The organism is Paractinoplanes toevensis, from assembly GCF_018332695.1.
Lineage (GTDB): Bacteria > Actinomycetota > Actinomycetes > Mycobacteriales > Micromonosporaceae > Actinoplanes > Actinoplanes toevensis.
Window position 1 is genome coordinate 166190 of the sequence record NZ_BOQN01000038.1, and the last position, 55085, is coordinate 221274.

A 55085-nucleotide genomic window follows, 5' to 3' on the forward strand; every position below is an offset into this window, starting at 1 on the left:
GAGCCTCGCGCCCGCCGACCGGGTGACCCTGATCCCGTTCGCGGCGACCGCGACCGCGACCACCCACCCGGTCGAGCAGAGCCCCGGCGAACTGCTGGCCACCCTGCCGGTCACCACCGGCGGTGCCCGCGCCGACGTCGGTGCGGCGCTGAGCGAGGCGGTGGAGACCCTCGCCGGGCGGCGCGACCCGGCCACGGTGGTGCTGCTGACCGCCGGCCACGGAACGGCCGGCGACCTGCGCAAGGTGGCGAGGTCGGCCCGCAAGCTGCGGCAGCGGGTGGCGGCGTACGCGATCCCGGTCACCGCCGGGCCCGACGCGGCCCTGCTGGCGAAGGTCTGGCCGCGCGCCACCGTCCTGACCGGCGACCTGGGCACCGAGTTGGCCGAGCCGATGGCCGCGTCGCGGGCGGCGAAGGCCCGTGGCATCCTGTCCGCCGAGGTCAAGCGGGCGGTCCGGGTCGTCTGGCCGAACGTCGGCATCAACCAGGGCAGGTCCGTCACCAACGTGCAGGTGAAGTCGCCGATGACCTACATTCCGCTGACCCTGGCCGGACTCAGCGTCAGCAGCGACAACCCGGAGGTGCGGGTCAGCGTCCCGGCCGGTCCGGTCGAACTGCCGCCGGGCGGCACCGCCATCGTGCCGGTGACCGCGCACTGGGACGCCGGCCCGCGCAACATCCGGCCGCTCTACACGGTCAACGGTTTCACCAGCCTCGAACTGTCCGGGCGGGTGACCTCGCCCTGGGCGGACGTGTTGAGCGACGACCTCGACCTGCCGCTCGACTCGGCCTGGCCGGCCAACCCGGTCGACCGGGAACTGTCCGCCCAGCGCGGCAGCCTCTGGTACTGGCTGGTCGGCGTCATCGTCGTGGTCGCGGTGGTCGAGCTGGTTCGGTCGGTGCCGCGGCGGGGTAAGCCCTCCCCGAGCAGTCGATGAGGGAGGAACCATGGCAGTCGTGGTGGTCACCGGAGCCAGCGGTGGAGTGGGCCGGGCGGTAGCCCGCCAATTCGGCGCGCGCGGCGACCGGGTCGCCCTGCTGGCCCGCGGCGAGAAGGGCCTCGACGCGGCGGCCGGGGAGATCCGGGGTGCCGGTGGCGAGGCGTTGCCGCTGCCGGTGGACGTGGCCGACTTCGACGCGGTCGATGCCGCGGCGGCCAAGGTGGAGAGCGAGTTCGGCCCGATCGACATCTGGGTCAACACCGCCTTCTCGTCGGTGTTCGGGCCATTCGGGGAGATCACCCCGGACGAGTTCCGCCGGGTCACCGAGGTGAGCTACCTGGGCTACGTGTACGGCACCCGGGCCGCGCTGAGCCGGATGAAACCCCGCGACCGCGGTGCGATCGTGCAGGTCGGCAGCGCGCTGGCCTACCGGGGCATTCCGCTGCAGACCGCGTACTGCGGCGCGAAGCACGCGATCCAGGGCTTCAACGAGGCGCTGCGCTGCGAGCTGCTGCACGACGGCAGCGGCGTGCGGACCACGATGGTGCAACTGCCGGCGGTCAACACCCCGCAGTTCACCTGGCTGCGGAACCGGCTGCGCCGGCACGCGCAACCGGTGGCGCCGATCTACCAGCCGGAGGTGGCGGCCCGGGCGATCGTCCACGCGGCCGACCATCCGCGCCGCCGGGAGTACTGGGTGGGCGCCTCGACCGCGGGAACGCTGCTGGCCAATGCCGTGGCGCCCGGGGTCCTGGACCGCTACCTGGCCCGGACCGGAGTGGACTCGCAGCAGACCGCCGACCCGCACGACCCGAAGGACCCGGGCAACCTGTGGAAGCCGGCCGACGGCGAGCAGGGTCACGACTTCGGCGCGCACGGCGAGTTCGACGACCGGTCGAAGCCGCGCAGCCTGCAGGTCTGGGCGTCCCAGCACCACGGGGTGCTGGCCGCGGCGGGCGCGGCGGCATTGCTCGCGGCCGGTGCACTCGGACGTCGCGCGGCTCGTTGATCCGGTCATGAGACGGCGGGAGGTCGCGATCTCGATCGCGGCGGTGGTGCTGCTGTGGGCGGGCTTCGCGTACGACCTGACCAGGCCGGTCGATGCCCGCGGCTATCACCGCACCGTTCTGCAGGTGGCCGAGGCCGCCCAAGACGCCACCCAGACCGGGCGCCTCACCGGCGAGCAGCAGCTCGCCGGGAACGTGACCGGCCCGTTCGCGCGGGCCGCCTTCGACGACGCGTCCCGGGCGCTGGCCGGGGCGCAGCAGCAGTTCGCCGGCCAGGGGCCGCCCGACCGGGCCTCGGCCGAGCTTCGGGACCGGTTGACCCCGCTGCTCGCCGACTCGGTGCTCGCGCTGGGCGACACCGCCCGATCAGCCACCGATCCGGATCGGCATCGACCTGGTCGCGAAGGTGGACAGCGCGGTGCACCTGTCGGTGGCCCGCGAGTTGCTGCCCGACCCGCCGCTGGAGTCCTGGCTGCGCGACCACCTGATCGGCCGTATCCCGGGAGCCCGCCATGAGACCTAGGACGACGAGAGCCGGCGCGCTGATCGGCCGGCCGGTGGCCGGCGGCCGCATCGCCGACCTGATCGTCGACGACGATCATCGGGTGGTCGCCGCGATCGTCGTGCGTGGGCGCTGGGGCCGGCTGCTCGGCTACGAGCGGGACGAGACCGGCGGCCCATGGCTTCTCGAACGGCTGGCCCGGCGGGTCTGGCGGCGCAACGCGGTCGAGGTGCCCTGGGCGGAACTGCGTCTCGACGAACCGCCGGATTAGGCTGCTGAGGTGCTGAGCTGGACGGTCCAGGAGGACGACGGCCATGTGGTGGTCGTGGTGCGTGGTCACCTGGATCTCGCGAGTTCGCCCGGCCTGCTCACCGCCCTGCGGAAATGCCTGGCGGAGCAGCCGGAGGCGGTGCTGGTCGAACTCGACGACGGCCCGGCCGTCCTGCCCTCGATCCGCGACCAGCTGTTCCCGATCGCCGGCGCCGTGCGGCACGCCCGCAACCTGGCCACCGAGGCCTGCCTCACTTGGGAGCTGCCGCAGCTGGTCGGACCGGCCGCCCTGGTGGCGAGCGAGCTGGTGTCGAACGCGGTCGAGCACGCCGGAACGACGATCACCCTGGAGTTCCGGCGGCGCCCGCGGCACGTGCACGTCATCGTCCGCGACGGTTCGCCCGGCGAGCCGGTGCCCCGTGACCCGGGTGTCCAGGCCGAGCGCGGTCGCGGGTTGATGCTGGTGAACAGCATCGCCGCGCATTGGGGATGGCTGCCGACCCGGGACGGCAAGGTCGTCTGGGCCGCGCTGGCGGTCTGACCGCGGTCAGTCGTCGATCAGGGTCTGCAGGCCGGAGGCGGCGACGATCTGGGCGACGTACGGCTGGAGGCCGGTCACCCGTACCGGAATCCGCCGGACCCGGGCCACCTCGTGCAGGGTGACCAGGACACCGATGCCCGCCGCGTCGACCAGCGGCACCCCGGCGAGATCGAGTTCCAGTCCGCGTGCCCGGCCGCCGTCGCGCAGCAGGGCCAGCAGTTCGTTGCGCAGGTGAGCCGCATTGTCACGGTCGAGCTCGCCCAGCACCCCGCATCGGATGACGTCGCCGTCCCAGGTGGTGGCCAGCGCGAGCCGGTGATCGGTGCCGTCCGGGCCGGCCCACGGCGGTGTGGTGTCGCTCAGCATCGCCTGCCGCAGCCAGGCCAGGGCCCGCGTCATCAGCCGCGACACGTGCATCTGCGAGACGCCCGTCTCCCGGGCGATCTCGGCCTGGCTGAGGTTGTCGTAGAAACGCAGCCGGAGGATGCGTCGCTCGCGGTCCGGCAGCCGGCAGATCAGCCGCTCCAGGCTCGCCCGGTCGTCGACCAGGTCGAGGCCCGGGTCCGGGGCGCCGAGCAGTTCGCCGGCCTCGACCCCGCCGTAGCCGTCGGTCTCGGCGTTCAGCGAGCTCTGCGCGTAGGCGGCGGCGGAGATCTGGCCGTCGCGCACGGCGGCCACCGCGATGCCGAGCCGCTCGGCGATCTCCTCGTCGGTGGGCCGGCGGGACAGCTCGGCGGTGAGGGCCGAACGGGCATGGCCCACCTCGAGGCTGAGGTTCTGCATGCGGCGGGGGACATGGACACCCCAGCCGTGGTTGCGGAAGTGCCGCTTGATCTCGCCGGTGATGGTGACGATCGCGTACGCGGTGAACGAGCCCCGCCGAGGGTCGAAGCGGTTGACCGACTTCACCAGCCCCAGCCGGGCCACCTGCTCCAGATCGTCGGGTGACTCGCCCCGGCCGTAGTAGCGCCGCGACAATCGGCGGGCGAACGGCAGCGCCAGCCCGACGAAGTCGGCGCGCAACCGGTCCCGCTGCGACGGGCCGGCACCCGCGCAGGCGTACGCGTACGCGTACGCGTGGGCCGCGTGGTCCAGGTCTTCGAGCGGCTCGATGTCCTCGGTGTCCGGCATGCCACGACCCCTTTGTCGGAAGCCCTGAGCCGAGTGTCGACCACGCACCCGGGCCCCGCACGCCGGACCCCGAACAACGACACATCCGGGTTCGGCCGGTGCCGCCGGGGTATCCGGATGGCATGCGAATCGGATATTTCCTTTCCTGTGAGGAGTACACGCCCGCCGAGCTGATCGAGCAGGCGAGGCTGGCCCAGGAGGCCGGCTTCCAGGGTCTGTGGATCTCCGACCACTACCATCCGTGGAACGACGAGCAGGGGCAGAGCCCGTTCGTCTGGTCGATCATCGGCGCGCTGAGCCAGGTCGTCACGATCCCGGTGACCACCGCCGTGACCTGCCCGATCATGCGGATCCACCCGGCCGTGGTGGCGCAGGCCGCCGCGACCAGCGCGGTGCTGCACGACGGCCGGTTCGTGCTCGGCGTCGGCACCGGCGAGGCCCTCAACGAGCACATCCTCGGCGACCGGTGGCCGTTCGCCGACGAGCGCCTGGAGATGCTCGAGGAAGCCGTCGAGGTCATGCGGGAGCTATGGCAGGGCGGTTTCGTCACCCACCACGGCAAGCACTACACCGTCGATCAGGCGCAGGTCTATACCCGGCCCGCGACCCCGCCGAAGGTGTACGTCTCCGCGTTCGGTCCCAAGGCGCTCGAGGTCTCGGCCCGGATCGGCGACGGCTACATCTCCACCATGCCCGACGGTGACCTGCTGAAGCAGTGGCGTGACGCCGGCGGCGGCGACAAGCCGGCCCAGGGCGCGTTCAAGGGCTGCTTCGCGCCGACCGAGGACGAGGGCGTCGAGATCGCCCATCGGCTCTGGGCCAACGCGGGGGTGCCGGGTGAGCTGTCGCAGGTGTTGCCGTCACCGAAGCACTTCGAGCAGGCCTCGCAGCTGGTGACGCCGGAGATGACGCGGGAGTCGGTGGTCTGCGGCCCGGGCCCGGCCGGCCACGCCGAGCAGCTCAAGAAGTACGAGGACGCGGGCTTCGACGAGGTGTACGTGGCGAACATGGGGCCGCACTACCGCGACTTCATCGACCTGTACAAGCGAGAATTCCTCTGACCATCATGGGTTTGCCTGTCTCGATGCAGGGCATCCCGCGCGGGTGGCTCGGTTACGTCGCAGCGATCTGACCAGGCCGGGGCTGACCCGGCGCCGCAGCGGACGAGGTTTCCGCCATCTCGGCACGCACGGCGAGAAGATCACCGACGACGCCACGATCGAGCGGATCAAGGGCCTGGTCATCCCGCCGGCCTGGCAGGACGTGTGGATCTCGCCGGACCCGCGCGGGCACATCCAGGCGACCGGCGTCGACGTGGCCGGCCGCAAGCAGTACCTCTACCACCCCGACTGGCGTACGGCCCGCGACGAGAAGAAGTTCGAGCGGGTGCGGGAGGTGGCCGAGGGGCTGCCGGAGATGCGCGAGCGGATCTGCGCCGACCTGACGACCGGCCGCGGGCTCACCCGGGAACGGGTGCTCGCGGCCATCGTCCGCCTGCTCGACCTGGGCATGTTCCGGATCGGCAGCAACGAGTACGCCGCCCGCGACGAGGACCCGTCGTACGGCCTGTCCACGCTGCGGCCGGAGCACCTCTGCACCCGCGCGGGTCAGGTGGAGTTCTGTTTCCCGGGCAAGTCCGGGGTCGAGCACAGCGGCAGCGTCGACGACGGTGAGGTCTGCCGTGTCCTGCGCGATCTGCAGCGGCGGCGGCGCGGTGCGGACCGGCTCTTCGCGTTCTGGGACCGGCGCGCCCGGCGGTGGCAGGAGATTCACGCGGACGTGGTGAACGACTACCTCAAGGAGATCAGCGGCGAGCAGATGACCGCCAAGGATTTCCGCACCTGGCGCGGCACCGTCGAGGCCGCCGTGGCGCTGGCCGAGGCCGGCCCGCAGCCCACCGCGGCGAAGCGGAGGAAGGCCGTGGCGGGAGCCATGAAGCAGGTCGCGGGCCTGCTCGGCAATACGCCGGCGGTGGCCCGGGCCTCGTACGTCGATCCTCGGGTCATCGACCGCTACGAGCACGGCGAGACCGTCCGGCGCGGGACCGAGAAGGAAGTGCACGACCTCCTGAGGCCGAATCATGACGATGCTTGAGTAAGTTATCCGCATGGCCGCGGACGAAATCCGGAACGACGAACGGCTGCGTCGTCTCGAGGCCCTCACCGACGCCACCCTGTCCCGCCTGGACGCCTCCGACCTGCTCGACGAGCTCCTCGACCGGGTGCGTGATCTGCTGTCCGCCGACACCGCCGCGATCCTGCTGCTCGACCCGCATTCGCGGCAGCTGGTCGCGACCGCGGCCAAGGGGCTCGAGGAGGAGGTGCGGCGAGGCGTCCGGGTCGGGCTCGGCCAGGGCTTCGCCGGGCGGGTGGCCGAGACCCGCAGCCCGCTGATCCTCACCGATTTCACCGCGGACGACGTGGTCAACCCGGTTCTGGTCGAGATGGGCATCCGGGCACTGCTCGGGGTGCCGATCGTGGCGGCCGGCGAGGTGCTCGGGGTGCTGCACGTCGGCTCGTTGCGACCGCGCACCTTCACCGCCGACGACGTGCGGCTGCTGGAGCTGGCCGCCGACCGGGCCGGCCTGGCCGGGCAGATCCGTAACCAGAAACTCGAGCAGGCCACCGCCCTGGCGCTGCAGCGCAGCCTGCTGCCGAGCATCCTGCCCGAGGTGCCCGGCGTCGAGCTGGCCGCCCGCTACGTTCCCGGGCACGCGTTCGGCATCGGCGGCGACTGGTACGACGTCTTCACCCTGCCGACCGGCTGGCTCGGCGTGGTGATCGGCGACGTCTCCGGTCACGGCCTGGCGTCCGCGGTGGTGATGGGCCGCATCCGGAGCGCCCTCCGGGCGTACGCCCTGATCAGCGACGACCCGGCGGAGGTGCTCACCCTGCTGGACCGCAAGGTCCGGCATTTCGAGGCCGGCAACCTCACCACCGCGCAGTACGCGATGATCTCGCCGGACCGCACCGTCGTGCACATCTCCACCGCCGGTCACCCGCCCCCGGTGCGGCTCGTGCCGGGCGGTGTCGCGGCCGTGACGGTGCTGCCGGCCGACCCGCCGCTGGGCATCGGCGACAGCCGCCGCCGGCGCCGCACCACCACCCTCGAGCTGCCGCCGGGTGCGGTGCTCGCCTTCTACACCGACGGACTGGTCGAGCGGCGCGGGCAGCTCATCGACCTCGGCATCGGCCGGCTGGCCGAGGCGGTGTGCCCGGACCCGCCGGACGAACTCTGCTCGAAGATCATGGGCACGGTCGGGCTCGACGCGCCGACCGACGACGTCGCACTGCTCGTCGTGCGCCGTTCAAGTTGATTCGATCGATACCTATTCAGCGTTTCGGCGGGCTCCGCTTCGGAGAATATGAGACGCCATGGCCCCCGAGAAACGACACGTCAGGTACGAGGACGAGAAGCACCGCTGGGACCGGAACTTCGCCGATATTCTCCAGGAGCTGCGGGTCACCCAGACCGGCATCCAGATCCTCTTCGCGTTCCTGCTGACCCTGCCGTTCAGCAACGGATTCCCGCGCACCACGCCGTTCCAGAAGGACGTATACATCGTGGCGCTGCTGGCCGCCGCCGCCTCCACCGCGATGGTCATCTCACCGGTGGCGTTCCACCGGGCTCTGTTCCGGCAGGGCCGCAAACCGGAACTGGTCCGCTACGCCCACCGGATGCTCACCGGCGGGCTGGCGTTCCTGCTGATCGCCATGGTCTCCAGCGTCTTCCTGATCGTCGACTTCCTGCTCAGCCGGGGCTTCGCGCTGCTGTTCGGCGGCGTGACGGCGGTGTTCTTCCTGATGTTCTGGGCCGCCATCCCCTGGTACCGGCACAACTGGATCGACGAGGACGAAGAGGAGGAGGACCAGGAGGCCACGTCCTGATCAGCGGCGCTCGGCCAGATCGGCGAGGCGGTTCAGGGCCTCCGTGTTACGGGCGTGCAGCACGAGGTCGTTGATTTTGTTGCGCAGCAGCAGCAGCGGTCCGCCGTCGAGCTGCTCGTGCATGGTCACCCGGGTGGCGTCCGGCCCGTCCGGCTCCAGGATGATGTCGACGGTCGCCTCGCCCAGCGGCCACAGTCCGGCCTTGAGTTTCAGCCGCCGATCGGTCGTCACGGCGAGCACCGTCGAGGAATCCCGCAGCGACACCGGCCACGGTCCGGCCTTGTGGTGCAGTTGAGATCCCACCGCGGGCCACGACGGGTCGACGTCGCGGATGTGCGCGGTGCCGACCACCCAGTCGCTGTAGCACCACCCGTCGGAGAGAACGGCGAAAACTCGGTCGGCCGGTGCCTTGATTGCGCGCTTCACTATTGCCACGCTGCGTGATTACCCCCGGAAGGGCTGCCGTAACAGGGGGAGTAGACGAGCAGGGCGAGAGCGCTGCCCTGCACGGTGCTCTCCAGGTGGACCTTGAACTCGTCCGGGGTCGTGGCGGCCAGGATCGCGGTCGTGCCGATGGTGCGGTTGTCGGTGATCGTCCAGCCGGCGGCCTTCCACTCGTCGCGCACCCGGGCCGCCGTCGCGACGTGCTCGGCCGCGGGCAGCGCGACCTGATATCCGCCCTGGATGAAGTAGACGCCGTCGCCGCCGCTCTCACCGCGCCGGCCGGTGCACGGCGCGTCGAGCAGGCTCGGCCGGGTCAGCACTCCGCCGAGCTGCCCGGCGACACTCTCCGCCCGGGCCTGCACCACCGCCTTGGCGTCGTCGATGGTTTTGGTCTCCACGTCGTCCTTCCCTCCGTCACACCCGGCCACCGCCAGGGCCGTTACCAGCATCACCAGGAGCACCTCAGGGAACGACGTCCGGCGGCGGCGAGCCGTGCACCGTGCCGACCCGGCTGTACTGGCCGACCAGAACCCTTGCCTGGTTGTTGACGCTCTCACTGTCCTGCTCCCAGTAGTGGGTGTGTCCGGAGGTGTCGACGACGTACTGGTTGGCGCCGAACGCCGCCTCGTGCGGGCTGACGCCGTGACCGTCGTCGTACGCGTCGCCGATGAACGGGCCGGCGATCGGCACGAGCTGCGTGTACTTGGTGACGTTGCTGGTCTCCGAGACCGGGTCGTTGCCGGCCGAACCGGCCCACACGTGCCGCGGGTCGGCCATCAGGTCACTCGCGTGGTCGGTGTGCATGCCCGGGCTGCCCTGCACCATGATGTCGTCGACCGGCAGCCGGCCGGTCAGGGCCGCCTCGGCGACCACCGTCGAACCGTACGAGTGGCCCATCGCGACCAGGTGCGACGGCCCGGTGTCGTGGGTGGCCCGGAGGCCCTCCATGAAGTGCAGATAGGACGGCCCGCCCTGCTCGGACCGGCCCTCGCCCACCACCGAGAAGTTGTTCAGGTCGGGGGCGTCGTAGCCCAGCCAGTACACCGTGGAGACCTGGCCGGGCTGATCCAGGTACAGGTCGGTGGCGGCGTTGACGGTCTGCATCCGCTTCACGTTGTCGACGGTGTTGCCCTCCATCGTGGTGCCCAGGCCGGGCACCCACACGCCGGTGTGCAGTGCGGTGTCCGGATCGCCCACCGCGATCACCACCCGCCCGTCGCCCGAGCCGTCCACCCCGAGCAGCAGCCCCGGCGGCCCGAGCCGTTGCAGCGCCTTGTCGACCTCGGCGAGTTTGTCCAGCTGGGACTGCGCGGCGTTCATCGCCTCGGTCTCCCGCTGGATCTCGAACCGGTTGCGCGGATCGTTCATCAGCAGGTCGGCGAGGCGGCGGGCGTGCGCGTCGGCGTCGGACCGCAGCGCGTCCATCCGAGTGGTCAGCACCAGGCGATTGGCGACGTCCCGGTCGGTCGACGGCACCCCGTCGAGCCAGCCGACCAGCTCCGGGAAATCCCGGATCGCCTGCTCCTGCTGCTCCGGCGTGAGCGTGCGCCACCAGCCGTTGACCTCTTTCGGCGTACGCCCCTGCTGGTCACGCAGCGTCGCCTCGTCGACCGGCGGAAGACCCAGCGTGCCGAAGCCGGCCGTAGCGTCCGGCAGGTTGACGCTGATCGCGTCGGCCGTGCTCGCGTCCGACTCGGCGGCCTGGGCCAGGATCGCCCGGAACTCGTTCACGTACGCCGCGATCTGCTGCGCGACGATCTGCGGCGAACCGGATTCGGTGAACATCCGGGAGGGCGCGGTCACCGTACCCGTGGTGACGTCGACCGAGAATCCGCGGCCGGACGCCTCCGCCGCGATGCCCTGCACGCGGCCCTGCAGGCCGCGCAGGGTGTCGGCGTGCAGGCGCAGGGCGTCACCGATGCGCCGGCACGGAGGGTACGCGTTGCTGGCCTCGGACCGCAGATCGTGACCGCGCGCCGCCGCGGCCTCGGCGGCCGGCCCGTCCGGCCACACGTGCTCGAGGTCGCGGCTGACCCGGATCAGCTCCTCGCAGGCGTCGTCGATGCTGCCGGCCATCCGCAACCACCCGTCGGCCCGCCGCCCGATCGCGTCGGTGTCGACGTCGAACAGCATCCGCAGGGTGACCTCGCTCATCGCGGCGGCCGCCCGGCGCCGCCGACCCGGTCGGCTGCGGCCTGGTCACTGGCCTGCAACGCCCGGGCCGACGCGGTGAGCCCGTCCCCGAACGCGCGGACCTGACCGGCGAGGTTGCCGGTGAAGGTCTGCCAGGCCGCGGCGGCCCGCCGCAGGGCGGCATCGGTGGCCCAGCCGGCCGATCCGGCCGCCGGCGGCAGATCAGATTCATTTCCGGTGTACGCCGTGCGAAAGCCGTCGGACGCCGCCGCGACGGCCCCGCCCACTTTGACCAGCCCCGGTAGGTCGACCTCCACGTAGAGCCCCCCGTAAATGCCTCAACGTGTCCAGCACGGTACAACACGTGAGCCGTACGGGCGGGGGTCGTGCCGAACCGTCGGATCCCGCACGGGGTCAGCGGACTGTCCGGAAATGCCGTCCACAGGGGCCTAAGTACCTTTTAGCCATTTCGATCGGCGGTCCGCTTTGCTTGGGTTGCTCTCGGTAACCACTTCCATCCCTCCGAGGAGCAACATGTTTCGCATTCGGGCCATGGTGCTGGGTCTGGCGCTGGTCGCCGGCTCGGCCGGGGCCGTCCCCCTGTCGATGTCCCCGGCGGCCGCGGCGGCGGGCAACGTGCTGCTGCCGGGCAGCCAGTGGTTCGGCGGCACCGGCGTGCCGGTCTGCAACCTGCCCAAGTGGACCACCTGCGGCGGCCAGGCCCCGGTCGGCTCGGCCGGGCAGTGCGTAGAGCTGGCGCAGCGCTTCTACCAGGCCAAAGGATGGTACCGGGGGATCTTCCCGAACGTCGCGGGCGCGATCGACATCTTCACCGGCGCGGCGAAACTGGGCATGACCCGGCAGGCCCAGGGCGCGATCAGCACGGTCGTCCCCGGCGACATGCTGGTGTTCAGCGGCGGCAGCACCCGGCTGGCCGACGGACGGCTCGCCGGGCACGTCGCGGTGATCGACAGCATCACCACCAACGGGGACGGGACCCGCACCCTCAACACGGTCAACCAGAACGCGAAGGTCGTGCGGCAGCCGGCCCGATGGCACGGTGGCCGGGTCGACTCGTACCTGTCGACGCACACGATCGAAGGTGTCGTGCACGACCCGGACAATCGCGGCTCCGGCACCGGTGCGGGCGGCAGCACCGGCTACCCGGACGTCGTCAACGGCGGCGGCTCCCGGCTGACCGGGCCGAGCTCCTACCTGGACGTCAGCTCGATCGGGCAGGTCTACGCCTGGAACGGCGCCTACCACGGTGGGCAGCCGGCCGGGAACACCGGCATCACCGACGTGGCCCTCGCGCCGAACGGGCGCGGTTACTGGATGACCGACTCGGTGGGGCACGTCTACGCGTACCCGGGCGCCAACCCCTACTTCGGCGGCAGCCCGCAGGGTGCCGGGCGGATCGTCTCGATCGCCGCTCGGCCGGACGGCACCGGTTACTGGCTGATGTCCGAGAGCGGGCAGGTCTACTCCTACCCGCCGAGCAACACCTACTACGGCGGCAGCCCGGCCGGCTACTCCGGCAAGTTCGTGGCGATCGAGGCGACCTCGACCGGCCGCGGCTACTGGCTGCTCACCTCGGCCGGCCAGATCTACGCGTACGGCGACGCGCCGTGGCACGGCAACGCGACCGGTTTCCAGAAGGCGATCGTCAGCCTGTCCCGCACCCCCGGCAACGGATATGTGCTGGTCAGCATGACCGGCCAGGTGTACGCGTTCGGCGACGCCAAGCATTTCGGCAACGTGCCGAGCATCGCCGGGGACGCGGCCGACATCAGCTACGCGCTGCCCGGCATGGCACCCGGCTACCTGATCGTCAGCACCTCCGGCGCGCACTACGCGTTCGGCTCGGCGCCGTTCATCAACAACCCGACCGGCTACACCGGCAAGTTCTAGGGAGAACGCCATGAAACGCTGGCTCGCAGCCGTCGTCCTCGCGGCGACCGTCATCACCCCCGCCTCGGCCGCGTCGGCGGCCGACGTCACCACCCACAAGCCGCCGGTCGGCGTCGCCGCCAGCCGGTCCGGCCTCGGTTACTGGATCGCCGCCGCGGACGGTGGTGTCTTCAGCTTCGGTGACGCCAGGTTCTACGGCTCGATGGGCGGCAAGCCGCTCAACGCCCCGATCACCGGCATCGCGGCCACTCCGTCCGGCCTGGGCTACTGGCTGGTCGCGGCGGACGGTGGGGTGTTCGCGTTCGGCGACGCCGCCGCGAAGGGCTCGATGGGCGGCAAGCCGCTCAACGCCCCGGTCCGCGGCATCGCCGCGACGCCGTCCGGGCAGGGCTACTGGCTGGTGGCCGCCGACGGCGGGATCTTCTCGTTCGGTGACGCGAAGTTCGCCGGCTCGATGGGCGGCAAGCCGCTCAACGCGCCGATGGTCGGCATCAGCGCCACCCCGTCCGGCCAGGGCTACTGGCTGGCCGGCGCGGACGGCGGGGTGTTCGCGTTCGGCGACGCTCCCGCGAAGGGCTCGATGGGCGGCAAGCCGCTCAACGCCCCGGTCGTCGGGATCACCGGCTCCCCCAGCGGCCAGGGCTATCGACTGGTGGCGGCGGACGGCGGGATCTTCGCGTACGGCGATGCCAGGTTCTTCGGGTCGATGGGCGGGCAGCGCCTCGCCAAGCCGGTGCTCGGAATGGCCGCGATCCGCAACGACGGCTACCTGATGATCGCCGGCGACGGCGGGCTGTTCGCGTTCGGCTCGGCCGCCTACTTCGGCCGGGTGACCTACTCCGGCGACGCCGGCAGCACCCTGCCGGCCGACGCCGCGGTCACCCCCGCCCTGCTCAAGGAGGCGCTGGGCATTCCGTTGACCCCGGCGGTGACCGACGGCCTGCCGTCACTGAACGCCGCCATGCGCCGCGGCAACATCAACAGCCCGGCCCGGGTGGCCGCGTTCCTCGCCACGCTCAAGGTGGAGAGCGGGGTGCAGTACGGCCGGCTGGAGATCGGCTGCAGCGCCAAGATGAAGTACTACCCGTACTGCGGTCGCGGCTTCACCCAGCTGACCTGGGACTACAACTACCGGGCGGTCGGCGCCTACCTGAACCACGACTTCCTCGGTCACCCCGACGACGCTCGTTCGGCGGCCTACAGCGCCGACATCGCGCGGTGGTACTGGACCGTGTCGCACGATCTCAACACGCCGTCGGACCAGCTCAACATGGGCCGGGTGACCAAGGCGATCAACGGCTCCGGGGCCACTACCGCCACGATGACGGCCCGCTGCAACGACTTCAAGGGCGTGCTCACCTACTACCGCAACCACGGCGGGTACGCCGTGGACCTCAACGCGGTGAACTGCTACGACAAGAAGTCCTAGGGCTGGCGCACCTCGACGTTGCCGTCGTGCACGCGGACCGGCAGGACCGGCTGATTGCTGGCCGCCGGCCCGTGCACGACGGCACCGTCGCGCAACCGGAAGGTGCTGCCGTGCCAGGGGCAGACGATGCACGCGTCGGAACCCGTGCCGACCACCTCGCCCTCGCCGAGCGGGGCCGTCTCGTGGCCACACCGCTCGATCATCGCCGAGACGTCGGCGCCGTCGCGGTAGAACAGGACGGCCACGTCGCCGACCGTGCGGACGGCGGGCTTGCGGTCCGGGAACGACGCCAGGGAACCGGCGACGGTCCATTCCTCCGGGATGCGGACGATCTCTGGGGCGGCCTGATTGGCGCCACCGCTCTGGGCGTACGCCAGATGGCCGCCCAGATAAGCACCCAGCCCGGCCACCGACAGACCGGCGAAGCCGAGGGCCTTGCCCCGCGCGGTGTTGCCGCGCAGGCGGGCCACCAGCGACCCGGCGTAGAGGCCGACCGCGACGACGTTGGCCGCGGCGTGCACGAGACCGACCCGGCGCCGGTCCTTGGTCATCTCCGACCAGTCGACCAGGCCGGCCGCGATGGCCGGAACCGCCCCGGCGGTGCCGACCGCGACCAGCGTGGTGGTCGCCCGCCGGGTGCCGGGCAGCAGATCGAGGATGGCGGTGCTGATGAACGCGCCGACCGGCGCCTGAACCAGCACGGGGTGCAGCGGATGCCCGAGCCAGGTGCCGTGCAGCAGGTCCTTGAGCCGCTGCGGGCGGGACGCGCCGAGAACCGCTTCCTGAAGCTTGTCACTGACCGTGTCGAGCGAGCGAGCCTCTTCCAACCGGGTGAGTATCCGCATGGCATGGGCGTTCCCCGCCCGGCGCCGCCAAAACATCGATGCCGAACCGTCAGCCGGTGATGACCCCGTTGGTGGCGAGGAACTGGGTGCGCTCGCGGAGGAACGTGCGCAGGGTGTCCGCCTCGGTGGAGACCGCGGCGGGGTCGGCGCCGTTCACGGTGGTGACGACCTTGGTGATGGTGTCGACGGCGTTCAGGGCGGCGGCACCGGCGAAGATCTTGCGGTACAGCTCGCGGTAGGCCTCGTCGTACGTCGGCCGGTAGGCCGCGGAGGCCAGGAAACGCTCCTTGAGCTTGTTGCCGCTCATTCCGCGGAAACCCCCGCCGCCCTGGGGTGGCTGCACGCCGTCGGGCGGCTGCATTCCGGCGGCAGGCTCCTGGCCGCCACCGGGGAAGGCGCCGCCGCCCGGGAGCCCGCCGCCGCCCCGGAAGCCGCCGCCCATGCTGGCGGTCGTGTGCGGGTCCTGGGTGGCGTCGCCGGAGAGGGCCAGGTTGTAGTCCCAGCCGATCACCGCGAACTTGCGGGTGCGCAGGTCGTACCAGAGGTAGTAGTTGCGGCCGGGGCCGGCCATGTCGTCGAAGTTGGTCAGCAGGTTCTGGGTCGCGACGTAGCGGGCGAACGACGCGACGTCGACGTGGTCGCCGAGGCGCTGGTCGAAGTCGGCGTCGCTGCTCCCGTTCACCCATTTGATCAGGTCGATGACCGGCTGGAGGTCCTGGCTGCCCTTCAGGTTGATCTGCTTGAAGTCGTCGGCGTAGTCGGTGGGGTCGTCGCCCTGGTCGGTGAACTGGCTGGTGGCCATGCTCTTGTAGAGGACGCCGTCGTCCCCCACGGTGGCGGTGAAGTTCTCGTCGGGGTGCTCGACGATGAGCCGGGCGGTGGCCGGGCGGTCGTTGACGGTGAAGCTGCTGTAGGCGTACCGCTGGATCGGCTCGCCCGCCGCGGCCAGCACGTTGAGGGTGACCGCCTCGTTGAGGACGCTCGCGCCGCCGCCCATGCCGCCGACCCGCACGGCGATCTCGCGGTGGCCCTGGTAGCGGCGGCCGTCGACGAACTCGTCGAAGCGGATCAGCCAGGGCAGCTTCTCCGGTTCCTCGGCCTTGAGCGACGCTCGGCCGCCCCCGAAACCGCCGCGGCCGCCGCCGAAGCCGCCCTGGCGCGATTGGCCGTCGCGGGTGATGCCCTGCAGGGTCGAGTTGCCCTTGAGCCGGATGCCGACGCTGGGCACCGCGGTCCCGTCGATGGTCAGGTCGGCTTCGAGGAAGTCCTTCTCACCGTTCTTCCAGAAGGAGTCGAGCAGGCGCTGGTAGTCGTCGTCGCGGAAGGTCAGCTTGATGCTGTGCGGGCGGGTCGCGTCGAACAGGTCGGTGGTGCCGGCCAGGTCGACCGTCACGTCGTCGCCGCTCCGGTCGCCGGCGCTGGTGACCAGCGGCGTGACCCGTACGGTGCTGAACAGCACGGCGAGCGCGAGCACCACCGCGGCGCAGGTGGCCAGGAGTTTCCAGTAGTGCCGGACCCGGACCGGGATGCGGTGTTTGAGGGAGGTCATAGGTCGGCCTGGTCGTAGCCGGTCAGGACGGTGACTTCACCCAGGGCAGCGATCAGGGTGCCGGGTTCGGTGCCTTTCTTGAGCCGGACGGTGTAGGTCAGTTCGGTCAGGGCGCCGCCGCGGATGGATTCGAGGCTGACCAGTTCGAATTCGCTGCTGCCGACGGTCGACGAGGTGCCCGGCACTGGCTGTAGGACACGTTGCGGTGGGTGAACCGGTAGACCCAGGCGATCATGGCGCTGAGCACGAAGGACAGTGACCGGGCGATCGCGACCGGCCGCAGGTCGAGGAGGGTGACCAGCTGGGCTCCACACGCCGTACCCACCGGCGGGGGAGTAGCTGTCGGCGTCCAGCCGGGCGGCCAGCTCGGCGCGCAGCACGGGAACCTGCTCAGTCGGCAGCAGGTACTTGATCTCGTACCGGTTGAACGAGTGCAGCCGGCTCGGCGCCCGCAGCGCGTGCCCGACGACGTCCGGGGTCACGGGCTCGTCCCGGCGGCGGAAGGGCAGGCGCATCAGGAGTGTCTATCGACGAGACCTCAAAGCAAGCTGGGAAACGGCGGATGGACGCCAGGTGTACGCCGGTAGCGCCAGCGTATAGATAGCTGTCTAATCAAAGGACGATGCATAGGAGGAGAGCGAAGATGACCCTACGACTCCCCGCCCGGCGGATCGTCACCGTCGGCCTGTTCGCAGCACTCGTGTCCACGCTGGCCGGCACACCGGTGTCCGCTGCCCCGACCGGCGAGATCCGCTATGCCGGGAGCCCCACCGCGATCGCGGGCAGCTATCTGGTCGTCCTCAAGGGCGGCGGCACGGTGACCAAGGCCGGCCTGTCCGGCGTCACGGTCACCGAGCGGTACGGCGCCGCGCTGAACGGCTTCGCCGCGAAGATGAGCGAGTCCGCCGCCAAGCGGCTCGCGGCCGACCCGGCCGTCGCCTACGTCGAGCAGGACCAGGTGTGGACGGTCGCCGACACGCAGAGCAACGCCACCTGGGGCCTGGACCGCATCGACCAGCGCAATCTGCCGCTCAGCACCACCTACACCTACCCGCGCACCGGGACCGGCGTCCGTGCGTACATTATCGACACCGGCATCCTGACCACCCACACCCAGTTCGGCGGCCGGGCCACCAGCGGCTACGACTTCGTCGACAACGACGCCAACGCGACCGACTGCAACGGGCACGGCACCCACGTGGCCGGCACGGTCGGCGGCTCCACCTACGGCGTGGCCAAGACCGTGAGCCTGGTGGGCGTGCGGGTGCTGAACTGCTCGGGCAGCGGCACCACGGCCGGCGTCGTCTCCGGCATCAACTGGGTGACCAGCAACGCGGTCAAACCGGCCGTGGCGAACATGAGCCTCGGCGGCGGCGCCAGCACCACCATCGACAACGCGGTGGCGTCGTCGATCGCGTCCGGCGTCAGCTACGGCGTGGCGGCCGGCAACGGCAACATCCTCGGCCGGCGGCAGAACGCCTGCAACTACTCGCCGGCCCGGGTGGCGACGGCCATCACGGTCGGCGCGACCCAGAACAACGACGCGGCCGCGAGCTTCTCCAACTACGGCACCTGCGTCGACATCCTCGCGCCGGGCGTCAACATCACGTCGTCGTGGTATTCGAGCACGACCGCCACCAACACGATCAGCGGTACGTCGATGGCCACCCCGCACGTGGTCGGGGCGGCCGCGCTCGTGCTGCAGGCCAACCCCTCGTACACCCCGGCTCAGGTCGCCTCGTACCTGACCACGAACGCCACCCCGAACGTGGTGACCAACGTCGGCACCGGCACCCCGAACCGCCTGCTCTACGTCGTGAACTGACCGGCGGCGTGCCGCATCAGCGAACCGACCACCCGGACCGAGTCGGTGACGCCGCCGAAGTTCGAGGCGGAGTTGCCGTCCAGATAGGTAGCGGGAATCGGCACCTCGGTGATGCGGCACCCCGCACCGGCCGCGGCGAGCAGCACGTTCATCTCGTACTCGAAGCGCTCGCCGGGCACGTCGCAAAGATCTTTCAAGAGCCGATGAGGGTACGACCGTAGCCCGGTCTGGGTGTCCGAAACCGACTGGCCGGTCACCGCCCGGAAGAGCCGCGCGATGATGACGTTGCCGACCCGGCTGCGCAGCGGCATCCGATCCAGCGGACGCACACCGAGCACGAGTTCGTCGCGCCCGGCCCGCGCGGCCACCGCCCGCACATCGGCGGTCCGGTGCTGGCCGTCGCCGTCCGCGGTGACCACGTCGCGCCCCGGGAACGTCCGGACGCAGTGGCGGAAGCCGGTCTTGAGGGCCTCGCCCTTGCCGCGGTTGGTGAAACAGCGCAGCACCGTGCAGCCCAGCGCGCCGGCCGCGTCGAGCACCGGCGCCGCGGACGGGCCGCTGCCATCGTCCACGATCACCACCGTCGCGGCTTCCCCGCGCAGGTCACTCAGGAGGGGCAACAATTCCCGGCCGGGCCGGTAGACGGGCAGCAATACGAGCATGGCGAGCTGTTACCCCGTGGTGGGCCGTCTCAATAGGGCGACCATGAGGCGTTCCCTCCGGAGAAGGACATCGCCGCGCCGGGCACCGAGAAGACCGAACCGGGCTGCCAGCAGCGCGCGCCGGTCGTCGTGCAGCTCGCCGCCGGTGGCCGGCACGTCGAGCAGCGCGTCGCCGCGCAGGCCGAGCACCTTGCCGGCGAGGAACCGCACCCGGGGCAGATGCCAGTCGTGGGTGACCAGGCCGAGTGGGTGCCCGGCGCCGAAGGCGTACCCCTCCAGGAGTCGGTCCTCGATGGTGCGCAGGAAGTTCTCCAGGGTGCTTCGCGAGCGGGTCTCGGCGAACAGGTCGGCATGCTCCTCCAGGCCGGTGGCGGCGCGCAGCATCAGGTCGCCCTCGCGGAAGCCGGCCGGTGGCGGCGCGGCTCCGGTGCTCACCTCCGGCCAGCCGCCGCTGAAGATGACCCGCGGCCGGTGCGGCGCGTGGGCGAGCACGTGGTCGCGTGCGGCCCGGACCCGCGCGGCGCTCGCCGGGGTCAGTTCCCACCGGCCGCCGCGGAAACGGACGCCGCGCCCGAACACGAGAAGAACGTCGGCATTCATGTCTCAAGTGTGACCGTGCCCACCGACGGGCAGGAGGCGGTCACCGAACGGCATGCCCGGAGGTTGACGCAGCATGCATCCACAACCGCCGCTCCGGACCACGCACATCGCCGGCGGCCCGCGAAACGCGCTGGTCTACGACCGGTGGGGACAGTACGGGCGGCCGGTTCTGCTGCTGCACGGCCTGCTCTTCGACCGCACCATGTGGTGGCCGGTCGGCGCCGAGCTGGCCCGGGTCTGCACCGTGGTGGCCCCCGACCTGCCGGGGCACGGCGACAGTCCGGCCCGGGACGAGGCCGGCCTCACCGACCTCGCCCGGGACCTGGCCGGCCTGGTGCGCCGCCTCGACCTGCATCGGGCCCCGATCGTCGTCGGGCACGCCTCGGCCGCACCACTGGCAGCGGCGTTCGCCGAGACGTACGCCACACACCACCTGCAGACGATCGAGGAGGAAGGCGGTGAGGTGCCGGAGTATTTCCGGTTCTACGCCGAGCCGCGCCATGGCCTCGGAGTGCTCACGGCGTACGCAAATTGGCCCGTCAGTGCAGGTCATGCCGCCGGTCGCGGCACCGGGCCGGCCTTCCCGCACCTCGCGGATCCGGCGGGTTTCGCCGCCGGCCTGCGCGCCCGGCTGCGATAGCCGCCGGCGCGCGGAACCGCCCTGCCAGTGGCGTGTCAGCGGCGTGTGCGGGCCATGTCAGCGGCCCGGCGCAGTCTTCCGGCATGACAGATCTTGTGGTGCGGGCCGAAGGGCTCCGCAAACGATTCGGAAAGACGCAGGCGCTCGACGGGGTGGACCTCGCGATGCGCCGCGGCACGGTGCTCGGCGTGCTCGGGCCCAACGGTGCCGGCAAGACCACCGCGGTGCGGGTGCTCGCCACCCTGCTGCGACCCGACGAGGGGTACGCCGAGGTGGCCGGCATCGACGTGCTCGAACACCCGCAGCGGGTACGCCGGCGGATCGGCCTGACCGGCCAGTACGCCAGTGTCGACGAGGACCTCACCGGCACCCAGAATCTGGTGCTCATCGGCCAGCTGCTCGACCTGACCACCCGCGACGCCCGCAAGCGCGCCGCCGAGCTGCTCGAGTGGTTCGACCTGAGCGAGGCCGCCGGGCGCCAGGCCAAGACCTACTCCGGTGGCATGCGCCGCCGCCTCGACCTGGCCGCGAGCCTGGTCGGCCGGCCCGAGGTGATCTTCCTGGACGAGCCGACCACCGGCCTCGACCCGGCCAAGCGCGAGGACATGTGGGGCGTCGTGCGCACCCAGATCACCCAGGGCTCCAGCGTGCTGCTGACCACTCAATATCTGGAGGAGGCGGACGCGCTCGCCGACGAGATCGTGGTGATCAACAAGGGCCGGGTGATCGCGCACGACACCCCGGACGGGCTCAAGCGCCGCGTCGGCGGCCTGACCCTGCGGGTGCGCCCGGCCGACCCGCGCCGGGTGCCGGACGCGCTGCGGGTGCTCGACCTGGTGGCCTCGCCCGGTAACTCGGCGAGCGCCGACACCGCCGCGGGTGCCCGGCCGGGCGCGGTCAGCGTGCCGGTCGCCGACGACACCGCCCTGGACATCGTCGTTCCGGCGCTGCGCCAGGCCGGCATCGAGGTCAACGACCTCGGTCTGCACCTGCCCAGCCTCGACGAGGTGTTCCACGCCCTGACCGAAGACGCGCCGCTGGAGGCTGAGCTCGTATGACCACCCTGACGATCGACCCCACCAGTACCGACCTCGACATCGACCGGCCACGCGGCGGCGCGTTCGCCGCCCAGGTCCGGCACAGCGTGGCACTCGCGCGCCGAAGTTTGATCAAAACGATCCGTACGCCGGAGGCGCTGATCGACGTGACCCTGCAGCCGGTGATCTTCCTGCTGCTGTTCACCTATATCTTCGGCGGCGCCCTCTCCGGCGGCGACCGGCACAGCTACCTGCAATACCTGCTTCCTGGCCTGCTCGCCCAGTCGCTCGCGATGGGCGGCATCGCGCTCGGCCAGAACCTCAACGCCGACATCGAGAAGGGCGTCTTCGACAGGTTCCGCTCGCTGCCGGTGGCCCGCTCGGCGCCGCTGGTCGGCGCGGTGGCCGCGGACATCGTCCGCTACCTGACCGTCTGCGTGGTCATGCTGGGCTTCGGCACGATCATGGGCTTCCGGATCGAGACCGGGTTCCTCCCGGCGGTCGCCGCGGTCGCCCTGGCCATCGGGTTCGGCCTCAGCTTCTGCTGGATCTCGGTCTGGGTCGGCATGCTGGTGCGCACCTCGGGCGCCGTGCAGGGCGTGATGTTCCTGCTGATCTTCCCGCTCTCGTTCGGCAGCAACGTGTTCGTGCAGAGCAACACGCTGCCCGGCTGGCTGCAGGCGTTCGTGCACGTCAACCCGATCACGCCGCTGGTCAACACGATCCGCGGGCTGCTCGTCGGCGGCCCGGTGGCCGGCCCGCTGTGGCAGACCCTGGCCTGGATGGCCGGCCTGCTGGTGGTCTTCGTGCCGCTTGCGCTGCGGGCTTACGCCCGCCGGGCCTGAATGGATCGGTCCTGGTCCCCGGCCGGCAGCGCCTCGCGGCGCAGCCGAGCCGGGTCGACCTGCTTGCGCGCCGTCGTCCCGTCCAGCTTCCAACCGATTTCGTACGCCTCGGCGAAGCCCTCCTCGCCCAGCGAACCGACGAGTCGCTGGACCAGCCGCCGAGTCTCCGGATCGGTGCGGTCGTGGGTGCCGCGCAGCCGGGCCGCGGCACCGAGGATGACGGCCGCCTCGTGGTAGCGCTCGTAGAAACCGGCCAGGGTGGCCGCGGTCACCGCGACCACGGCCAGGATCGGCATGTCCTTGGTCTTCAGCCCGGCCGCGTAGGCCCGGGCCAGGGACGCCTCGGCCGCCGGGCCGTCGCCGGTCTCGATCGCCAATGCGGCCCGCACCGCGCCGACCAGGGCGTGGCCGTGGTCGGCGGCGAAGGTGAGGTCGGTTGCCATCCCTGCCTCGGCGCGTTCGACCAGCTCGCGGGCCTGATCCAGATCGCCGAGCCGCAACCGGAGCCCGGCGGCCAGGGCGTCGATCAGGATGACCAAATCGGCCGAGCCCAACCGCTGCACCCGCTCCCGGACGTCGTCGATCATCGCGATCGCCGCGTCGGCGTCGCCGCTGCGGGTGCTCAGATCGATCCAGCGCAGGTCGATGAAGACCTCGTCGCTGAGGCTGAGCGAACCGAACTCACGGGCCAGCGTGCGCGCCTCGCGCAGATCGGCCTGCGCGCCGTCGAGGTCGCCGTCGTACTGCCGCAACAGCGCGCGCATCGGCAGCGCGGTGGCCTGGCCCCAGCGGTCACCGGCCCGGCGGAAGCAGTCCAGCGCGAGCGGCACCTCGACCCGCACGGTCTCCAGGTCGCCCGCGTTCTCGGCGAACTGGGCCCGGAACATCCGGGCCAGCCCGGCCAGCCACACGTCCGGTCCCTCGGTGAACCGCCCCATGATCGTGAGCGCCTGCTCGGTCTCCTCCACGAAGAACAACGTCACCGCGGTCAGCGCGCCGGCCAGGCCGGGCACTTCCGGGTAGGTGAGCAGCCGATCGGCAAGGGCCCGCAGCTCGGACCTACTGTCCTGGGCGGCCTCGCTGAGCATCGCGGACCGGTCGTTGATCTCGCTGAGCAGCAGGATCGCCTGGGCGCAGTCGCGGTCGAGGCCGGGCTCGGCCGGCACCGCCAGGGTCTCGCCGAGCCAGTAGCTCGCGTCGGCGTGCCGGCCGAGCATCTGCCAGTACCAGGACAGATTGAGGGCCAGGGTGACCGCGCCGGCGCTGTCGCCCGAGTCGCACAGGTGGCGCAGGGCGGCGAGGATGTTGTCGTACTCGGCGTGCATGGCCCGCAGCGAAACGAGCTGCCCCGGGCCGCGCAGCTCCGGGTCGTGCCGGGCCACGACCTCGGTCAGATAGCGGGCGGCGTGCTCCCGGGCGGGTTCCAGGGCGCCCTGCTCGGCCAGCCGCTCGATGCCGTACTCGCGGAGCGTCTCCAGCATCCGGTAGCGGCCGGGATCGGGGGCGAGTTGCAGCAGGGATTTGTCGACGAGGGCGGCCAGCAGGTCGGCGATGCCCGATATCGCCGGGCACACCGCCGAGGCGGAGGCCTCGGTGACGCCGCCGGGCAGCACCGAGACCCGGTCGGCCAGGGTGCGCTCGTCGTCGCTGAGCAGGTCCCAGCTCCAGGCGATGACTGCGCGCAGCGTGCGGTGCCGGGGGAGGGCGGTGCGGCTGCCGGTGGTGAGCAGCCGGAACCGGTCGGACAACCCGGCCGCCAGCTCGGCCAGCGACATCGTGCGCAGCCGGGCCGCGGCCAGCTCCAGCGCGAGCGGCATACCGTCCAGGCCGCGGACCACCCGGCTGATGTCGGGCAGGTTGTTCTCGTTGACGTCGAAGCCGGGGCGCACGGCCGCGGCCCGGTCGGTGAACAGCCGCACCGACGCCGTCCGGCGGGCGGTCTCGACGTCGTCGGCCGGATCGGGGAGGGTGAGCGGTCCGAGCGGCACCAGCGCCTCGCCGTCGACGGCGAGGGGCTCGCGGCTGGTGGCCAGGACCCGCAGCCCGGCGCACTGCGGCAGCAGCGCGGCGATGAGGTGCGCGACCGCGTCGATCAGGTGCTCGCAGTTGTCCACCACGAGCAGGATCTGCCGCGCGCCGAGCTGTTCGGCGAGGGCCTCGACCTCGTCGCCGGGCACCGGCACCTTGCCCTCGAAGAAGGCGGTGCCACGCAGCCCGATCGCGGCCAGGAACGCGGCGCCGACCTTGGCCGGCTCGGTGACCGAGGCGAGGTCGATCATCCAGGTGCCGTCACGGTACTCATGGCGGTGCCGGCGGCCGGCCTCCAGCGCGAGCCGGGTCTTCCCGGCCCCGCCCGGCCCGAGCACGGTGATCAGCCGCCCACCGGCAAGCAGGGTCTCGATCCGCGCGAGGTCGTCATCCCGCCCGACAAAGCTGGTCAGCGACGCGGGCAGATTGCTCGGCGTCGGCGCGTCTCCGCCCACCCGCCCGCCGGCATCCGGCCCTGCGGCATCCGGCCCTGCGGCATCCGGCCCTGCGGCGCCTGGTCCAGCGGCGCCTGGTCCTGCGGACACTTTCCCGGGGGAACGGCGGCTCACCCCCCATCCGGACATCTCCGGAATTTCGGTTTGGTGGAGCAGGCGCAGATGACGCTCACGGAGGGCGGCGCCCGGGTCGGTGCCGAGAGCGTCGGCGATCGCCTCCCGGGTCTGCTCGTAGCGGGCCAGCGCCTCGGCCTCCCGGCCCTGGGCGGTGAGCGCGTCGATCAGCAGGGCGGCCACCCGCTCGTCGAGCGGATTGGCGACCAGCAGGGGAGCCAGGCGGGCCTCGGCCTCGGCGGCCCGGCCCAGCGCCAGCTCGGCCCCGGACAGGTCGGCGACCGCCTCGACCGACTCGCGGGCCAACCGCGTCGCCACGGCTGGGGCGACGGCGGCAATGGCGGCCGGCTCCCCCCAGAGCATCACGGCGTCGCCGAGCACGCCGGCTGCGGTCTCCGGATCGCCGGCGCGCAGGCGTTCCCGGCCGGCCGCGGCCAGCCGTTCGAAGCGCAGGGCGTCGACGTCGTCGTCGGTTGCGGCGAGCCGATAGCCGCCCTCGCTCTGGGCGACGAGGCCGGGGCCGCCGAGGATCTTGCGCAGGCGGGAGACCAGGGACTGCAGAGCGTTGGCCGGCTCGGCCGGGCGGTCCTCCGGCCACAGTGCGTCGACCAGCGTGCCCGGGTCGACCGGGCGGCCGCCGGCCAGGGCGAGGCGGGTCAGCAGGCCGCGCAGCCGGGCACCGACCACGGGCACGACGGTCTCGCCCCGGCGCACCTCGAAGGTGCCGAGCAGCGTTACCCGCAGGCCCCCGCTTTCCCCCACGACACCGATCCTCTCGCGTGCGGGCCGTCCACCCAAACCGGCCCTGTCTCAGCATCGCCTCAGGTCGTAACGTGCGGCGCGCAGAATGAGGCCATGATCGACCTGTTGCTCACCAACACCTCCCGTGGCGACATCGGCATCTCCGGCGGTCGGATCGTGCCGCCCGCCGAGGCGCGGACCACCCGCGACCTGGGCGGCCGGCTGGTTACGCCGCCGCTGGTCGAGCCGCACATCCACCTCGACGCGGTGCTCACCGAGGGCCAGCCCCGGCCGAATAGGTCCGGGTCGCTGTTCGAGGGCATCGCGATCTGGGCCGAGCGGGTCCAGGACCTGACCGTCGAGGACGTCAAGGAGCGGGTCCGGAAGGTGCTGCGCTGGCAGCTGGCCTGCGGCGTGCAGCATGTGCGCAGTCACGTCGACGTCTGCGATCCCGATCTGCGGGCGCTGCGGGCCCTGGTCGAGCTGCGCGAGGAGGCCCGCGGGGTGATCGACCTGCAACTGGTGGCGTTCCCGCAGCAGGGCATCCTGTCCTTCGACGGCGGGGCCGACCTGATGCGCAGGGCGGTGGATGTCGGCGCCGACGTGATCGGGGCGATTCCGCACTACGAGCTGACCCGGGAGGACGGGGTCGAGTCGGTGCGGTTCGCGATGGCGCTCGCCGAGGAGCACGGGCTGCGGGTCGACATCCACTGCGACGAGACCGACGACGAGCACTCCCGTTTCCTCGAGACGATGGTGGCCGAGACGATCCGGCGGGGGATGAGCGGCCGGGTGACCGCCAGCCACACCACGGCGATGCATTCCTACAACGCGGCGTACGCCTATCGGCTGATCAACAACATCGCCCGGGCCGGCCTGCATATGGTGACCAACCCGCTGGACAACGCGGTGCTGCAGGGCCGATTCGACCCCGGGCCGATCCGGCGCGGCCACACCCGGGTCAAGGAACTGCTGGCGGCCGGGGTCAACGTGGCGATCGGGCACGACTCGGTGATGGATCCGTGGTACCCGCTCGGGTTCGGCGACCCGTTGCAGGCCGCGTTCGTGCTGGCGCACCTCGGACACATGAGTGGCGCGGACGAACTGCGCACCCTGATCGACATGATCACCGTGGCCCCGGCGGCTGCTCTCGGCGTGGCCGACTACGGCCTCAAGGTGGGCGGGCCGGCCGACCTGGTCGTTTTCGACGCCACCAGCGAGGCCGAGGCGTTGCGGCTGCAACGCCCCCGGTATCTGGTGATGCGGGCGGGCCGGGTCGTCGCCGAGACCGAGCCCGCCCGCACCACCGTCACCTGGGACGGTGTCACGCAACCAGTGAGCTTTCGCTGACGCCCTTCTGACTGGTGCCCTTCTGTAGGGGGAAGAACACCGCGTAGAGCACCGCCGACACCACGAAGCCGACCTCGAACGTGAAGTCGCCGAACGACGGCCAGTGCGACGGGACCGGGCCGACGTACTCGCTCTGGTTGGAGAAGAGCCAGATCGACACGACCATGCCGATCGCCATGGCGACCGCGCCGCCCCACGGGTTGTGCGCCTTGTCGTAGAGGAAGCCGTCCACCCGCTTGCCGCGCCGCAGGAACCAGTCGGTCAGGTAGACCGCCAGCCAGGGCCCGATCCAGTACGCGATGACCAGCAGGAAGTTCTCGTACTTGTGCCCGGCGTCGCTCAGGCCCGACCAGGCCAGCAGGAAGCCGGCCACGCCGAAGACGCCGGAGACGATGGCCCGCCGCAGGCCGAGCGGCACGGTGAAGCCGAGCGCCAGGAACGACATCGAGCCGGAGTAGATGTTGATGGCGTTCGCGCTGATCGCCCCGAGCGCGATGGCCAGCAGCGTCAGGTTAGCCACTACCGACGGCAGGTGGCTGGTGAACGCCTCGGTCGGGTTCTCGATGCCGGGGGCCGCGATGGTCGCCGACGCGGCGCCGACGATCTCCAGGAACGTGCACGACACGAACACGCCCAGCCCGGCGAAGACTCCGGTCGACACCTTGCTGGTCGTCGGGGCGAGGTAGCGGGTGTAGTCCGTCGCGTACGGGTTCCAGCCCGCCGCGTACCCGAAGGAGGCCCCGACCGTCAGCAGGAAGCCGCCGATCCCGCCGGTGCCGCCCGCGACAGCGGACGGCGAGGCCTTGCTCAGCGTGATGATCGACGTGATCAGGAAGATCACCGCGAGGACTGGGAACGCGTAGCGCTCGAACGCCTGCACCAGGTTGTGCCCGAAGAAAGCGACCGCCACCTGCAGGACCACCACGATGATCAGGCAGAGCACGTTCGGCAGATCGGTGAGGGTGGCCAGGGCGAGCGCGCCGCTGACGCTGTTGACCGCGAACCAGCCGATGCCGGCCACGACCGCGTTGAGACCGGCCGGCAGGATGTTGCCGCGGTAGCCGAAACCGATGCGGGACAACACCATCTGCGGTACGCCCATCGACGGGCCGCGCGCCGACAGGATGCCGTGGGTCGCCGAGCCGAGCGCGGTGCCCAGCACGATCGCGGCCACCGCCTGGCCGAACGTCTGCTGGAAGTAGAGCACCGAGATGACGCCCACGAAGATGGTCGCGAACTCGAGGTTCGGCGACATCCACGTCCAGAACAGGTTCAGTGGCCGGCCGTGCCGCTCCTCGACCGGGATGAAGCCCGCGCCACCGGGCTCTACCGCGGTGACCCGGGCTCCGTAAGAGCCTTCCCTTACCTCGGCTTCAGTTGTTTCGACCGCTGCTGTCATATCCGGCCTCCGGCCCTCGATCGACCTCGATGACCTGGAGTAGACGCCCGATCTGTTTCCGGATTATTGCGCTTTCCAGCCGAGGGCCGGCGCGATCTCGGTAGCGATCAGCGTGAGTGCGTTGACGGCCGCGTCGAAATCCGGAATGCCGGGATTGAACTGCGTAATCAGGTCGGTGGCCACCGGCAACACCTTCTCCTTCCGCAGCGCCTCGATGATCTCGTCGGGGTGTCCGTAGAAGGCATGGAACCGGCGCAGGTACTCCTCGGTGCTCTGCCCGGCGGGGAAGGTGCCGCGCCGGACGAACCCCGCGGTGGCGTTGTTCAGGCCGTCCTCGATCTGCCGGAGGGCTTCCTTACGGTCCTTCGCCGGAAAGACAAAACGCGACAAACCAATTCGCGGCGTACGGTCGTGAGCCCACGTCTCCAGGAACGCGTCCGCCCATACCCGCTGGATGACGTCGGTGTCCTCGTCGTACCCGTAGGTGGCCCGGTTGAGCAGCAGGTTCGAGCCCTCCTGCGCGGTGTAACGGGCGCCCGCCTCGCTGAAGATGCCCTGCCAGATCCGGTCGGTGAAGTCGCTCGGGGCGGGCGGCTGGATGGTGAAGCCGGGGGCGACCTCCGCGCCGGCCAGTGCCGCGCGCAGGATCCGCAGGCCCTCGGTGGTCAGCTCGCGCTTCTGCTCGAAGTCCTTGCCGAACACGGCGTATTCGGCCGGCCCCGAGCCGCTGCCGACGCCGATCTCGACCCGGCCGCCGCTGAGCGTGTCGACCACGGAGACGTCCTCGGCCAGGCGGATCGGGTGTTCCAGCGGCACGATGGTGATGGCCGTGGAGAGGCGGATCCTCCGGGTCCGGGCGGCCGCGTACGCCAGGAACGTCCAGGGTGACGACAGGCCGCCACCCTGCAGCGGTTCGTGGTGCTGCGCCACCCAGCCGACGTCGAAGCCGAGCTCGTCGGCCACCACGAACAGCTCCTGGGCATTGCGGTACGCGTTCTCGCCCTGCACGTGGGTGAGGAAGCCGAGCCGGTTCACGGGACCAGCACCTTCCGGGCGGCGGTGTGCACGTTCTCCGGGATCGGCAGGCCGTAGTTGCCGCGCAGCGTCGTCGAGTCGTACTCGGTGCGGGCGATGCCGCGCTCGCGCAGGATCGGCAGCACCTCGTCGGTGAACCGGGCGAACTCGCTCGGCACCCCGACCCCGATGTTGAGCCCGTCGAACGCGCCCGCCTCGAACCACCGCTGGATCTCGTTCGCCACGGTCAGCGGCGACCCGACGAACGGCGAGCGCTGGGAGTCGATGCTCCGCTGCACGACCTGACGGAGCGTGAGGTTCTGCTCCCGGGCCAGCTTCTTGATCCCCTCGGCCTGCGTCTTGAAGCTCCGGGCACCGGCGTCGCCCACCTCCGGGAAGGGAGCGTCCAGGTCGTACCGGGTGAAGTCGTGCCAGCCGAACGGCCGGCCCAGCTCCTTCAACGCCCGGTCGAAGTCCTTGCCGCCGACCCTTTCGGCCTCGATGGCGCGGGCCTCCTCGTCGGTGTCCGCGATGATCGGGTTGAAGCCCGGCACGATCAGCACGTGGTCGGGGTCGCGGCCCTTCGCGGCGGCCCGGGCCCGCAGGTCGTTGCGGAACGCCACCGCCTGCTCGATCGTCGCGGCATGCGTGAAGATCGCCTCGGCGATGCTCGCGCCCAGGTCGCGGCCCTCGTCCGAGTCGCCGGCCTGGAAGATGACCGGCTGGCCCTGCGGCGAGCGCTCGATGTTCAGCGGTCCCACCACCGAGAAGTGCTCGCCGACGTGGTTGAGCGGGTGCTGCTTGGTCTTGTCGAAGAAGACCCCGGCCTCCTTGTCGCGGGGGAAGGCGTCGTCCTCGTACGAGTCCCACAGCCCCTGCACCACCCGGACCGACTCGAGTGCTCGGCCGTACCGGGCGGCGTAGTCGTAGTGCTCCTTGCGGCCGTAGTTGCCGGCCGTCCCGCCGTCGCCGGTGGCCACCACGTTCCAGCCGGCCCGGCCACCGCTGATCAGGTCGAGCGAGGCGAGCCGCCGGGCCAGGTTGAACGGATCGTTGTACGACGTCGTCAGCGTGCCGACCAGCCCGATGTTGGTGGTGTGCACGGCGACCGCCGACAGCAGCGTGAGCGGCTCGAGCCGGTTCAGGTAGTGGTTGGGCGAGTCCGGGGTGATGAACTGGCTGTCGACGATGAAGATGTGGTCGAACTTCGCCGCCTCGGCCTGCTGGGCGCGGGCGATGTACCAGCGGATGTCGACGCTCGCGTCACCGGGGATCTCCGGGCTGAGCCACGTGTGGTGCTGACCGGGTCCGCCGACGCCGTAGAAGACGGCGCCGAGCACGAGTTGTTTGCGAGCTGCCATGTTCCTGAGTCTCGGCTTCGCGCTGGCGTCATGTCCAAGGAGAGAACGTGATACCAGCCATTACGCTGCCTCATCAATTCCTAGTAGTCTGATAGGCATGAGTCGGTTTCTGGACATCGGGCCGCTGCGCAGCTTCGTCGCGGTGGCGGACTGCGGCGGCTTCCAGCGCGCCGCCACGTCGCTGCACCTCACCCAGGGTGCGGTGAGCCAGCACGTGCGCCGGCTGGAGTCGACCGTGGGGCGCGCCCTCGTCGAGCGGGACGGGCGGGGGTCCCGGTTCACCGCCGCGGGGGAGATGCTGCTCGGCCAGGCCCGGCGCATCCTGGCCGCACACGACGAGACTCTGCGCGTGTTCGACGTCGAGGAGGAGCCGGGGCTGACCATCGGCGCCACCGAGCACGCGGCCGCGCTGCTGTTGCCCGCCCTGGCCGGGGCGTTCCCCGGGCGCCGGGTCCGGTTCCGCATCGACCGCGGGGCTCAGCTGCGGGCCGCACTGGCCGAGGGCCGCATCGATCTGGCGCTGCTGATCGGGACCGACTCGGGCGGTGCGGCGGTCGGGTCGCTTCCGCTCACCTGGTATTCGGCGCCGCAATGGCGTCCGCCGGCCGGGCCGGTGCCGCTGGTCGCCTTCGACGCGCCCTGTGCGCTGCGCAGCCGCGCCCTGGAGACGCTGGCCGAGCACGGGTTGCCGGCCGAGGTGGGCTGCGAGGCCGCCCATCTGGCCGGGGTGCAGGCGGCCGTGCGGGCCGGGCTGGGCGTGGCCCTGATGGCCGGGCTCGAGCAGGAGTTCGAAGGGCTGGTCGCCCGGGACGACCTGCCGGCGGCGCGGCCGCTCGTGCTGTCGGTGCAGCCCCGGGGCGGGCTGGCGGCCGAGGAGGCGGGTAGTGCCGTGCGGGCGTTGCGGGCACTGCTGGCTACGATGCCGGGCCATGTCCATGCATGAGATCGAAGATCTGGTCCACTCCTCGATCGTCGTGCTGGACGCGGGTCACCCGGACGACGACGACCGGCTGCGCGACTGGTTCGTGGCCCTCTACGCGTTCCAGAACACCTACGACTGCTCGTACACGATGGGCCGGGTCGAGGAGATCCTGCTCCGTCGGCGGCACACCTACCGTTTCCCGATCGCCGAGCACCCGGACTACGCGCGCCGCCGCTCGTACTTCGACGGCCTGACCGGCTTCACCGAGCTGGGCGAGCCGGCCGGCGAGGACTGGGGGAACCCGCTCGCCGACGGCTACGCCGACCCGCCCTGGCTGTACTGCGAGGCCGGCACCGCACTGTGGCGGCGGATGGCCGACGCGGGTCATCTGACCGGCGCCGACGCGATCCCGCCCCGCCCGGTCCGGCTGATCGAGGTGGTGCTGGCCGTCGCCACCGCCGCCGAGAAGGCCGGCGACCCCGAGCTGATCGCGCACTGGTGGGGCCTCGGCCCGGACGCCCTGGTGGACGAAGTTTCGCTGGACGCCCACGACCTGGCCGCGACGCCCGGAGTGGGCGCTCTGCGCGACTTCGTGCGGCGCTCGGGCGCGGCGGCGGTCGCACTCCCGGCCGGCTCCGCCCCACCGACGCCGAACTCGACACGATGGCGGACGACCGCGAGATCTGGTGGTACCGCGTGGATCAGCGAGCGGCGATTATCTGAGCGCCATTGGCGGTCTGCGCTTCCAGGTAGGACTTTATTTTGGCCATCTCGGCCGCGCGGGCCTCGATGGTTCGTTTCTGGTAGGCGGTCTCCACCGCCAGCATGATTCCGGCCGTATTGGTCTGCGCTTTGCAGGCCACGTCCACGCCGGCCGTGTCGATCTCCGTCCGGCCCGGCTTGGCGGTTCGCCAGCGCTGATCGTTCGCGGCGGTGTACGGGTCGGGATACCCGAAGCCTTTTGCCCGCATGCAGGTGCTCCACTCGGTGAATACCCGCTTCACCCGGCTGTCGGTCTTGATCTGGTTGAAGGATTCGAACTGAAGTTTTGGTGCGATGCCGGGGTCGATGTCGGGCACGCCTTTGTTGAGCTGCCGGGCAGCTTCCCCGGAGCACCCGCCGGGCGGAACGGGTCTCCCGTCGAATGTCTGCTCGCCGCCACCGGACCACACGTTCATGGCCTCCGCGGTGACCTTTTCCGTCGATTCGGCCGCACCACTTAGCGCGGCGGGGTTGTGGTATCCGAAGGTCTTTACTTCCGTCGGCTCGATGACCGAGTATCGGCGCGCGTTCAGCGGCGTTTCGGTGCTCGGGGCCGGCGCACTCGCGGGCCAGGTGAGACCGAACCGCTTCATGCAGTCGCGGCCGAGGATATTCACCGCCGCGGAGTACATGCGCGCCTGTTCCATGGTCAGCACATAGGCGTCGAGCGGCAGCCGGATATCGGCGCCGGAGCGCACGACCGGAATGGGGCCGAGTTCCGGTTCCGCCGATGGCGCCGGGGCTCGGCCGGCGGTGCATGCGCCGGTGCCGGCGATGACCGCGGCGAGGCCGAAACAGGCGAGAACACGTTTCCCATTGATCATTGAGGTGACTCCTTGCCCGGTGCAGCCCGGCCCGCGATGCTGGGCCGGGCTGCGCTTACTGGGTCACGTTCGGGGTGATCAGATGACGGCGTAGTGCGAGCTGAAGCTGTCGTTGTAGCTGCCCAGGCTCGAGTAGGCCCAGGAGGTCCCGCCGGGTGCCGTGTTGTAGGGCGCGAGAATCAGGGACGCGCCGGTGGCGCCGGCGCCGGTCCACGCCACCGCGTAGTACGGGGTGTAGTTGGCGATGCTGCTGACGTTGTTGTTGATCGGCGTGCTGGCGTCGTTGCGGAACGTTCCGGTGTAGTTCCACGGGGTGGTCTGGGTGCCGGCCGGCGCGTCGTAGAGCACGTTGCCGACGAAGCCCGGGTCGCGCCACAGGCCGATCTCGTCGTTGTCCAGAGTGCCGTTGCCGGGGGTGCCGGCGAAGGCCGGGCCGGCGATGCCGATGACAGCGGCGAAACCGGCGGCGACGGCCAGCGCGGCAGCAGTTTTACGGATCATTGGATTCACTCCCGATTTGGGTGGAGCACGGAGGAGGGCGGAACACCGACGATCAATTCGGACGCCGCCCGCATGTCCCGCGCGCTGGGCCACCACTCGGCGTCATCGAACGTCGGCAATACAGCTGTAATGGACGCAAGTCTTACCTAGGGCTCGTTAAGCGTCAACGGGACATGCGTGAATGAATGAGGAGATGAATGGCCACTTTCGGTGTCCGAGAGTTTGCAACTGCCGTTTCATGGTCATTAACGAAAAAGATCGCCGGGCGCATCCACAGAGGTGGAGCGCCCGGCGATTATGATCCTTGACCTTTGGCAAGTATGAGATTCAGGAGTTCATGCTCGACTATTTCTGTCACCCGCCGGTGATCGACCAATGCCACGCTTCGGCCGGCAGGTTCACGAATCCGTACTGTGCGGCATGTACTTTCAGCCAGGCGAACGCCGTACTTTTGGACGTCAGCGTCTTGCCGCCGGAAGTGATGTCGACGGCCATACCGATCTCGTGCAGCGAACGCCCCGGAATGGCGGTCGGCACCCGGCACGACGAGGCCGGCGCGGTCCACACGTCCGGGCACCCGTTGATGGTCCGGAGCTCGATCTGCCGCTGCTTGGTGCGGAACCCGCCGCCGGAGATGGCGATCCCGTCCGCCTTCGCGTCGTCGACCATCCGCTTGAACGCGTACGCCACGTTCTTGTGCACGGTCACCCCGTACACCTGGGCGGTGTCCGCCGTGGTGAAGGCCGGCCGCACCTGGTTGACGACGTCCTTGCTCAGCTTGGCGCCCTGCCCGGCCAGGTCGGCGGCCTTCGGGACGGCGGTGATCCGCTGCTGGGTCACCGTGATCGCTCCGGACGCCGTCTTCCAGGCGGCCAGGGCCGAGGTCAGCGCGGTGGTCGCGCTCTGCGCGCCGGTCCGGGCCTGCTTGAGTACGCCGGAGGCCCGCTCGACCGCCGCCTTGCGCAGGTTCACGGTCTTGACCGCGGCGGTGACCGCGCCCGTTGCCTTGGTGACCGCGGCGGCGTTGCGGGGCTTGACCTTGGTGGCCTTGGTCAGGTTCTGCTTCGCCGCGGTGGCGGCCTCGACGGCCGTGGTGAGCTGGGCCCGGGCGGTCGTGTCGGCGCCGGTCGCGGCGGTCAGCCGGGCCTGCGCGCCACCGTTGGCGATCTTGGCCTCGGCCACCTCGCCGACCCGGGTGTTGAAGGTGGTCTGCTGGGCGGCGAGGGTGGTGCGCAGCTGCGCGATCTGCGCGTCCACGGTCAGGCTGCGGTACATCAGCGTCGACCAGGAGTTGGCGACGACGGGAACGGCCGCTTCGGCCGGGTGGGCGAACGGCAGGGTCAGGCCGGCGGTCGCGAGGACAGCCGCGGCGGTGAGACGTCGGGCTCGGGCTCGGTAGGGATGCTCGGGTCGCGTAGTCACCTCGAAGAGCGTGGTTTCCGCCGGGTGCAGACCGGGCCCGGCGGGGGAGCGGGCCGGTTGCGCCACCCCCGCCGGGCATGATCAGGGGCTATCCGGCGAACAGGTCGGCCATCTCGGTGGCGATCGCGTCGAGCTGACTCCGGGTGAGCGCCGGCCGGTCCGCGCTGACCCGGCCGGGGTCCCCGCCGAAGTAGTTCACCGCCTGCAGGGTCAGCGACCAGTTGCCGCCGCGCAGCCGGATCTGGGTGCCGTAGAGGGTGTACAGCTGCTGTGGTCGGTCGATCCAGTGCACAAGATCGAGACCCTTCGGGGTGCGGGTCGACTCGCAGACCGCAACCGAGCCGTCGCACTCCCGCATCGGGGTGGACGTCCCGTCGGACTGGATGCCGATCGGGCGGACCGAGAGGAAGAAGCCGCCCTTCCGGCCGCCGGCGACGATGCCGGAGCGGCCCTCGAACGTGACGACCGGGGTGTTGGCCCACATGATCGGGTGGCCGTCGGGGGTGCGCTTCGCGCCCGGGACGTCGGGCATGAAGATCCACGCGGCTCCCGGCGCGTACATCCTGGTGCTGTTCTCCAGGGCCGTGCGCAGCCGGTCCAGAGTTTCCTGTCGCCCGGCCTCGGTCCTGGTCTGCAGGATGAAACCGACCGGTTTCGACGTCGGCGAGGCGGCCGGCAGCGGAGCCGGGCGGGTGGTGCCGCCGGTCAGGCTCACCCCGGCCGCCACCGCGAGCACGACGCCGAGCGCGGCCGCTCCACCGGCGGCGACCCGGCTCAGGCCCTGGCGGTGGCGCTGTCGGGCGATGATCCGGTCCACGTCGATCGTGGTGCGGGGTGGCTCGCCGATGAGTTGATCGAATATCTGCTGGTTCATTCCGGACTCCCGGTTGAGTAGGCCAGGGTGCGCAGCGTCTCGAGCCCCCGCGCCGACTGGCTCTTGACCGTTCCCGTGGAGATGCCGAGCAGCTCCGCGGTCTCCTCGACCGATCGGTCGAAGTAGAAGCGCAGGACGACCACGGCCCGCTGTCGTGGGCCGAGCGCGGCCAGCAGCCGCATCAGTTGATCGCGATCGCCGGTCCGGTCCGGCTGCGTCCAGCCGGAATCCGGGACCGTGTCGGCGGGGTGCTCGCGGCGCCAGGGACGGCGTCGATCGTCGAGCCAGGCCCGGGTGAGCACGCGCTGGGCGTACGCCTCGGGATTGTCGGCGGCGGAGACCCGCCGCCAATGCCGGTAGAGCTTGCCCACGACGGTGCCGACCAGGTCGTCGGCCGTGTGCCAGTCATGGCACAGCAGGTAGGCCGCCCGCCGCCAGCGGTCCATCCGGACCGTGACGAACGCCCGGAACTCGTCCTCGTCCGACCTTTTCACCCGCGCCCCTCCCCATGCTTCTCCCGGCACGACGGAGAAGGCCGGTGGCGAGGTTGCACGTCAATCGAAGACGAGTACGGGTTTGATCGCTGTCCCGTCGCGCATGGCGGACACCGCGCCGGCGATGTTCTCGAAGGCGAACGTGGTGATCAGGCGGTCGATCGGCAGGGCGCCGCCGCGGTGGAGGTCGATGAGCTGCGGGATGAAGGCGTGCGGGTCCGAGTCGCCTTCGAGTACGCCGTGGATGCGGGCGCCGGAGTTCATCACCTTCATGATGTCGAACGTGACCTCGTGGCCGATGCCGACGATGGCCAGGTTGCCCAGCGGGCGCAGCGCGGCGAGGGCGCTGGTCAGCATCTCGGGACGGCTGGTCGTGTCGACGATGTGGTGGAACCGGCCGCTCATCCCGGTGGCCTTCGCGCCGAGCTCGAGGGCGAGGGTGGTCCGGGCGGCGATCGGGTCGACTGCGGTGACCTCGCACCCGGCCGCGACGCCGGCCATCACCGCGCTGAGGCCCACCCCGCCGCAGCCGATCACCAGCAGCGACTCGCCCGGCTCGGGGCGCAGCCGGTTGAGGACCGTACCGGCGCCGGTCTGCACGCTGCAGCCGAGCGGGGCGGCGACGGTGGCCGGCAGGTCGGCCGGGACGCGGACGGTGTTGCGCTGGTGGGCGATCGCGTATGTCGCGAAGCTGGACTGGCCGAAGAAACCGCCGTGCACGGGGGAGCCGCCGCGGGACAGCGGGGTGCTGCCGTCGCCGCGGCCGCCGGACGCGTTGAGGGCTCGCGCGGCCCGGCAATAGGCGGGCCGGCCGGTCGTGCACTGCTCGCAGGTGCCGCAGCTGTGGAAGGTCAGGCAGACGTGGTCGCCGGGGGCCAGGCCGGTCACCTCGGCGCCGATCGCTTCGATGACGCCGGCGCCCTCGTGGCCGAAGACCATCGGGGTCCGCGGCCAGACCGCCTGCATGGTGAGGTCGGTGTGGCAGAGGCCGGCCGCGGTGACCTTCACCAGTACTTCGTGCGGCTGCGGGTCCGCCAGGTCGAGGTCCTGGACGACGAACGGACCGCCGGTGGTCTCGGTGACGGCGGCCCGGATCCGCATCACTTCTCCAGGATGAAGTAGTAGAAGAGGCCGGCGTTTCCCTTGACGTTCATGATGCCCATCAGGGTGTCGTCGTCGACCCGCTTGAAGTGGTCGAACACCGGCCGGCCGTCGTAGACCATGGTCGCGGTGACCTCGCCACGGAACTCGACGTTCCACAGGCTGGCCTCGCCCTTGCCGAGCTCGATGTTGGAATACAGCTCGCCGTCGGGGCCGCGGCAGATCAGCGGTTTCGCGTCGGACACGCTCACGAAGGTCTTGCCGTGCCACCCGGCCTTCGCCAACTGGCCGTTGAGCGGGTGGCCGGTGTCGAACTCGCTGCCCCGCCACGCGCCGAGGATCTCCTCGGCGCGGACCGGGCCGAGTGCGGCCCAGACCTCGTCGAGCTCCGCGGTGGGAATCGGGCCGTCCTGGTGGCGCAGCGCCGTGAACCGGGCTTGAGCATCCATCCTGACAATTTATGCCGGAAGTGTCAGGTTGCAAGGGTGGCGAGTCGGCGCAGGTAGGTCCGCCGCTCCTCGACGCCGTAGGGCGCCAGGCTGATCCCCTTCGCGGCGTAGAAGAGGACCGCGGCATCCGCGTCCGGTGCCGCCGCCCGGATCGCGTCGAGGAAGCGTTTCTCGTGCTGCGCCCACAGGTCGCCGGCTCGTTGCTGCACCTCGTCGATCAGTTCGAAGAAGTGTTCCGTGCCGCCCTTCGGGCCGGGTGTGTGCAGGGCCAGCACGGCGTCCAGCAGCGCGTCGATCGGCCGCGTGGCGACCCGGGCGGCCGCCTCGGCCGCCTCGGCGTTGCGGTCCAGCAGCCACCGGGTCATCTCCCGGAAGACCGCCTCCTTGTTCGCGAAGTACTGGTACAGCGCGGGCCGGGACATATCGGCGGCCTGGGCGATCGCTTCCATGGACGTACGCCGGTAGCCGTGCCGGGCGAAGGTGGCCGCCGCCGCCTTCATGATCCGGGTGTGCCGATCGGAGGTTGTCACATTAGGGACCTTAGGCCCCTTGTTTTTTCTGAGAATTCTGTGATCCATCTGTGGCCCCGCCCCGTACTGACTCCCAACAGCGCGTGTCGATCGCCGAGGAGGCACTGATGTTCGGGTGGCGTCGTGTGTGGGGTCCGGCGATCGCGGTCATCGCGCTCGTCCTGCTCGACTCGGGACGGGCCCTCGCCGCTGAGCCCGGCGTCCCGGTGCCCCCCGGCGAGCTGCTCCAGGACACCAACGAGGGCGACGTCTCCGAGGCCGACATCGACTTCGTGATCAAGGTGCGGCTGGCCGGCCTGTGGGAGATCCCGGCCGGCGAGATGGCCCAGAAGCAGTCGAAGAACACCGGGATCCAGAAAATCGGCAAGACCATCGCCGGCCAGCACGTCGTGCTCGACCAGCTGGACCGGGCGGCCGCCAAGAAGCTCGGCATCAAGATCCCCAGCCAGCCGAACAAGGACCAGCAGGGCTGGCTCGCCGAGATGCGCGACGCGCAGGGCGAGGAGTTCGACCAGATCTACATCGACCGGCTCCGCGCCGCCCACGGCAAGATCTTCCCGGCGATCGCGACGATCCGGACCTCGACCCGCAACGACACCGTGCGCAAGCTCGCGCAGCAGGCCAACCAGTTCGTCATGACGCACCTGACGCTGTTGGAGAGCAGCGGCATCGTCGACTACGCGGCGCTGCCGACCGCCCCGCCGCCGGCCGCCGCCACCAGCGCCCCGCCCACCGCCGCGGCGCTCAATGCGGTCGCCGAGACCCGGTCGCTGGGCGGCAACCGGAACCTGATCCTGGGGGTGCTCGGCGCCGTGGTGGCCGCCGGAGCGTTCCTGACCTGGCGGATGATCGGTGGCCGGCGCCGCCCGCCCCGCCGCCGCTACCACTACTGACCACTGGTTTTCCGGGCCCGACTAGGTCAGAGTCGGGACCATGGACACCCCCATCATCCAGCGGATCCGCCGTGGCCTGATCGGCGCCGGCGCGGTTCTCGACGGCCCGTACGGTCCCCGGCGCATCACCCACGCCGACTACACCGCCTCCGGGCAGGCCCTGGACTTCGTCGAGGACTTCATCCGGTCACGGGTGCTGCCCGGCTACGCCAACACGCACACCGAGGCGTCGGCGACCGGCGCGCAGACCGGCCTGCTGCGCGAGGAGGCGCGGGCCCTGGTCCACCGCAGTGTCGGGGCCGGCCCCGACGACGTCGTGCTGTTCTGCGGTTCGGGCGCCACCGCCGCGGTCAACAAGCTGGTCGCCCTGCTCGGCCTGCGCATCCCCGAGACCCTCGACGACCGGTACGACCTGTCGGCGCACATCCCGCGCGCGGACCGCCCGGTGATCTTCATCGGCCCCTACGAGCACCACTCCAACGAGCTGCCCTGGCGCGAGTCGATCGCCGAGGTGGTGCCGATCGGCGCCGACGACAGCGGGCACGTCGACCTTCTCGATCTGGAAGAACGGCTTCGGGAGTACGCTTCCCGCCCGTTGCGCATCGGCGCCTTCTCCGCCGCGTCGAACGTCACCGGCATCCTCACCGATGTGACCGCGGTATCCGCGCTCCTGCGATCGCACGGCGCGCTCGCCGTGTGGGACTACGCGGCGGCCGGCCCCTACGTGCCGATCACCATGGCCGACAAGGACGCGGTGTTCCTGTCCCCGCACAAGTTCGCCGGCGGCCCGCAGACCCCCGGCGTGCTGGTGCTGCGCCGGGCGCTGATGACCAACCGCGTCCCGACCGTGCCCGGCGGCGGCACGGTCGCTTTCGTCGACCCGGTCGGCCACAAATACCTGGACGACCCGGTGGCCCGGGAGGAAGGCGGCACCCCCGCCATCGTCGAGTCCATCCGGGCGGGCCTGGTCTTCCAGGTCAAGGACGAGGTCGGCACCGACGTGATCGGCGCCCGCGAGCACGAGCTGTGGCAGCGCCTGCTGACCCGCTGGGCCTCGGTCCCGGGCATCGAGATCCTTGGCGACCTGCACGCCGACCGGCTGCCGATCGTCTCGTTCCAGATCCGGGCGAGTTCCCGCTACCTGCACCACAACTTCGTGGTGGCGCTGCTCAACGACCTGTTCGGCATCCAGGTGCGCGGCGGTTGCTCCTGCGCCGGCCCGTACGGCCACCGCTTGCTCGGCATCGACGACGCCCACTCCCGCGAGTTCCGCGACGAGATCGCCAAGGGCTGGGAGGGCATCAAGCCGGGCTGGTCACGGCTGAACCTCGGCTACTTCATCTCCGACGCGGTGGCCGACTACCTGGCCGACGCGGTGGCCCTGATCGCCGAACACGGCGAGCGCATGCTGCCCGACTACCGCTTCGACCCGCACACCGCCCGCTGGACCCACGTCGCCCACCCCGGCCCGCGCGTCCACCTGACCGACCTGCGCCTGGACGCCGGCCCGGCCCCGGCCCTCGAGCCGCTCGGCGAGGAGGTGCTGCCCGCTCACCTGGCCGAGGCCCGCCACCTGATGGAGTCCCGCTGCGACCCGGTCGACGGCTCAGCGCCGGGCCTGCCCCCGAGCGTCGAGAAGCTCCGCTGGTTCCTCCTCCCGGACGCCTGCCTGGCCGGATAAGCGTGATGGAGGCCCGAGGGCCTCCATCAGCACTTACCGCTCTCGTCAGTGTCGCGGCCGAGGCCAGTTCTGACCTTGACCCTGGTCCTGCCAGTGATCGTTGTCGTCGTCTCCGGACGTCAGGGCCCACATGCCCCGGTACGGGCCGAACCGGACCGGGTTGCACTCCGGGTCGTCCCAGTGACGCTGGCCCATCCGAGCGACCCAGAAGCAGTCGGACCGGTTGTCGAAGTAGGCAATCACGTCGTCGTCGTGGCCGGGCGGTGGCGCCGGACTTGCCTGCGCCGGGGCCGCGCCGATTACCGCGGTCATGATTCCGGCGCCGAGCAGCATCGACAGCTTTGTCGTGGTGCGCATGTCGCGTCCTTCCTATTCATGACATGGACCCGACCACCCGACCACGCGGCGCCCGGAGGCGTGTGCCGAACGGCGCTTTTGCCACATCCAACGCCGGAGAGGAGGACAATCAACCCTCTCCGGGCTCAGGCGCCCGAGGCGCGCTTGTCGGCCTCGTGGTCGGCCTCGCCGACCGGTACGCCGTCGGTGTCCCGAGCGCCGTGGGCCGGATCGGCGTCGGCGCCCGATCGGGCCGCGTCGGCCTCGGCGTCGGCCGCGCCGACCGGGGTGCCGGCCCTGGTCTCGTCGTCGTCGCTGGTCAGGTCCGCGGCCAGCGCGGCCGGGACCAGCGGGTTCTGCGGGGTGGTCATGGCTGCTCCTTACTGCCCGGTGTCGCCCTCGCCGGTGCGTTTCTGCGCCTCGTCGACGCCGCGGTCGACCTGCTTCGAGTACTTGTCGCCGGTGCGCTGGTCGACCTGGTCGCCGGCCTTTTCCAGGCCCTGGTCGACCTGCTCGTCGTGCTCGTCGGCGAAGTCCTTCGCCTTGTCCAGGAAGCCCATCTGAAACTCCTGTTCCTTCAGTGGTCTCAACAGACTCCGGGTGCCCCGGCGGTCCGCCGCGAAACCTCAGGTCAGGTCACGAAGGACCGGGCCGGCTCTCCGGTCGCGAAGGCGGCGAGGTCGCGGCCGCTCATCACCCAGAAGAACACCGGGCCGATCCGGCTCGGCGCGGCCCGGGGGCTTGTCGAGGACCTGCTGAGCGGAGCCTACGGCTCGATATAGTGAAAAAATAGTACTCAAACGGCTTTTTCGGCTCATGGGGATCGGGCCGCGTGCGGCGGCCCGGCAGGCCTGTGCGCTCTTTCTGCTCGCCGGGCTGCTCGGGTTCGCCGGCATCGCCAACGACCCGGGCAACGCCGGGCGGCTGCTGGTGGTGGCGGGCTGCGACTTCGTGCTCGCGCTGGCCGCCCTGGCGGTGCCGTGGGAACGCACCGGACCGAACGCGCCGGCTCTGCTCGGGTTGTTCGGCTTCGCCGTTCTCGGGCTGTCGACCTGGTCGTTCGGCGGCATCGCGGCCGGCACCGGGCCGTTCCTGGTGCTGCTCTACGCCTGGGCGGCGCTGCACTTCTCGCGCTGGATCCTGCTCGCCTACATCCTGCCGGCCACCGCCGCGTACCTCGTGCCGTTGATTTTGACCCACCAGCCGCCGATGGTGGTCAGCAGCGCCTTCATCTTCATGCCGATCGCGGTCGCGGTCGCCCTGCTGATCGAGGCGCAGGCCCGCCACCTGCGCGATGACCGGGCCCGGCTGGCCCGGATCGAGCAGTGGCGGTCGGCCATGGTCAACACGCTCGCCCACGACGTGCGGTCACCGCTGTCGACCGTACGGATGACTCTTGAAGAATTGAAGGAGAGCGCGACCGGGCACGAGGAGCGGATGGTCGATGCCGCCCTGCGGCAGACCGCCCGGGTTTTCCGCCTGGCCGACGGCCTGCTCGACATGCAGCGGATCGACAGCACCGGCCACCTCAAGCTGGACCGGCGGCGGCAGCCGGCCCGGCTCCTCGTCCAGGACGCCCTCGCCTACGTGCGCACCGACCGGGAACTGGTCGTCGAGGTGCCCGGTGACCTGATGGTCTGCGTCGACAAGCAGCGATTCGAGCAGGTTCTGATCAACCTGGTCGGCAACGCCCTGCGGTACGGCAAGCCGCCGGTGGTGATCTGCATGGCGCGCGACGGCGGGATGGACCGGCTCGAGGTGCGCGACCACGGTCCGGGCATCCCGGACGAGCTGCGTACCACTCTTTTCGGACAGTTCGCCGTCGGCGGCCCGGAGGGGGTCGGGCTCGGACTGTGGATCGTGCGCCAGCTCGCCGTCGCGCACGGTGGCGACGCGGTGGCCGAGGCCCGAGATCCCGGCGTGGCCATGGTGATCACGTTTCCGTCCGCGCAGCCCGGGTAATGGCACGGATGTTCGAAGGGAGAGATCACATGACGGACATCGCGAAGGACCCGGCCGAGTGGAGCACGGGTGACGAGCCGGCCACCGCGTCGCAGGAGTCCTATCTGCACACCCTGGCCACCGAGGCCGGCGAGGAAGCCCCCGACGGCCTGACCAAGGCCGACGCATCCCGGAAGATCGACGAACTTCAGGAGAAAACGGGCCGCGGGCGGTAATTTCCCCTTCCACTGCTCGACGCCGTGCGGTGTGATTGACCGGGCTCGCTATCATCGCGAGCCCGGCGGTCGTGCGCCAAGTCACGGGGTGGTGGTATTGCGGTGAGTTCCTGGATAAGGCGACGCGATCACAATATTTTCTTCAACGTCTTCGCGTTCGTGACCTGCGGTCTGCTGACCGGCGTGGTGGTGGCCGCGGCAGTGTTCCCGGCGGCCGCTATGTCCGGGCTCGCCGCGCGGGCCGGTAACACCGCGTTCGCCAGCCTGCCCGGCGAGATCAAGAAGTTCCGCTCGCCCCAGGTCACCCGCATCTACGCGAACGACAACAAGACGCAGATCGCCCAGTTCTACGACGAGTTCCGCAGTGACGTGCCGCTGAAGGACATCTCGAAGTACATGCCGGCCGCCATGATCGCGGCCGAGGACCGGGAGTTCCCGCACCACAATGGTGTCGACATCAAGGGTGTCGCGCGGGCGATGGTGAGCAACAACCAGGGCAAAGCCGGCAAGCAGGGCGCCTCGACGATCACCATGCAGCTGGTGCGGATGTCCCTGGCCTACTCGGCGACCAACCCGCAGGAGGTCGTGGACGCCACCAAGGACACGCCGAAGCGCAAGGTCACCGAGATGAAGTACGCGATGCAGCTCGAGAAGGAGCTGAACAAGGACCAGATCATCGAGCGGTACCTGAACATCGCGCCGTTCGGCAAGCAGACGTACGGGATCTTCGCGGCCAGCCAGGTCTACTTCAACAAGAAGCCGAAGGACCTCACGATCGGCCAGGCGGCCATGCTCGCCGGCATCGTGCGGGCGCCGTCCTACTACGACCCGACCACCGGCGAGGGCTACTCGCAGTTGCTGCAGCGCCGCAACGCGTACGTGATCCCCGGCATGGTCGAGACCGGCGCGATCACCCAGGCCGAGGCGGACAAGGCGGTGAAGGAGCCGATCCCGCGCCAGGTGCGGCAGGTCAGCAACGGCTGCGTGTCAGTGGCGAAGAACGACTGGGGCTTCTTCTGCGACTACTTCTACCGCTGGTGGCTGGGCCGGGAGGAGTTCGGTTCGACGCCGTACGACCGGGAGCGCCGCCTCAAGGCCGGTGGCTACCGCATCACCACCACGCTGGACGTCAAGGCGCAGGCCAAGGCCCGGGAGAACATCTCCGACGAGATCTCCGTCAACAACAAGAACGCCGTCCTGCTGGCGGCCGTGCAGCCCGGCAACGGCAAGGTCCGGCTACTGGCCGCGAACCGGCGATTCAAGCTCGACGACAGGGCCCACCCGCAGAACTACATCACGTCCGATCCGGCGAAGGCCAAGAAGGGCGTCCGCGGCAGCTACCCGAACACCACGAACCCGCTGCTCACCGGCGGCGGGGACATCACCGGTTACCAGGCCGGCTCGGTGATGAAGATGTTCACCATGGTGGCCGCACTGGAAAAGGGCTATCCGCTGGCCTACACCATCAAGGCCGAGAAGCAGTACAAATCCGGCTACATCATCGACTCCGGCAACGACTCGGCCTGCGAGGGTACGCATTTCTGGTGCCCGCAGAACTCCGGTGGCGGCGGCGAGGGCGTCTACAACATGTGGACCGGCTTCGGTAAGTCGATCAACACGTTCTTCGTGCCGCTGGAGGAACGGGTCGGCGCGGAGAACGTGGTCGGCGTGGCGAAACGCTTCGGCATCAAGTTCCGCGCGCCGAACGACGCCCTGCTGGCCCAGCCGGGCAACTCGCACCAGTGGGGCGCGTTCACCCTCGGCGTCTCGTCGACCACCCCGCTCGACATGGCCAACGCATACGCGACCCTGGCCGGTGACGGCATGTACTGCGATCCCACCCCGATCGAGCAGATCACCACCCAGGTCGGCGAGAAACTCGACGTCGGCAAGCCGCACTGCGTGCGAGCCACCAGCCCGGACGTGGCGCGGGCCGCGCTGGACGCGACCCGCTGCCCGGTCGGCGACTCGGCCCAGCTCGGCAGCTGCAACGGCGCCACCGCCCGGGCCACCCGCTCGGTGGTCGGGCATCCGGTGTTCGGCAAGACCGGCACCACCGACCACGACAAGACCGCCGCGCTGATCGCCGGCACCACCAAGCTGGTCGTGGCCGGTTACATGGTCAACCCGGACTGGCAGGCGCACCGCGACCGGATGTCGCACGACATCGTGAACCCGGCGGTCTACAACACGCTCGCCGACTACATGAAGGGCAAGCCGAAAATCCAGTTCAAGCGCCCGGAGAGCCGCAAGATCGCGATCGGCGACCAGCGCTCCATCCCCGACGTCGAGTGCGACTCGATCAGCAGCGCCCGCAGCCGCCTGGACGGCGCCGGCTTCTCGGTCTCGGTCGGCCACGACGTCGACTCGAAGTGCCCGGCCGGCACGGCCGCCGGCACCAACCCGAGCGGCCGCACCATCAAGGGCGGCGTGGTGGTCATCGAGGTGAGCAACGGCAAGGGCGCGGAGCCCACCACTCCGCCCGGTGCACCGCCGACCGGCCGGCCACGCCGCTGATCGTCACGAGGGGCGGCGCTGATGCGGGATGGCGGGCCGCAGGGCGCCGTCCCGGGCCAGTGATGTCAGTACGGCGTTGAGGTCGTCCACCTGGGACTCGGTGTGCGCCGCGGTGAGCTGGATGCGGAAGCCGATCTCGTCGCGGGGCACGCCGGGGTAGGGCGCGAGCGTCACGTACTGCCCGGCCCGCCACAGCCGCTCGGAGACGTCGATCAGGTCGAAATCGGCGGAGATCGGGATCTCCACCACCGGGGTGTCGTCGACGTTGAGCGTGTGCACGCCGAGGCCGCGCACGTGCCCGAGCAGCTTCGCGGTCAGCCGGTAGAGGTGACCGCGCAGCTCGTCGCCGCGCTTCTCGTTGACGTCCAGCCCGGCCCACACCGTGGCCAGCGACGCCACCGGCGCCGGGCCGGAGTAGAGGTAGGTCGGCGCGGCCACCTTGAGCCGGTCCTTCATCGCGGTGGGCAGGGCCAGAAAGGCCAACAGCGACGAGTACGCCTTGGAGAAGCCGCCCACCAGCACGATGTTGTCGTAGGTCTCGCCACTGTGCCGGACGATCGCGTTGCCGCGCATGCCGTACGGCGAGGTCTCCATCGGGCTGCGCTCGCCGATCACCCCCATGCCGTGGGCATCGTCGACGTAGAGCACGGCGTCGTACTCCCGGCAGAGCGCCGCGTACACCCGCAGGTCAGGAACGTCGCCGGTCATGCTGTTCACGCCGTCCATGCAGACCATCACCGGCCGGGCGGTGGCCTCCTTCAGCAGCTTCTCCAAAGAGACGAGGTCGCCGCTGCGGAAGCGCTGCATGGTCGCGCCCTGGCCGCGGGCGAAGACGCAGCCGTCGTAGATGGTGCGGTGGGCCCGGCTCTCCATGATCAGGGTGCCCGTGCCGATCAGGGCCGGGATCACCCCGAGGTGGATCTGCGAGATGGTCGGCAGCAGCAGGACGTCCTCGGCGCCGAGCAGCTCACCGAGGCGTTCCTCCAGGTCGGGGTAGATCCGCGGGCTGCCGAGCATGCGTGACCAGCTGGGGTGGGTGCCCCAGCGGCGCAGCTGCGGTTCGACCGCCTCGATGACCTCCTCGTCCAGGTCGAGGCCCAGGTAGTTGCAGGACGCCCAGTCGACCAGCCAGTCCCGGCCGATCCGGATGCGCCGCCCGTCGATCTCGTCGATCGCCGCGTCGTACATCCGGCTGTTCCGGCGAAGATCCTCGATGTCGTGCGTCATGGCAGGCACGTTCGTACTCCTCTTCGTTTCTTGATCTTTCTTTGGCCTACCCGCGTGATCGTCGATCAACCGGAAACGTCAGACCGATCCGAGATTGGATGGCAGTGGCGCGGATGGGTAAGGATCGCCGCATGACGATCGTGGCGCGCTCGGCGCTGGCCGGCGGTCTGGCGCTCGCGCTGACCGCGTGTACCTCGAGCTCCTCGGCCGAACCGGCCGCACCCGCGACGGTGGTGCCGGGTCTGGCCGCCACCGCCGTGCGGCCGCTCGAGGGCACCGCCGCGGCGCCGTTCGACCGGACCCGGCAGGTGCAGGCGCCGGCCGGCTGGACGGTCAGCGTCTGGGCGCGGGTGCCGAACGCCCGGCTGCTGGCCTGGACGCCGGACATGAAGCTGCTGGTCTCCCGGCCGGGGAGCGGCGACGTCGTGGCGCTGACGCCGGGCCAGGGTGATGTCCCGCCGGCTCAGCAGACGCTGATCGGCGGGCTGACCCAGCCGCACGGGCTCGCCTTCGACGGCGACAAGCTCTACATCGCCGAGAGCAACCAGATCGACTCCTTCGCCTACCGGGACGGCCAGGTCACCGGCCGGCAGGTCGTGGCGGGTGGGCTGCCCGACACGAAGAGCCCCGAGCTGGGCGGAAAGTACGCGCACGCGTTGAAGAGCGTCGCGGTCGGCGCCGACCACGCGGTCTACTTCTCGATCGGCTCGTCGGGCAACGTGACCCCCGAGGACCGCGACGCCGAGCCGGAGGCGGCCGCGATCCTGCGGATTCCGCCGGGCGGCGGGGCGGCCACCACCTTCGCGCACGGCGTGCGCAACGGCACCGGGCTGGCGATCGACCCGGACGGCGGGGTGTGGACCGCGGTCAACAACCGCGACAACACCGAATATCCGTACGACCAGGACTACGACGGCGACGGCGACTCGGACCAGGGCAAGGTCATCGTGGGGTACGTCAACGACCACCCGCTCGAACCGCTGGCCCGGCTGACCCAGGGGCGCGACCTCGGCTGGCCGTACTGCAACCCCGACCCCGACCTGCAGCCGGGCGAGCGGACACCGGCGTTCAGCTACACCCGGCGGCCGTTCGTGCGGGACCTGCAGACCAACGCCGACGGTTCGAAGCTCGACTGCGCGGCGCTGCCGCCGGTCGAGCAGGGGATGGGTGCGCACAGCGCGCCGCTGGGGCTGAGCTTCGCGACTTCCCCGGGGCTTGGCGGACAGTACGGCGTAGGGGCGCTGGCCGGCGTCCACGGCTCGTGGAACCGGCAGCCGCCGCGCGCCCCGGAGGTGTCGTTCTTCGCCTGGCGGGACGACACGCTCGGTCCGCAGCAGACGCTGCTGACCGGTTTCCAGAACCAGGACGGCTCGCGGTGGGGCCGGCCGGTGATGGCGGTGCAGGGCCCGGACGGCGCGCTGTACGTCAGCGACGACCTGGCCGGCGCGGTGTACCGGGTCACCATGTCCTGACCGGCCGGCCCGACCGCCGGCTCAGTTGACGAAGTCCTGGGTGAACCACACCTTGCCGTTAGCGTCGCGGGTCACCGCGAGGCCGATCCGCTTGAAGCCGGTGTTGAGCAGGTTGCGGCGGTGGCCGTCGTTCGGGGCCACCTCGGCCAGCATCAGATCGGTCAGCCCGTTGGCCGCCGCGATGATCGACGCCTGGTTGTTCGACGCGTTGCCCTGGCCGATGTTCTCGCCCGCCGAGTTCCAGGAGACGCCGGCCGCGCTGAACCGGTCACCCAGGCCGGCCTCGCCGGGGCACTGGTGTGACAGGCCGCAGCCGCCGGCCATCAGCGCGTTGTGCGCCGCCGAGGCGGCCGAGAGCTGCGGGCTCAGGGTCAGCGCCGACAGCCCCTCGGCGGTACGGGCGGCGTTGATGTGCTCCAGCGCCGCCGCGATGATCGGGTCGCCGGCCGGCGTCGTCGTCGGTGCCGCGGTGGGGGGTGCCGCGGTGGTGGGTGCCGTGGTCGGGGCGGCCGTCGGTTCCGTGGTCGCCGGCACCGTGGTGGGGGCGACGGTGGTGGGAGCTGCCGTGGTCGGCGCGGTCGTCGGCACCGTGGTCGGCGCCGACGTGGCCGGCGTACTCGTGGGGGAGCGGGTCGGCCTGGGCCGGTGCCGGCCGGCGACTGCGGCCTCGGTGGTGGCCGGGCCGAGCGCGGCCGAGGCCGGGCGGGCCTGGTGCGGACGGTTGAACGTCTTCGCCGAGGCGACCCCGACGCCGGTGGCGCCGAGCAGGGCGACCGCTACGCCGGCCATGACGACGTAGCGGGTCCGGGTGGGCTTGCGGTGGCGCGTGGGCACGGCGGTCCTAGTCGGTCAGCGGGCCGTCCCGTGGGGTGGGAACGGGCGCCGGTGGGCGGCGCGACTGCCCACTATGCGGAGCATCGACATCGATCGCACAATCCTTAAGGAGTCCTTAAAGATCGACTCAGGTGCACCTAAGGCGTTGTGTTCTCCAGGGAAGTCCGGGCCGACGGAGGGGCATGTGGATCTTCGGCCGGGACTGCGTCGTCCGCCGGTGGCTTGCCCTCGTCCTCATCCTCGTCGGCCGGCTTCGTGCCGGGCGGCTCCCGGTCCGGGGTGGGCTCACCCTGCGGATGCCGGGCCAGGTAGCGGATCGCGGTGTTGAGCACCGCGAGGATCGGGACGGCGACCAGGCCACCGACGATGCCGGCCAGTACCACGCCGGAGGCGATGGACAGAATCACCGCGAGCGGGTGCAGGGCCACCGCGCGCCCCATGATCAGCGGCTGGAGCACGTGCCCCTCGAGCTGCTGGACCGCGATCACCACACCCAGCACGATGAGCGCCTTCACCGGGCCGACCGTGACCAGGGCGACCAGCACCGCGACCACGCCGGTGACGGTCGCACCGACCACCGGGATGAACGCGCCGAGGAAGACCAGCGCGGCCAGCGGCAGGGCGAGCGGCACGCCCAGGATGAACAGGCCGGCGCCGATGCCGATCGCGTCGACGAAGGCGACCAGCACGGTGGCGTGCACGTAGGACACCAGCGTGTGCCAGGAGTAGTGGCCGGCGCGCGCCGTCGGCACCCGGGCCGGGCGGGGCAGCAGCCGGCACAGGAAGCGCCAGATGTCGCCGCCGTCGCGCAGGAAGAAGAACAGCGTGAACAGGGTCAGGAAGAACCCGGCGCCCAGCTCGGTCACGGTGGTCGCGGTGTTCAGCGCGCCGGTGGTGAGCCGGCCCTTGTTGGCGGTGATCGACTGCTGGAACTGCGCGATCGCGTCGTCCACCTGCTGCTGGGAAATGTGCAGCGGGCCCTTGGCCAGCCAGTCCTGCACCTCGCGCACCCCGTCGCCGAACTGGGTCCCCAGCGTGTCGATCTGCCCGACGACGGTGCTGATGATGAGGCCGAGCCCGCCGAAGACCACGATCAGCGCGCCGACCAGCACGAGTCCCGAGGCGAGCGACCGGTTCATGCCCCGCCGGCGGAGCCACGCGGTGACCGGCTGGAAGAGCGCGGCGAGGAGGATGGCCACCGCTACCGGTATGACGACGATGCGCAGCAGGACGACGACCCGCAGCAGCAGGTAGACGGCCGCCACGAACAGGATGATCCGCCACGACCAGGCACCGGCGATGCGTACCGCCCGCGGCAGTCCATCGTCGATCTTGGGCGAGGCGTCGACCATCACGACCGGGGTCGCCGCGTCCAGGTCGGCAGGCGCCACGAACGGCGGCGCCTGCTCATCCAGCTGCGCTTGGCGCATACGCGCCCGGGCACGCTCGCGCACTTCGTCGATCCAGGCCATCCGAGTGCTCCTCCAGCGTGCCGGCGCGGTGTGACGTCGGTATGCCCCCGACTACCCGCCTGCAACTTTCGGAAACGTGGGTACGCTTCAGCCCTGATGCCTATCCAGACCGAACGTCCGCGGCTCCGCCTTGCCCTCCTTCTCGGCGCCGTGGTGCTGGTCCTGGCGGCCGTCAACGTCGCCGACAAGTTCGGCCCCCGGCACACCGGCCTGGTCGCCGGTCCGGTGGTGGCGCTGATGCTGGTGCTGATCGCCCGGCGGGCCGGTCTGAGCTGGCGCGACCTGGGCCTGTCCCGGCGCACCCTGCTGCCCGGCCTGAAGTACGCGGTGGGCGCCGTCCTGGCGGTCGCGGCCGTCTACGCGATCGGCATCGCGCTGCCGCTGACCCGCCCCGCTTTCCAGGACGTCCGCTACCACCTGCACCCCGGCGCAGCGCTGATGACCGCGTTCATCGTGGTGCCCCTCGGCACCGTGCTGCTGGAGGAGATCGCCTTCCGCGGCGTGCTCCTCGGCCTGATCAACCGGCACCGCGGCGCCACCTGGGCCAGCATCACCTCATCGGTCCTGTTCGGCCTGTGGCACATCCTGCCGTCCCTGCGCCTCAACAGCGCCAACCAGGCGGTCGGCTCGGTCTTCGGCTCCGGCGCCACCGGCCGTGTCCTGGCGGTGCTCGGCGCCGTCGCGTTCACCGCGCTGGCCGGCCTGCTGCTGTGCGAGTTGCGGCGCCGCAGCGGCAGCCTGCTCGCCGCGGCCGCCCTGCACTGGGCCACCAACGGCCTGGGCCTGCTGGCCTCCGCCGCCCTCGCCGCCACCCGCTTCGCATAGCCGCGGCCCGGGCGGGTACGCCGTCGGGGTGAACACAAAAGTGGTGGTGGTGACCGGGGCGTCCAGCGGCATCGGGCGGGCGTCGGCGCTGGCTTTCGCGGCGCGGGGTGACCGGCTCGTGCTGGCCGCCCGGGGCGCGGCCGATCTCGCGGCGGTGGCCGCGGCCTGCGGCAACGACCCGGTGACGGTCACCGCCGACGTCACCCGCCGGGACGACGTCGAGGCGGTGGCCGCGGCGGCCCTCCAGCGGTACGGCCGGATCGACGTGTGGGTCGACAGCGCCGCGGTGATGGCGTACGGGAAGTTCGAGGACGTGCCGGCCGAGGTCTTCGACCGGGTGGTGACCACCGATCTGCTGGGCCCGGCCAATGTGGCCCGGGTCGCCCTGCGACGTTTCCGGGCCCAGGACGGCGGCACGCTGATCCTGGTCAGCTCGCTGCTCGCCCGCATCACGGTGCCGTACGTGTCGGCCTACACCACCGCCAAGTGGGGAGCGCGGGCGCTGACCCGGACGCTGCGGCAGGAGACCCGCGACGCGCCGGACATTCACGTCTGCATGGTGGCTCCGGGCAGCGTGGACACACCGATCTACGCCAGCGCCGCGAACTATGCCGGCTTCGTCGGCCGGCCGCCGCCCCCGGTCGACTCGCCCGAGCGGGTGGCCGCCCGGATCGTCCGGCTGGCGGACCACCCCCGGGCGGAGGTCTCCGTCGGTCTGGCCAACCGGGTCATCGAGCTCGGCTACACGCTCCTGCCGCCGGTCTACAACGCCCTGGTCACCCCACTGATGCGCAACGGCGGCCTGTCCCGGCGCCGGGCCGAGCCGGGCGAAGGCAACGTCTTCCGTTCCGAGCCCCGGGTCGAGGGCGGCCCCGGCCGGTTCACCCGGGCCCAGGTGAGCGCGGTGGCCGTGGCCGCCACCGCGCTCGTCACCCTGGGCGTACGCCGTCTGCGTCGTTAGTTGTTGACGAAGGTGGTCGCGGCGGCCGCGCCCTTGCTGTCGATGGCGCTGTTCGACTCGACCGGGCTGGGCACGCTGCCCGGGAAGACGATGTAGGTCACCCCGGAGGTGGCCCCGCCGTTCTCCGGGTCGGGATTGATGCCGAGGGCCTGCGCCGTCGCGTACGACGCCTCACCGATGATGTTGCTCGGGCCCTCGTCGGCGAAGACCGCGTAGACGACCTTGTTGTTGTAGATGATCGCCGCCACGCTGCCCGGCTTGATGCCGCTGCTGGAGTAGTTGAATCGCGAGCTCGGCAGCGGGATCACGAAATAGTGCGTCTTGTCGGCTTGGAAGGACTTGCCGGCGGACGTCTCGAACGATGTCTGGTTCTGGTACCAGGGGTCGGTGTCCTCGTTGCAGTTCGAGGTGCGGACGCCGTCGCAGTCGATGTCCATGTCGGCCTTCCAGAAGAACGCCGATCCGCTCTTGCAGATATTGACGGTCGACGAGCCGCCGTCGTCGGTGGCGTACTTGCCCTTGGACGCGACGGTGCAGGAGTTCGTCTTCGCGAGCAGCTGGGCGGCGGTGGGGCCGGCCGCCTGCGCCGGGGTGGCCACGAAGGCGGTCGAGATCAGGCCCAGCGCGACGAATGCGGTGATGAGCCGGCGTTTCACATGGTCCTCCTGGGGGTCGGAGAAGCGGATCGGGAACTGTTAGGCAACTTGCCGATTTCCCGATGCCGCCGACCGTACCGAGCCAGGTGGGGGTGCACAAGGTATAGGAGTGAATCAATTCTTTATCTTGTCAGGCATCCACATATGTGGATTCAGGGCTGGGTGCCATCACGATGAGAGCCACGCCGGCCGCGATCAGGGCGGTGGCGGCGAGCACGCGGGCGCCCAGCGGCTCGTCGAGCAGCCACCAGCCCAGCAGGACAGCCACCACCGGGTTGACGAAGGCGTAGGTGCCGACGATGCGGGGGGCCATGTGGTCGAGGAGCCAGGTGTACGCGCTGTAGGCGACGATGCTGCCGAACACCACCAGGTAGGCGAGCGCCCACACGGACTGTGGCACGAAGTGGATGTGGGCCGGCTCGCCGAAGATCACCGCGAGGACGGCCAGGATGCCGCCCGCGCAGAGCATCTCGATGGCACTGGCCATCAGGGCCTGTCGCGGGCGCGGGGCGTGCATCGCGTAGACCGAGCCGAGACCCCAGCACATCGCGCCGGCCAGGGCCACGGTGATCGCCACCGCGTCGTCGGTGCCGGACGGCCGGGTCAGGACGGCCACCCCGGCTATGCCGACGACCAGGCCGGACGCCACCGGCCAGCCGATCCGCTCCCGGTCGGCGACGCGGCGGCCCAGTACGATCCACAGCGGGATCGTGGCCAGGAACAGCGCGGTCACGCCGGACGGCAGCCACTGCTCCGACCAGGCCGCGCCGCCGGTGCCGGCCGCCGGGAGCAGCAGGCCCTGGATCGCGCCGGCCCGCCACTCCGGCCGGGTGGGGATCGGCCATTTGCGCAGGCGGCAGTAGGCGAACAGCAGGGCGCCGGCGAGCAGGAAACGGATGGCGTTCAGGGTCAGCGGGGGAATGCCGTCGAGGCCCACCTTCTGTGCGAGGTAGGTCGAGCCCCAGACGACGTACACGATGAGCAGCGGTCCCATGCCATGCCCGTACCCATGAAGGGGTTGGCGGTTTTGCCATGCATGCCGCAGTTCGTGCCATGCTGGAGTCATGCTCACCGATGTCGCGGTGGTGATCGCCGAACCCGTGCCCGCCTTCGAGCTGGGCGTCGCCAGCGAGATCTTCGGGCTGCCGGCCATCGATGCCGACCTGCCCCGATACCGCTATGCCGTGTGCTCGTCGGCGACCGGGCCGCTGCGCACCTCGACCGGTTTCTCGATCACCCCGACCGACGACCTCGGCCGGCTGGACACCGCGGATCTGATCATCGTGACCGGCGCGTCACCGTCGGCGACGCCGCCGGGCGACGCCCTCACGGACAGGCTTCGGCGGGCCGTCACCCGCGGTGCGACGGTGGCGGCCATGTGCACCGGAGCGTTCCAGCTTGCCGCGACCGGCCTGCTCGACGGGCGTACGGCTACGACCCATTGGGCGTACGCCGATGAGCTGGCCCGCCGATACCCCCGGGTGACCGTCGACCG

56 protein-coding genes (2 of these 56 running past the window's edge) are annotated in these 55085 nt (G+C 70.8%); 26 read left to right on the forward strand and 30 right to left on the reverse strand.

The genetic code is table 11. The features are described from left to right. The 5 genes in view from Ato02nite_RS13535 to Ato02nite_RS13555 are tightly spaced (at most 10 nt apart) and all read left to right on the forward strand, a layout consistent with a single transcriptional unit that may run on beyond the window. Window positions 1–937, forward strand: the 3' portion of a protein-coding gene (locus tag Ato02nite_RS13535; protein WP_213006824.1) for a vWA domain-containing protein. It extends 230 nt beyond the left edge of the window; the window shows 937 of its 1167 coding nt (coding positions 231–1167); its start codon lies beyond the left edge, outside the window; it ends in the stop codon at window positions 935–937. Window positions 938–947: 10 nt separating this feature from the next. Further along, window positions 948–1949 (forward strand): SDR family oxidoreductase, encoded by a 1002-nt coding sequence (locus tag Ato02nite_RS13540; RefSeq protein ID WP_213006825.1) that lies wholly within the window; start codon window positions 948–950, stop codon window positions 1947–1949. A 7-nt stretch (window positions 1950–1956) separates the two neighbouring features. Beyond that, window positions 1957–2463: a hypothetical protein gene (locus Ato02nite_RS13545; RefSeq protein ID WP_213006826.1), complete on the forward strand. Its 507-nt coding sequence runs from the start codon at window positions 1957–1959 to the stop codon at window positions 2461–2463. Further along, window positions 2460–2720 (forward strand): hypothetical protein, encoded by a 261-nt coding sequence (locus Ato02nite_RS13550; RefSeq protein WP_213006827.1) that lies wholly within the window; start codon window positions 2460–2462, stop codon window positions 2718–2720. The genes Ato02nite_RS13545 and Ato02nite_RS13550 overlap by 4 nt, the downstream gene beginning before the upstream one ends. A 9-nt stretch (window positions 2721–2729) precedes the next feature. Continuing rightward, window positions 2730–3260 (forward strand): ATP-binding protein, encoded by a 531-nt coding sequence (locus Ato02nite_RS13555; RefSeq protein ID WP_213006828.1) that lies wholly within the window; start codon window positions 2730–2732, stop codon window positions 3258–3260. 6 nt (window positions 3261–3266) lie between these two features. On the opposite strand, the gene Ato02nite_RS13560 is transcribed toward Ato02nite_RS13555, so the two are convergent. Further along, window positions 3267–4391, reverse strand: a complete 1125-nt coding sequence (locus Ato02nite_RS13560) for a sigma-70 family RNA polymerase sigma factor (protein WP_213006829.1) — start codon at window positions 4389–4391, stop codon at window positions 3267–3269. Between the two features lie 122 nt (window positions 4392–4513). Here Ato02nite_RS13560 and Ato02nite_RS13565 point away from each other — a divergent pair, with 122 nt between their 5' ends. The 4 genes from Ato02nite_RS13565 to Ato02nite_RS13580 are packed head-to-tail and all read left to right on the forward strand — an operon-like array spanning window position 4514 to window position 8278. Then, a complete protein-coding gene (locus tag Ato02nite_RS13565; RefSeq protein WP_213006830.1) occupies window positions 4514–5452 on the forward strand; it encodes a TIGR03557 family F420-dependent LLM class oxidoreductase in 939 nt (312 codons plus the stop codon). A 43-nt stretch (window positions 5453–5495) separates the two neighbouring features. Continuing rightward, window positions 5496–6485 carry a DNA topoisomerase IB gene (locus Ato02nite_RS13570; RefSeq protein WP_213006831.1) on the forward strand — a complete coding sequence of 330 codons (990 nt, stop codon included), beginning with the start codon at window positions 5496–5498 and terminating at the stop codon, window positions 6483–6485. A gap of 13 nt (window positions 6486–6498) precedes the next feature. After that, complete coding sequence (locus Ato02nite_RS13575; protein WP_213006832.1) at window positions 6499–7707, forward strand: PP2C family protein-serine/threonine phosphatase; 1209 nt, start codon at window positions 6499–6501, stop codon at window positions 7705–7707. A 58-nt stretch (window positions 7708–7765) separates the two neighbouring features. Further along, window positions 7766–8278, forward strand: a complete 513-nt coding sequence (locus Ato02nite_RS13580) for a DUF6328 family protein (RefSeq protein ID WP_213006833.1) — start codon at window positions 7766–7768, stop codon at window positions 8276–8278. Here Ato02nite_RS13580 and Ato02nite_RS13585 read toward each other — a convergent pair whose 3' ends face one another. Genes Ato02nite_RS13585 through Ato02nite_RS13600 form a run of 4 tightly spaced genes read right to left on the reverse strand, consistent with a single transcriptional unit; the run spans window position 8279 to window position 11172 of the window. Next, the gene (locus Ato02nite_RS13585; RefSeq protein ID WP_307853704.1) at window positions 8279–8704 is read right to left on the reverse strand and encodes an SRPBCC family protein; all 426 of its coding nucleotides are present in this window, start codon (window positions 8702–8704) and stop codon (window positions 8279–8281) included. Further along, window positions 8704–9174 (reverse strand): hypothetical protein, encoded by a 471-nt coding sequence (locus Ato02nite_RS13590; protein ID WP_213006835.1) that lies wholly within the window; start codon window positions 9172–9174, stop codon window positions 8704–8706. The genes Ato02nite_RS13585 and Ato02nite_RS13590 overlap by 1 nt, the downstream gene beginning before the upstream one ends. Window positions 9175–9184: 10 nt before the next feature. Next, complete coding sequence (locus tag Ato02nite_RS13595) at window positions 9185–10876, reverse strand: alpha/beta hydrolase (RefSeq protein ID WP_213006836.1); 1692 nt, start codon at window positions 10874–10876, stop codon at window positions 9185–9187. Next, entirely contained in the window at window positions 10873–11172 is a 300-nt protein-coding gene (locus Ato02nite_RS13600) for a hypothetical protein (protein WP_213006837.1), read from the reverse strand. The genes Ato02nite_RS13595 and Ato02nite_RS13600 overlap by 4 nt, the downstream gene beginning before the upstream one ends. A gap of 217 nt (window positions 11173–11389) precedes the next feature. On the opposite strand from Ato02nite_RS13600, the gene Ato02nite_RS13605 reads away from it, so the two are divergent. After that, on the forward strand, window positions 11390–12766 hold the full coding sequence (locus Ato02nite_RS13605) for a CHAP domain-containing protein (protein WP_213006838.1): 1377 nt from the start codon (window positions 11390–11392) through the stop codon (window positions 12764–12766). A 10-nt stretch (window positions 12767–12776) separates the two neighbouring features. Next, window positions 12777–14195, forward strand: a complete 1419-nt coding sequence (locus Ato02nite_RS13610; RefSeq protein ID WP_213006839.1) for a glycoside hydrolase family 19 protein — start codon at window positions 12777–12779, stop codon at window positions 14193–14195. On the opposite strand, the gene Ato02nite_RS13615 is transcribed toward Ato02nite_RS13610, so the two are convergent. From Ato02nite_RS13615 to Ato02nite_RS51575, 3 genes are read right to left on the reverse strand one after another with little or no spacing between them, the layout of a single operon-like run. After that, the gene (locus Ato02nite_RS13615; RefSeq protein ID WP_213006840.1) at window positions 14192–15040 is read right to left on the reverse strand and encodes a Rieske (2Fe-2S) protein; all 849 of its coding nucleotides are present in this window, start codon (window positions 15038–15040) and stop codon (window positions 14192–14194) included. The two genes, Ato02nite_RS13610 and Ato02nite_RS13615, sit on opposite strands and share 4 nt — an antisense overlap. A 49-nt stretch (window positions 15041–15089) precedes the next feature. Then, the gene (locus Ato02nite_RS13620) at window positions 15090–16589 is read right to left on the reverse strand and encodes a CotH kinase family protein (protein ID WP_213006841.1); all 1500 of its coding nucleotides are present in this window, start codon (window positions 16587–16589) and stop codon (window positions 15090–15092) included. Next, window positions 16586–17104, reverse strand: a complete 519-nt coding sequence (locus Ato02nite_RS51575; protein WP_246606863.1) for a hypothetical protein — start codon at window positions 17102–17104, stop codon at window positions 16586–16588. The genes Ato02nite_RS13620 and Ato02nite_RS51575 overlap by 4 nt, the downstream gene beginning before the upstream one ends. A gap of 128 nt (window positions 17105–17232) precedes the next feature. Here Ato02nite_RS51575 and Ato02nite_RS13635 point away from each other — a divergent pair, with 128 nt between their 5' ends. After that, the gene (locus Ato02nite_RS13635) at window positions 17233–18414 is read left to right on the forward strand and encodes a S8 family peptidase (RefSeq protein ID WP_213006842.1); all 1182 of its coding nucleotides are present in this window, start codon (window positions 17233–17235) and stop codon (window positions 18412–18414) included. Here Ato02nite_RS13635 and Ato02nite_RS13640 read toward each other — a convergent pair. Together Ato02nite_RS13640 and Ato02nite_RS13645 are read right to left on the reverse strand one after the other, a co-directional pair. Beyond that, window positions 18399–19076: a glycosyltransferase family 2 protein gene (locus tag Ato02nite_RS13640; RefSeq protein WP_213006843.1), complete on the reverse strand. Its 678-nt coding sequence runs from the start codon at window positions 19074–19076 to the stop codon at window positions 18399–18401. The genes Ato02nite_RS13635 and Ato02nite_RS13640 overlap by 16 nt on opposite strands. Window positions 19077–19085: 9 nt before the next feature. Beyond that, the gene (locus tag Ato02nite_RS13645) at window positions 19086–19676 is read right to left on the reverse strand and encodes an ElyC/SanA/YdcF family protein (RefSeq protein ID WP_213006844.1); all 591 of its coding nucleotides are present in this window, start codon (window positions 19674–19676) and stop codon (window positions 19086–19088) included. A gap of 73 nt (window positions 19677–19749) precedes the next feature. Here Ato02nite_RS13645 and Ato02nite_RS13650 point away from each other — a divergent pair, with 73 nt between their 5' ends. The 3 genes from Ato02nite_RS13650 (at window position 19750) to Ato02nite_RS13660 (ending at window position 22198) form a co-directional block, all read left to right on the forward strand. Continuing rightward, window positions 19750–20316: an alpha/beta fold hydrolase gene (locus Ato02nite_RS13650; RefSeq protein ID WP_213006845.1), complete on the forward strand. Its 567-nt coding sequence runs from the start codon at window positions 19750–19752 to the stop codon at window positions 20314–20316. Window positions 20317–20399: 83 nt separating this feature from the next. Further along, complete coding sequence (locus Ato02nite_RS13655; protein ID WP_213006846.1) at window positions 20400–21374, forward strand: ATP-binding cassette domain-containing protein; 975 nt, start codon at window positions 20400–20402, stop codon at window positions 21372–21374. After that, window positions 21371–22198 (forward strand): ABC transporter permease, encoded by an 828-nt coding sequence (locus Ato02nite_RS13660; protein ID WP_213006847.1) that lies wholly within the window; start codon window positions 21371–21373, stop codon window positions 22196–22198. Before Ato02nite_RS13655 ends, Ato02nite_RS13660 begins: the two co-directional genes overlap by 4 nt. Here Ato02nite_RS13660 and Ato02nite_RS13665 read toward each other — a convergent pair. Continuing rightward, window positions 22180–25557, reverse strand: coding sequence for an AfsR/SARP family transcriptional regulator (locus Ato02nite_RS13665; RefSeq protein WP_246606864.1), 3378 nt, complete (start codon window positions 25555–25557; stop codon window positions 22180–22182). The genes Ato02nite_RS13660 and Ato02nite_RS13665 overlap by 19 nt on opposite strands. A gap of 93 nt (window positions 25558–25650) precedes the next feature. Here Ato02nite_RS13665 and codA point away from each other — a divergent pair, with 93 nt between their 5' ends. Next, entirely contained in the window at window positions 25651–26886 is a 1236-nt protein-coding gene (codA, locus tag Ato02nite_RS13670) for a cytosine deaminase (protein ID WP_213006848.1), read from the forward strand. Here the strand turns inward: codA and Ato02nite_RS13675 are convergent. The 3 genes from Ato02nite_RS13675 to Ato02nite_RS13685 form a co-directional block, all read right to left on the reverse strand. Continuing rightward, window positions 26861–28285 carry a purine-cytosine permease family protein gene (locus Ato02nite_RS13675; protein WP_213006849.1) on the reverse strand — a complete coding sequence of 475 codons (1425 nt, stop codon included), beginning with the start codon at window positions 28283–28285 and terminating at the stop codon, window positions 26861–26863. The genes codA and Ato02nite_RS13675 overlap by 26 nt on opposite strands. Before the next feature lie 63 nt (window positions 28286–28348). Continuing rightward, window positions 28349–29320, reverse strand: a complete 972-nt coding sequence (locus Ato02nite_RS13680) for an LLM class flavin-dependent oxidoreductase (protein WP_213006850.1) — start codon at window positions 29318–29320, stop codon at window positions 28349–28351. Continuing rightward, on the reverse strand, window positions 29317–30660 hold the full coding sequence (locus tag Ato02nite_RS13685) for an LLM class flavin-dependent oxidoreductase (protein ID WP_213006851.1): 1344 nt from the start codon (window positions 30658–30660) through the stop codon (window positions 29317–29319). Before Ato02nite_RS13685 ends, Ato02nite_RS13680 begins: the two co-directional genes overlap by 4 nt. A 97-nt stretch (window positions 30661–30757) precedes the next feature. On the opposite strand from Ato02nite_RS13685, the gene Ato02nite_RS13690 reads away from it, so the two are divergent. Next, window positions 30758–31603, forward strand: coding sequence for a LysR family transcriptional regulator (locus Ato02nite_RS13690; RefSeq protein ID WP_213006852.1), 846 nt, complete (start codon window positions 30758–30760; stop codon window positions 31601–31603). Window positions 31604–32283: 680 nt separating this feature from the next. Here Ato02nite_RS13690 and Ato02nite_RS13695 read toward each other — a convergent pair. From Ato02nite_RS13695 to Ato02nite_RS13730, 8 genes are all read right to left on the reverse strand, one after another. After that, window positions 32284–33168 (reverse strand): hypothetical protein, encoded by an 885-nt coding sequence (locus Ato02nite_RS13695; protein ID WP_213006853.1) that lies wholly within the window; start codon window positions 33166–33168, stop codon window positions 32284–32286. Window positions 33169–33246: 78 nt separating this feature from the next. Continuing rightward, entirely contained in the window at window positions 33247–33669 is a 423-nt protein-coding gene (locus Ato02nite_RS13700) for a hypothetical protein (protein WP_213006854.1), read from the reverse strand. A 354-nt stretch (window positions 33670–34023) separates the two neighbouring features. Then, complete coding sequence (locus tag Ato02nite_RS13705; RefSeq protein ID WP_246606865.1) at window positions 34024–35091, reverse strand: M15 family metallopeptidase; 1068 nt, start codon at window positions 35089–35091, stop codon at window positions 34024–34026. A gap of 88 nt (window positions 35092–35179) precedes the next feature. Further along, on the reverse strand, window positions 35180–35965 hold the full coding sequence (locus Ato02nite_RS13710) for a hypothetical protein (protein WP_213006855.1): 786 nt from the start codon (window positions 35963–35965) through the stop codon (window positions 35180–35182). Further along, complete coding sequence (locus tag Ato02nite_RS13715) at window positions 35962–36459, reverse strand: SigE family RNA polymerase sigma factor (protein WP_213006856.1); 498 nt, start codon at window positions 36457–36459, stop codon at window positions 35962–35964. The genes Ato02nite_RS13710 and Ato02nite_RS13715 overlap by 4 nt, the downstream gene beginning before the upstream one ends. A 60-nt stretch (window positions 36460–36519) precedes the next feature. Next, window positions 36520–37560 carry an NAD(P)-dependent alcohol dehydrogenase gene (locus tag Ato02nite_RS13720; protein WP_246606880.1) on the reverse strand — a complete coding sequence of 347 codons (1041 nt, stop codon included), beginning with the start codon at window positions 37558–37560 and terminating at the stop codon, window positions 36520–36522. Further along, entirely contained in the window at window positions 37560–38009 is a 450-nt protein-coding gene (locus Ato02nite_RS13725; RefSeq protein ID WP_213006858.1) for a DUF4334 domain-containing protein, read from the reverse strand. The genes Ato02nite_RS13720 and Ato02nite_RS13725 overlap by 1 nt, the downstream gene beginning before the upstream one ends. A gap of 23 nt (window positions 38010–38032) precedes the next feature. Next, entirely contained in the window at window positions 38033–38539 is a 507-nt protein-coding gene (locus tag Ato02nite_RS13730; protein ID WP_213006859.1) for a helix-turn-helix domain-containing protein, read from the reverse strand. 83 nt (window positions 38540–38622) lie between these two features. Between Ato02nite_RS13730 and Ato02nite_RS13735 the strand changes: the two genes are divergently transcribed. Together Ato02nite_RS13735 and Ato02nite_RS13740 are read left to right on the forward strand one after the other, a co-directional pair. Further along, the gene (locus Ato02nite_RS13735) at window positions 38623–39432 is read left to right on the forward strand and encodes a DUF4142 domain-containing protein (RefSeq protein WP_246606866.1); all 810 of its coding nucleotides are present in this window, start codon (window positions 38623–38625) and stop codon (window positions 39430–39432) included. Window positions 39433–39472: 40 nt separating this feature from the next. Then, window positions 39473–41113 carry an aminotransferase class V-fold PLP-dependent enzyme gene (locus Ato02nite_RS13740; RefSeq protein WP_213006860.1) on the forward strand — a complete coding sequence of 547 codons (1641 nt, stop codon included), beginning with the start codon at window positions 39473–39475 and terminating at the stop codon, window positions 41111–41113. 45 nt (window positions 41114–41158) lie between these two features. On the opposite strand, the gene Ato02nite_RS13745 is transcribed toward Ato02nite_RS13740, so the two are convergent. From Ato02nite_RS13745 to Ato02nite_RS13755, 3 genes are all read right to left on the reverse strand, one after another. Continuing rightward, window positions 41159–41470, reverse strand: a complete 312-nt coding sequence (locus Ato02nite_RS13745; RefSeq protein ID WP_213006861.1) for a hypothetical protein — start codon at window positions 41468–41470, stop codon at window positions 41159–41161. Window positions 41471–41595: 125 nt separating this feature from the next. Beyond that, window positions 41596–41820 (reverse strand): hypothetical protein, encoded by a 225-nt coding sequence (locus Ato02nite_RS13750; protein ID WP_213006862.1) that lies wholly within the window; start codon window positions 41818–41820, stop codon window positions 41596–41598. 9 nt (window positions 41821–41829) lie between these two features. Further along, window positions 41830–42009, reverse strand: a complete 180-nt coding sequence (locus tag Ato02nite_RS13755; protein ID WP_213006863.1) for an antitoxin — start codon at window positions 42007–42009, stop codon at window positions 41830–41832. Window positions 42010–42265: 256 nt separating this feature from the next. Between Ato02nite_RS13755 and Ato02nite_RS13760 the strand changes: the two genes are divergently transcribed. From Ato02nite_RS13760 to Ato02nite_RS13770, 3 genes are all read left to right on the forward strand, one after another. Then, complete coding sequence (locus Ato02nite_RS13760) at window positions 42266–43411, forward strand: sensor histidine kinase (protein WP_246606867.1); 1146 nt, start codon at window positions 42266–42268, stop codon at window positions 43409–43411. Window positions 43412–43440: 29 nt separating this feature from the next. Then, complete coding sequence (locus Ato02nite_RS13765; RefSeq protein WP_246606868.1) at window positions 43441–43626, forward strand: DUF3072 domain-containing protein; 186 nt, start codon at window positions 43441–43443, stop codon at window positions 43624–43626. Between the two features lie 102 nt (window positions 43627–43728). Next, window positions 43729–46143 (forward strand): transglycosylase domain-containing protein, encoded by a 2415-nt coding sequence (locus tag Ato02nite_RS13770; RefSeq protein ID WP_213006865.1) that lies wholly within the window; start codon window positions 43729–43731, stop codon window positions 46141–46143. A 3-nt stretch (window positions 46144–46146) separates the two neighbouring features. Here the strand turns inward: Ato02nite_RS13770 and Ato02nite_RS13775 are convergent, their stop codons facing one another. Continuing rightward, window positions 46147–47370, reverse strand: coding sequence for an aminotransferase class I/II-fold pyridoxal phosphate-dependent enzyme (locus Ato02nite_RS13775; RefSeq protein ID WP_213006866.1), 1224 nt, complete (start codon window positions 47368–47370; stop codon window positions 46147–46149). A gap of 131 nt (window positions 47371–47501) precedes the next feature. Here Ato02nite_RS13775 and Ato02nite_RS13780 point away from each other — a divergent pair, with 131 nt between their 5' ends. After that, window positions 47502–48842 carry a PQQ-dependent sugar dehydrogenase gene (locus Ato02nite_RS13780; RefSeq protein WP_213006867.1) on the forward strand — a complete coding sequence of 447 codons (1341 nt, stop codon included), beginning with the start codon at window positions 47502–47504 and terminating at the stop codon, window positions 48840–48842. A 21-nt stretch (window positions 48843–48863) separates the two neighbouring features. Here Ato02nite_RS13780 and Ato02nite_RS13785 read toward each other — a convergent pair whose 3' ends face one another. Together Ato02nite_RS13785 and Ato02nite_RS13790 are read right to left on the reverse strand one after the other, a co-directional pair. Further along, a complete protein-coding gene (locus Ato02nite_RS13785) occupies window positions 48864–49676 on the reverse strand; it encodes a CAP domain-containing protein (protein WP_246606869.1) in 813 nt (270 codons plus the stop codon). Between the two features lie 137 nt (window positions 49677–49813). Beyond that, window positions 49814–51148, reverse strand: a complete 1335-nt coding sequence (locus tag Ato02nite_RS13790; RefSeq protein ID WP_213006868.1) for an AI-2E family transporter — start codon at window positions 51146–51148, stop codon at window positions 49814–49816. Window positions 51149–51244: 96 nt separating this feature from the next. Here Ato02nite_RS13790 and Ato02nite_RS13795 point away from each other — a divergent pair, with 96 nt between their 5' ends. Further along, the gene (locus Ato02nite_RS13795) at window positions 51245–51973 is read left to right on the forward strand and encodes a CPBP family intramembrane glutamic endopeptidase (RefSeq protein ID WP_213006869.1); all 729 of its coding nucleotides are present in this window, start codon (window positions 51245–51247) and stop codon (window positions 51971–51973) included. 28 nt (window positions 51974–52001) lie between these two features. Further along, on the forward strand, window positions 52002–52934 hold the full coding sequence (locus tag Ato02nite_RS13800) for an SDR family NAD(P)-dependent oxidoreductase (protein ID WP_246606870.1): 933 nt from the start codon (window positions 52002–52004) through the stop codon (window positions 52932–52934). On the opposite strand, the gene Ato02nite_RS13805 is transcribed toward Ato02nite_RS13800, so the two are convergent. After that, on the reverse strand, window positions 52931–53590 hold the full coding sequence (locus Ato02nite_RS13805) for a glycoside hydrolase family 75 protein (RefSeq protein WP_213006870.1): 660 nt from the start codon (window positions 53588–53590) through the stop codon (window positions 52931–52933). The two genes, Ato02nite_RS13800 and Ato02nite_RS13805, sit on opposite strands and share 4 nt — an antisense overlap. 130 nt (window positions 53591–53720) lie before the next feature. Then, complete coding sequence (locus Ato02nite_RS13810; protein WP_213006871.1) at window positions 53721–54584, reverse strand: EamA family transporter; 864 nt, start codon at window positions 54582–54584, stop codon at window positions 53721–53723. Between the two features lie 70 nt (window positions 54585–54654). On the opposite strand from Ato02nite_RS13810, the gene Ato02nite_RS13815 reads away from it, so the two are divergent. Then, window positions 54655–55085, forward strand: the 5' portion of a protein-coding gene (locus Ato02nite_RS13815) for a GlxA family transcriptional regulator (protein WP_213006872.1). The gene runs 523 nt beyond the window's last position; the window shows 431 of its 954 coding nt (coding positions 1–431); the start codon lies at window positions 54655–54657; its stop codon lies beyond the right edge, outside the window.

Bases quoted from the DNA above. Each gene is read 5' to 3' on its own strand.
- Ato02nite_RS13580 (WP_213006833.1), top strand. From the start codon at position 7,766: ATGGCCCCCGAGAAACGACACGTCAGGTACGAGGACGAGAAGCACCGC.
- Ato02nite_RS13810 (WP_213006871.1), bottom strand. From the start codon at position 54,584: ATGGGACCGCTGCTCATCGTGTACGTCGTCTGGGGCTCGACCTACCTC.
- Ato02nite_RS13755 (WP_213006863.1), bottom strand. From the start codon at position 42,009: ATGGGCTTCCTGGACAAGGCGAAGGACTTCGCCGACGAGCACGACGAG.
- Ato02nite_RS13640 (WP_213006843.1), bottom strand. From the start codon at position 19,076: ATGCTCGTATTGCTGCCCGTCTACCGGCCCGGCCGGGAATTGTTGCCC.
- Ato02nite_RS13550 (WP_213006827.1), top strand. From the start codon at position 2,460: ATGAGACCTAGGACGACGAGAGCCGGCGCGCTGATCGGCCGGCCGGTG.
- Ato02nite_RS13620 (WP_213006841.1), bottom strand. From the start codon at position 16,589: ATGACCTCCCTCAAACACCGCATCCCGGTCCGGGTCCGGCACTACTGG.
- Ato02nite_RS13725 (WP_213006858.1), bottom strand. From the start codon at position 38,009: ATGGATGCTCAAGCCCGGTTCACGGCGCTGCGCCACCAGGACGGCCCG.
- Ato02nite_RS13745 (WP_213006861.1), bottom strand. From the start codon at position 41,470: ATGCGCACCACGACAAAGCTGTCGATGCTGCTCGGCGCCGGAATCATG.
- Ato02nite_RS13795 (WP_213006869.1), top strand. From the start codon at position 51,245: ATGCCTATCCAGACCGAACGTCCGCGGCTCCGCCTTGCCCTCCTTCTC.
- Ato02nite_RS13545 (WP_213006826.1), top strand. From the start codon at position 1,957: ATGAGACGGCGGGAGGTCGCGATCTCGATCGCGGCGGTGGTGCTGCTG.
- Ato02nite_RS13710 (WP_213006855.1), bottom strand. From the start codon at position 35,965: ATGAACCAGCAGATATTCGATCAACTCATCGGCGAGCCACCCCGCACC.
- Ato02nite_RS13575 (WP_213006832.1), top strand. From the start codon at position 6,499: ATGGCCGCGGACGAAATCCGGAACGACGAACGGCTGCGTCGTCTCGAG.
- Ato02nite_RS13740 (WP_213006860.1), top strand. From the start codon at position 39,473: ATGGACACCCCCATCATCCAGCGGATCCGCCGTGGCCTGATCGGCGCC.
- Ato02nite_RS13760 (WP_246606867.1), top strand. From the start codon at position 42,266: ATGGGGATCGGGCCGCGTGCGGCGGCCCGGCAGGCCTGTGCGCTCTTT.
- Ato02nite_RS13780 (WP_213006867.1), top strand. From the start codon at position 47,502: ATGACGATCGTGGCGCGCTCGGCGCTGGCCGGCGGTCTGGCGCTCGCG.
- Ato02nite_RS13605 (WP_213006838.1), top strand. From the start codon at position 11,390: ATGTTTCGCATTCGGGCCATGGTGCTGGGTCTGGCGCTGGTCGCCGGC.
- Ato02nite_RS13750 (WP_213006862.1), bottom strand. From the start codon at position 41,820: ATGACCACCCCGCAGAACCCGCTGGTCCCGGCCGCGCTGGCCGCGGAC.
- Ato02nite_RS13695 (WP_213006853.1), bottom strand. From the start codon at position 33,168: ATGATCAATGGGAAACGTGTTCTCGCCTGTTTCGGCCTCGCCGCGGTC.
- Ato02nite_RS13610 (WP_213006839.1), top strand. From the start codon at position 12,777: ATGAAACGCTGGCTCGCAGCCGTCGTCCTCGCGGCGACCGTCATCACC.
- codA (WP_213006848.1), top strand. From the start codon at position 25,651: ATGATCGACCTGTTGCTCACCAACACCTCCCGTGGCGACATCGGCATC.
- Ato02nite_RS13540 (WP_213006825.1), top strand. From the start codon at position 948: ATGGCAGTCGTGGTGGTCACCGGAGCCAGCGGTGGAGTGGGCCGGGCG.
- Ato02nite_RS13690 (WP_213006852.1), top strand. From the start codon at position 30,758: ATGAGTCGGTTTCTGGACATCGGGCCGCTGCGCAGCTTCGTCGCGGTG.
- Ato02nite_RS13655 (WP_213006846.1), top strand. From the start codon at position 20,400: ATGACAGATCTTGTGGTGCGGGCCGAAGGGCTCCGCAAACGATTCGGA.
- Ato02nite_RS13615 (WP_213006840.1), bottom strand. From the start codon at position 15,040: ATGCGGATACTCACCCGGTTGGAAGAGGCTCGCTCGCTCGACACGGTC.
- Ato02nite_RS13685 (WP_213006851.1), bottom strand. From the start codon at position 30,660: ATGGCAGCTCGCAAACAACTCGTGCTCGGCGCCGTCTTCTACGGCGTC.
- Ato02nite_RS13775 (WP_213006866.1), bottom strand. From the start codon at position 47,370: ATGACGCACGACATCGAGGATCTTCGCCGGAACAGCCGGATGTACGAC.
- Ato02nite_RS13675 (WP_213006849.1), bottom strand. From the start codon at position 28,285: ATGACAGCAGCGGTCGAAACAACTGAAGCCGAGGTAAGGGAAGGCTCT.
- Ato02nite_RS13635 (WP_213006842.1), top strand. From the start codon at position 17,233: ATGACCCTACGACTCCCCGCCCGGCGGATCGTCACCGTCGGCCTGTTC.
- Ato02nite_RS13650 (WP_213006845.1), top strand. From the start codon at position 19,750: ATGCATCCACAACCGCCGCTCCGGACCACGCACATCGCCGGCGGCCCG.
- Ato02nite_RS13565 (WP_213006830.1), top strand. From the start codon at position 4,514: ATGCGAATCGGATATTTCCTTTCCTGTGAGGAGTACACGCCCGCCGAG.
- Ato02nite_RS13560 (WP_213006829.1), bottom strand. From the start codon at position 4,391: ATGCCGGACACCGAGGACATCGAGCCGCTCGAAGACCTGGACCACGCG.
- Ato02nite_RS13595 (WP_213006836.1), bottom strand. From the start codon at position 10,876: ATGAGCGAGGTCACCCTGCGGATGCTGTTCGACGTCGACACCGACGCG.
- Ato02nite_RS13720 (WP_246606880.1), bottom strand. From the start codon at position 37,560: ATGCGGATCCGGGCCGCCGTCACCGAGACCACCGGCGGTCCGTTCGTC.
- Ato02nite_RS13790 (WP_213006868.1), bottom strand. From the start codon at position 51,148: ATGGCCTGGATCGACGAAGTGCGCGAGCGTGCCCGGGCGCGTATGCGC.
- Ato02nite_RS51575 (WP_246606863.1), bottom strand. From the start codon at position 17,104: ATGCGCCTGCCCTTCCGCCGCCGGGACGAGCCCGTGACCCCGGACGTC.
- Ato02nite_RS13700 (WP_213006854.1), bottom strand. From the start codon at position 33,669: ATGATCCGTAAAACTGCTGCCGCGCTGGCCGTCGCCGCCGGTTTCGCC.
- Ato02nite_RS13645 (WP_213006844.1), bottom strand. From the start codon at position 19,676: ATGAATGCCGACGTTCTTCTCGTGTTCGGGCGCGGCGTCCGTTTCCGC.
- Ato02nite_RS13765 (WP_246606868.1), top strand. From the start codon at position 43,441: ATGACGGACATCGCGAAGGACCCGGCCGAGTGGAGCACGGGTGACGAG.
- Ato02nite_RS13660 (WP_213006847.1), top strand. From the start codon at position 21,371: ATGACCACCCTGACGATCGACCCCACCAGTACCGACCTCGACATCGAC.